This is a genomic window from Phenylobacterium sp., assembly GCF_041691455.1.
Taxonomy (GTDB): Bacteria; Pseudomonadota; Alphaproteobacteria; order Caulobacterales; family Caulobacteraceae; genus Phenylobacterium.
The window spans coordinates 1-52,159 of the sequence record NZ_JBEPUO010000023.1; the positions used below are offsets into that span (position 1 = coordinate 1).

57 protein-coding genes are annotated in these 52,159 nt (G+C 69.1%); 36 read left to right on the forward strand and 21 right to left on the reverse strand.

What is annotated here, in order from left to right:
* Window positions 1-954, reverse strand: a 954-nt coding sequence (locus tag ACESMY_RS18725; protein WP_372786135.1) for a ribonuclease E/G, incomplete at its 3' end; no start/stop codon positions are given.
* Between the two features lie 468 nt (window positions 955-1,422).
* On the opposite strand from ACESMY_RS18725, the gene ACESMY_RS18730 reads away from it, so the two are divergent.
* From ACESMY_RS18730 to prfB, 3 genes are all read left to right on the forward strand, one after another.
* Complete coding sequence (locus tag ACESMY_RS18730) at window positions 1,423-2,604, forward strand: N-acetylmuramoyl-L-alanine amidase (protein ID WP_372786136.1); 1,182 nt, start codon at window positions 1,423-1,425, stop codon at window positions 2,602-2,604.
* 92 nt (window positions 2,605-2,696) lie between these two features.
* Entirely contained in the window at window positions 2,697-5,090 is a 2,394-nt protein-coding gene (locus ACESMY_RS18735; protein ID WP_372786137.1) for a penicillin-binding protein 1A, read from the forward strand.
* A gap of 51 nt (window positions 5,091-5,141) precedes the next feature.
* Window positions 5,142-6,267 (forward strand): peptide chain release factor 2 gene (gene prfB, locus ACESMY_RS18740; RefSeq protein ID WP_372786138.1). Its coding sequence is split into 2 segments (ribosomal slippage): window positions 5,142-5,210 and window positions 5,212-6,267, totalling 1,125 coding nucleotides; the frame shifts between segments, so codons are not numbered across the junction.
* Window positions 6,268-6,272: 5 nt separating this feature from the next.
* Here the strand turns inward: prfB and ACESMY_RS18745 are convergent.
* From ACESMY_RS18745 to tyrS, 4 genes are all read right to left on the reverse strand, one after another.
* Window positions 6,273-6,641, reverse strand: coding sequence for a polymer-forming cytoskeletal protein (locus ACESMY_RS18745; RefSeq protein WP_372786139.1), 369 nt, complete (start codon window positions 6,639-6,641; stop codon window positions 6,273-6,275).
* A gap of 40 nt (window positions 6,642-6,681) precedes the next feature.
* Window positions 6,682-7,836, reverse strand: coding sequence for a M23 family metallopeptidase (locus ACESMY_RS18750; protein WP_372786140.1), 1,155 nt, complete (start codon window positions 7,834-7,836; stop codon window positions 6,682-6,684).
* A 282-nt stretch (window positions 7,837-8,118) separates the two neighbouring features.
* The gene (locus ACESMY_RS18755) at window positions 8,119-8,580 is read right to left on the reverse strand and encodes a peroxiredoxin (RefSeq protein ID WP_372786141.1); all 462 of its coding nucleotides are present in this window, start codon (window positions 8,578-8,580) and stop codon (window positions 8,119-8,121) included.
* A gap of 11 nt (window positions 8,581-8,591) precedes the next feature.
* Window positions 8,592-9,887, reverse strand: a complete 1,296-nt coding sequence (gene tyrS, locus ACESMY_RS18760; protein ID WP_372786189.1) for a tyrosine--tRNA ligase — start codon at window positions 9,885-9,887, stop codon at window positions 8,592-8,594.
* Between the two features lie 211 nt (window positions 9,888-10,098).
* Here tyrS and ACESMY_RS18765 point away from each other — a divergent pair, with 211 nt between their 5' ends.
* The 3 genes from ACESMY_RS18765 (at window position 10,099) to ACESMY_RS18775 (ending at window position 12,740) form a co-directional block, all read left to right on the forward strand.
* Window positions 10,099-11,205, forward strand: coding sequence for an anhydro-N-acetylmuramic acid kinase (locus ACESMY_RS18765; protein ID WP_372786142.1), 1,107 nt, complete (start codon window positions 10,099-10,101; stop codon window positions 11,203-11,205).
* 36 nt (window positions 11,206-11,241) lie between these two features.
* Window positions 11,242-12,072, forward strand: a complete 831-nt coding sequence (locus ACESMY_RS18770) for a hypothetical protein (protein ID WP_372786143.1) — start codon at window positions 11,242-11,244, stop codon at window positions 12,070-12,072.
* A 68-nt stretch (window positions 12,073-12,140) separates the two neighbouring features.
* A complete protein-coding gene (locus ACESMY_RS18775) occupies window positions 12,141-12,740 on the forward strand; it encodes a hypothetical protein (RefSeq protein ID WP_372786144.1) in 600 nt (199 codons plus the stop codon).
* A gap of 4 nt (window positions 12,741-12,744) precedes the next feature.
* On the opposite strand, the gene panC is transcribed toward ACESMY_RS18775, so the two are convergent.
* The 3 genes from panC to efp form a co-directional block, all read right to left on the reverse strand.
* Entirely contained in the window at window positions 12,745-13,578 is an 834-nt protein-coding gene (panC, locus tag ACESMY_RS18780) for a pantoate--beta-alanine ligase (protein ID WP_372786145.1), read from the reverse strand.
* Window positions 13,579-13,590: 12 nt separating this feature from the next.
* A complete protein-coding gene (panB, locus tag ACESMY_RS18785; RefSeq protein ID WP_372786146.1) occupies window positions 13,591-14,412 on the reverse strand; it encodes a 3-methyl-2-oxobutanoate hydroxymethyltransferase in 822 nt (273 codons plus the stop codon).
* Between the two features lie 117 nt (window positions 14,413-14,529).
* Window positions 14,530-15,096 carry an elongation factor P gene (gene efp, locus ACESMY_RS18790; RefSeq protein ID WP_372786147.1) on the reverse strand — a complete coding sequence of 189 codons (567 nt, stop codon included), beginning with the start codon at window positions 15,094-15,096 and terminating at the stop codon, window positions 14,530-14,532.
* Between the two features lie 121 nt (window positions 15,097-15,217).
* Between efp and epmA the strand changes: the two genes are divergently transcribed.
* The 3 genes from epmA to ACESMY_RS18805 are packed head-to-tail and all read left to right on the forward strand — an operon-like array spanning window position 15,218 to window position 18,128.
* Entirely contained in the window at window positions 15,218-16,273 is a 1,056-nt protein-coding gene (gene epmA, locus ACESMY_RS18795) for an EF-P lysine aminoacylase EpmA (RefSeq protein WP_372786148.1), read from the forward strand.
* A 47-nt stretch (window positions 16,274-16,320) separates the two neighbouring features.
* Window positions 16,321-17,376, forward strand: coding sequence for a lysine-2,3-aminomutase-like protein (locus tag ACESMY_RS18800; RefSeq protein ID WP_372786190.1), 1,056 nt, complete (start codon window positions 16,321-16,323; stop codon window positions 17,374-17,376).
* Window positions 17,376-18,128, forward strand: coding sequence for a pseudouridine synthase (locus ACESMY_RS18805; RefSeq protein ID WP_372786149.1), 753 nt, complete (start codon window positions 17,376-17,378; stop codon window positions 18,126-18,128). The genes ACESMY_RS18800 and ACESMY_RS18805 overlap by 1 nt, the downstream gene beginning before the upstream one ends.
* 10 nt (window positions 18,129-18,138) lie before the next feature.
* Here ACESMY_RS18805 and ACESMY_RS18810 read toward each other — a convergent pair whose 3' ends face one another.
* Window positions 18,139-19,464 (reverse strand): PAS domain-containing sensor histidine kinase, encoded by a 1,326-nt coding sequence (locus ACESMY_RS18810; RefSeq protein WP_372786150.1) that lies wholly within the window; start codon window positions 19,462-19,464, stop codon window positions 18,139-18,141.
* Window positions 19,454-19,990, reverse strand: a complete 537-nt coding sequence (locus ACESMY_RS18815) for a response regulator (protein ID WP_372786151.1) — start codon at window positions 19,988-19,990, stop codon at window positions 19,454-19,456. The genes ACESMY_RS18810 and ACESMY_RS18815 overlap by 11 nt, the downstream gene beginning before the upstream one ends.
* 193 nt (window positions 19,991-20,183) lie before the next feature.
* Between ACESMY_RS18815 and ACESMY_RS18820 the strand changes: the two genes are divergently transcribed.
* From ACESMY_RS18820 to ACESMY_RS18830, 3 genes are read left to right on the forward strand one after another with little or no spacing between them, the layout of a single operon-like run.
* Window positions 20,184-21,449 (forward strand): efflux RND transporter periplasmic adaptor subunit, encoded by a 1,266-nt coding sequence (locus ACESMY_RS18820; protein ID WP_372786152.1) that lies wholly within the window; start codon window positions 20,184-20,186, stop codon window positions 21,447-21,449.
* 9 nt (window positions 21,450-21,458) lie between these two features.
* Complete coding sequence (locus ACESMY_RS18825) at window positions 21,459-22,139, forward strand: ABC transporter ATP-binding protein (RefSeq protein WP_372786153.1); 681 nt, start codon at window positions 21,459-21,461, stop codon at window positions 22,137-22,139.
* Between the two features lie 14 nt (window positions 22,140-22,153).
* Window positions 22,154-24,619, forward strand: coding sequence for an FtsX-like permease family protein (locus ACESMY_RS18830; protein ID WP_372786154.1), 2,466 nt, complete (start codon window positions 22,154-22,156; stop codon window positions 24,617-24,619).
* Here ACESMY_RS18830 and ACESMY_RS18835 read toward each other — a convergent pair.
* Both ACESMY_RS18835 and ACESMY_RS18840 read right to left on the reverse strand, forming a co-directional pair.
* Window positions 24,610-24,996, reverse strand: a complete 387-nt coding sequence (locus ACESMY_RS18835) for a DUF4440 domain-containing protein (protein ID WP_372786155.1) — start codon at window positions 24,994-24,996, stop codon at window positions 24,610-24,612. The genes ACESMY_RS18830 and ACESMY_RS18835 overlap by 10 nt on opposite strands.
* Window positions 24,997-25,004: 8 nt before the next feature.
* Window positions 25,005-25,655, reverse strand: a complete 651-nt coding sequence (locus tag ACESMY_RS18840) for an alpha/beta hydrolase (protein ID WP_372786156.1) — start codon at window positions 25,653-25,655, stop codon at window positions 25,005-25,007.
* A 169-nt stretch (window positions 25,656-25,824) separates the two neighbouring features.
* On the opposite strand from ACESMY_RS18840, the gene ACESMY_RS18845 reads away from it, so the two are divergent.
* From ACESMY_RS18845 to ACESMY_RS18885, 9 genes are read left to right on the forward strand one after another with little or no spacing between them, the layout of a single operon-like run.
* Window positions 25,825-26,262, forward strand: coding sequence for an Rrf2 family transcriptional regulator (locus ACESMY_RS18845; RefSeq protein ID WP_372786157.1), 438 nt, complete (start codon window positions 25,825-25,827; stop codon window positions 26,260-26,262).
* A complete protein-coding gene (locus tag ACESMY_RS18850) occupies window positions 26,259-27,410 on the forward strand; it encodes a cysteine desulfurase family protein (protein WP_372786158.1) in 1,152 nt (383 codons plus the stop codon). The genes ACESMY_RS18845 and ACESMY_RS18850 overlap by 4 nt, the downstream gene beginning before the upstream one ends.
* 3 nt (window positions 27,411-27,413) lie before the next feature.
* The gene (gene sufB, locus ACESMY_RS18855) at window positions 27,414-28,883 is read left to right on the forward strand and encodes a Fe-S cluster assembly protein SufB (RefSeq protein WP_372786159.1); all 1,470 of its coding nucleotides are present in this window, start codon (window positions 27,414-27,416) and stop codon (window positions 28,881-28,883) included.
* Window positions 28,880-29,293: a hypothetical protein gene (locus ACESMY_RS18860; RefSeq protein WP_372786160.1), complete on the forward strand. Its 414-nt coding sequence runs from the start codon at window positions 28,880-28,882 to the stop codon at window positions 29,291-29,293. The genes sufB and ACESMY_RS18860 overlap by 4 nt, the downstream gene beginning before the upstream one ends.
* The gene (sufC, locus tag ACESMY_RS18865) at window positions 29,293-30,039 is read left to right on the forward strand and encodes a Fe-S cluster assembly ATPase SufC (RefSeq protein ID WP_372786161.1); all 747 of its coding nucleotides are present in this window, start codon (window positions 29,293-29,295) and stop codon (window positions 30,037-30,039) included. Before ACESMY_RS18860 ends, sufC begins: the two co-directional genes overlap by 1 nt.
* Window positions 30,036-31,061, forward strand: coding sequence for a Fe-S cluster assembly protein SufD (gene sufD / locus ACESMY_RS18870; RefSeq protein ID WP_372786162.1), 1,026 nt, complete (start codon window positions 30,036-30,038; stop codon window positions 31,059-31,061). Before sufC ends, sufD begins: the two co-directional genes overlap by 4 nt.
* 3 nt (window positions 31,062-31,064) lie before the next feature.
* Window positions 31,065-32,279: an aminotransferase class V-fold PLP-dependent enzyme gene (locus ACESMY_RS18875; RefSeq protein WP_372786163.1), complete on the forward strand. Its 1,215-nt coding sequence runs from the start codon at window positions 31,065-31,067 to the stop codon at window positions 32,277-32,279.
* A 29-nt stretch (window positions 32,280-32,308) separates the two neighbouring features.
* Window positions 32,309-32,671, forward strand: a complete 363-nt coding sequence (locus ACESMY_RS18880) for an SUF system Fe-S cluster assembly protein (protein WP_372786164.1) — start codon at window positions 32,309-32,311, stop codon at window positions 32,669-32,671.
* Entirely contained in the window at window positions 32,671-33,063 is a 393-nt protein-coding gene (locus tag ACESMY_RS18885; protein ID WP_372786165.1) for a HesB/IscA family protein, read from the forward strand. Before ACESMY_RS18880 ends, ACESMY_RS18885 begins: the two co-directional genes overlap by 1 nt.
* Here ACESMY_RS18885 and ACESMY_RS18890 read toward each other — a convergent pair.
* Complete coding sequence (locus ACESMY_RS18890; protein ID WP_372786166.1) at window positions 33,060-34,070, reverse strand: lysylphosphatidylglycerol synthase domain-containing protein; 1,011 nt, start codon at window positions 34,068-34,070, stop codon at window positions 33,060-33,062. The genes ACESMY_RS18885 and ACESMY_RS18890 overlap by 4 nt on opposite strands.
* A 146-nt stretch (window positions 34,071-34,216) precedes the next feature.
* Between ACESMY_RS18890 and ACESMY_RS18895 the strand changes: the two genes are divergently transcribed.
* Genes ACESMY_RS18895 through ACESMY_RS18910 form a run of 4 tightly spaced genes read left to right on the forward strand, consistent with a single transcriptional unit; the run spans window position 34,217 to window position 36,447 of the window.
* Window positions 34,217-34,831, forward strand: a complete 615-nt coding sequence (locus tag ACESMY_RS18895) for a BON domain-containing protein (RefSeq protein WP_372786167.1) — start codon at window positions 34,217-34,219, stop codon at window positions 34,829-34,831.
* A gap of 7 nt (window positions 34,832-34,838) precedes the next feature.
* Entirely contained in the window at window positions 34,839-35,150 is a 312-nt protein-coding gene (locus tag ACESMY_RS18900) for a polyhydroxyalkanoic acid system family protein (RefSeq protein ID WP_372786168.1), read from the forward strand.
* A 60-nt stretch (window positions 35,151-35,210) separates the two neighbouring features.
* A complete protein-coding gene (locus ACESMY_RS18905) occupies window positions 35,211-35,492 on the forward strand; it encodes a hypothetical protein (RefSeq protein WP_372786169.1) in 282 nt (93 codons plus the stop codon).
* Window positions 35,493-35,547: 55 nt separating this feature from the next.
* The gene (locus ACESMY_RS18910) at window positions 35,548-36,447 is read left to right on the forward strand and encodes an ion channel (protein ID WP_372786170.1); all 900 of its coding nucleotides are present in this window, start codon (window positions 35,548-35,550) and stop codon (window positions 36,445-36,447) included.
* On the opposite strand, the gene ACESMY_RS18915 is transcribed toward ACESMY_RS18910, so the two are convergent.
* Window positions 36,420-38,306: an ABC-F family ATP-binding cassette domain-containing protein gene (locus tag ACESMY_RS18915; protein ID WP_372786171.1), complete on the reverse strand. Its 1,887-nt coding sequence runs from the start codon at window positions 38,304-38,306 to the stop codon at window positions 36,420-36,422. The two genes, ACESMY_RS18910 and ACESMY_RS18915, sit on opposite strands and share 28 nt — an antisense overlap.
* A gap of 254 nt (window positions 38,307-38,560) precedes the next feature.
* Here ACESMY_RS18915 and ndk point away from each other — a divergent pair, with 254 nt between their 5' ends.
* Window positions 38,561-38,980, forward strand: a complete 420-nt coding sequence (ndk, locus tag ACESMY_RS18920; protein WP_372786172.1) for a nucleoside-diphosphate kinase — start codon at window positions 38,561-38,563, stop codon at window positions 38,978-38,980.
* A 63-nt stretch (window positions 38,981-39,043) separates the two neighbouring features.
* Window positions 39,044-39,397 (forward strand): DUF6481 family protein, encoded by a 354-nt coding sequence (locus ACESMY_RS18925; protein WP_372786173.1) that lies wholly within the window; start codon window positions 39,044-39,046, stop codon window positions 39,395-39,397.
* Window positions 39,398-39,405: 8 nt separating this feature from the next.
* On the opposite strand, the gene ACESMY_RS18930 is transcribed toward ACESMY_RS18925, so the two are convergent.
* The 4 genes from ACESMY_RS18930 to nthA are packed head-to-tail and all read right to left on the reverse strand — an operon-like array spanning window position 39,406 to window position 41,272.
* Complete coding sequence (locus ACESMY_RS18930) at window positions 39,406-39,618, reverse strand: hypothetical protein (RefSeq protein WP_372786174.1); 213 nt, start codon at window positions 39,616-39,618, stop codon at window positions 39,406-39,408.
* 37 nt (window positions 39,619-39,655) lie between these two features.
* Window positions 39,656-40,012 (reverse strand): nitrile hydratase accessory protein, encoded by a 357-nt coding sequence (locus ACESMY_RS18935; RefSeq protein ID WP_372786175.1) that lies wholly within the window; start codon window positions 40,010-40,012, stop codon window positions 39,656-39,658.
* On the reverse strand, window positions 39,999-40,652 hold the full coding sequence (gene nthB, locus ACESMY_RS18940) for a nitrile hydratase subunit beta (protein ID WP_372786176.1): 654 nt from the start codon (window positions 40,650-40,652) through the stop codon (window positions 39,999-40,001). Before nthB ends, ACESMY_RS18935 begins: the two co-directional genes overlap by 14 nt.
* Entirely contained in the window at window positions 40,649-41,272 is a 624-nt protein-coding gene (gene nthA, locus ACESMY_RS18945; RefSeq protein WP_372786177.1) for a nitrile hydratase subunit alpha, read from the reverse strand. Before nthA ends, nthB begins: the two co-directional genes overlap by 4 nt.
* Window positions 41,273-41,371: 99 nt before the next feature.
* Here nthA and ACESMY_RS18950 point away from each other — a divergent pair, with 99 nt between their 5' ends.
* Window positions 41,372-42,010 (forward strand): DsbA family protein, encoded by a 639-nt coding sequence (locus tag ACESMY_RS18950; RefSeq protein ID WP_372786178.1) that lies wholly within the window; start codon window positions 41,372-41,374, stop codon window positions 42,008-42,010.
* Window positions 42,011-42,081: 71 nt separating this feature from the next.
* Entirely contained in the window at window positions 42,082-43,461 is a 1,380-nt protein-coding gene (locus ACESMY_RS18955; RefSeq protein ID WP_372786179.1) for a S41 family peptidase, read from the forward strand.
* Between the two features lie 14 nt (window positions 43,462-43,475).
* Here the strand turns inward: ACESMY_RS18955 and ACESMY_RS18960 are convergent, their stop codons facing one another.
* Entirely contained in the window at window positions 43,476-44,747 is a 1,272-nt protein-coding gene (locus ACESMY_RS18960; RefSeq protein ID WP_372786180.1) for a glutamate carboxypeptidase, read from the reverse strand.
* A gap of 167 nt (window positions 44,748-44,914) precedes the next feature.
* On the opposite strand from ACESMY_RS18960, the gene ACESMY_RS18965 reads away from it, so the two are divergent.
* Entirely contained in the window at window positions 44,915-45,532 is a 618-nt protein-coding gene (locus ACESMY_RS18965; protein WP_372786181.1) for an ATP-dependent Clp protease proteolytic subunit, read from the forward strand.
* Here ACESMY_RS18965 and ACESMY_RS18970 read toward each other — a convergent pair.
* Together ACESMY_RS18970 and ACESMY_RS18975 are read right to left on the reverse strand one after the other, a co-directional pair.
* Entirely contained in the window at window positions 45,529-45,777 is a 249-nt protein-coding gene (locus tag ACESMY_RS18970) for a hypothetical protein (protein ID WP_372786182.1), read from the reverse strand. The genes ACESMY_RS18965 and ACESMY_RS18970 overlap by 4 nt on opposite strands.
* Window positions 45,774-46,427, reverse strand: a complete 654-nt coding sequence (locus ACESMY_RS18975) for an HAD-IB family hydrolase (protein ID WP_372786183.1) — start codon at window positions 46,425-46,427, stop codon at window positions 45,774-45,776. The genes ACESMY_RS18970 and ACESMY_RS18975 overlap by 4 nt, the downstream gene beginning before the upstream one ends.
* 223 nt (window positions 46,428-46,650) lie before the next feature.
* On the opposite strand from ACESMY_RS18975, the gene clpX reads away from it, so the two are divergent.
* The 6 genes from clpX to ACESMY_RS19005 all read left to right on the forward strand — a co-directional run.
* Window positions 46,651-47,913 (forward strand): ATP-dependent Clp protease ATP-binding subunit ClpX, encoded by a 1,263-nt coding sequence (gene clpX, locus ACESMY_RS18980; RefSeq protein ID WP_372786184.1) that lies wholly within the window; start codon window positions 46,651-46,653, stop codon window positions 47,911-47,913.
* A 93-nt stretch (window positions 47,914-48,006) separates the two neighbouring features.
* A complete protein-coding gene (locus ACESMY_RS18985) occupies window positions 48,007-48,387 on the forward strand; it encodes a VOC family protein (RefSeq protein WP_372786185.1) in 381 nt (126 codons plus the stop codon).
* Entirely contained in the window at window positions 48,384-49,811 is a 1,428-nt protein-coding gene (locus ACESMY_RS18990; RefSeq protein WP_372786186.1) for a DHA2 family efflux MFS transporter permease subunit, read from the forward strand. Before ACESMY_RS18985 ends, ACESMY_RS18990 begins: the two co-directional genes overlap by 4 nt.
* A 38-nt stretch (window positions 49,812-49,849) precedes the next feature.
* Window positions 49,850-50,575: an SDR family oxidoreductase gene (locus ACESMY_RS18995; RefSeq protein ID WP_372786187.1), complete on the forward strand. Its 726-nt coding sequence runs from the start codon at window positions 49,850-49,852 to the stop codon at window positions 50,573-50,575.
* A gap of 2 nt (window positions 50,576-50,577) precedes the next feature.
* Window positions 50,578-51,174, forward strand: a complete 597-nt coding sequence (locus ACESMY_RS19000; RefSeq protein ID WP_372786191.1) for a 2-hydroxychromene-2-carboxylate isomerase — start codon at window positions 50,578-50,580, stop codon at window positions 51,172-51,174.
* Between the two features lie 282 nt (window positions 51,175-51,456).
* On the forward strand, window positions 51,457-52,159 hold a 703-nt coding region (locus ACESMY_RS19005; protein ID WP_372786188.1), incomplete at its 3' end, for an LON peptidase substrate-binding domain-containing protein.

Sequence of the window (52,159 nt, forward strand, 5' to 3'; positions counted from 1 at the left end):
CTTGGCCTGGCTGGGCATCAGCATGCGCATGAAGTCGCGCGCTTCCTTGAAGCCGGCCGCGCCTTCGACGAACACCCCGTCGATGTCCTTGTCGTAGAGATCGCGGATCGCCCGCTTCACGAGGTCTTCTTCCTCGTAGATCAGCGCCGGGGCGATCGAGTGCAGGGTCGTCTCGCGGATGTTCTCCCAGAGACGCAGCAGGTAGTCGTAGTCGCGCTTCAGCTCGGCCTTGGTGCGCTTGGCGCCGGCCGTGCGGACGATCAGGCCCATGCCCTGCGGCACGTCGAGGCTCTGGACGATGCCCTTCAGCCGGCGGCGGTCGGTCGCGGTCTCGATCTTGCGGCTGATGCCGCCGCCGCGCGCCGTATTGGGCATCAGCACGCCGTAGCGGCCGGCCAGCGACAGGTAGGTGGTGAGCGCCGCGCCCTTGTTGCCGCGCTCTTCCTTGACGACCTGCACCAGCATGATCTGCCGGCGGCGGATCACTTCCTGGATCTTGTACTTGCGCATCAGCCGCCGGCGGCGCCGGGCGACCTCTTCCTCCATGACGTCGTCATCGTCTTCGGAGGCGGCTTCGTGGTCTTCTTCCTCGCCGTCCTCGGAGGGCTCGGACGTGGCGGCGCCGTTCCCGCGGCGGCCGCGCGGCTCGTGGTGATGGTCGTCCTCTTCCTCGGCCTCTTCGCGCATCAGCGCTTCGCGGTCGGCCACCGGGATCTGGTAGTAGTCCGGGTGGATTTCGTTGAAGGCCAGGAAGCCGTGGCGATTGCCGCCGTACTCGATGAAGGCCGCCTGCAACGACGGCTCAACCCGCGTCACCTTGGCGAGATAGATATTCCCTCTGAGCTGCTTCCGATTGGAACTTTCGAAGTCGAACTCTTCAACGCGCGTTCCGTCGACGACCACCACACGCGTCTCTTCGGCGTGGGCTGCATCGATCAACATATTCTTGGACATCAAGATTATCTCCGCGGCGCGCGCTGGACTTGAGGTCCAGGCGCAGCCGGCTTTTTGTGGGAAGGGCGCGCGCGCCGCCCAGGAAGACGCCGAAGGCGGCGCCTCGGGGGGCTTGAGGCCGGAAATTGGCTTGAGCAGCGCTGCCCATCGAGTGTGTTCCTAGGCGCGCCGGGTGGCGCGGATAAGATAGAGCGTCGCTCGCCGGGAATCGGTCAGCTGACGCGGGCTTTGGTTCGCGCGACCCTTCGCCCCGCAAGTGTGCGAGAGGCGGTTTGGCGCGCGGCGGGACATTGCAACAGCCGGCTGCAAAAGGAAAGCCGCACGCCAAAGGTCGCACCTGCAAGCTCCGGTTAACCATTTGTGTACCGGCCTGGCGCGTATATGGCTTTTGATGCGGTAGTTACCAATCCCCTCGGGGGACGAGGTTAGATGCTGGCTGGGGCCGGGCGGATTTTAGTGCGGAATAGGGTGCGTGCGTTCCTCGCCGCGGCCGCTGTTGCCGTGGGCCTGACCGCCGTTTTCGCCGTCTCCCACGCCGCCGCCTCGGTCGCCGGCCTGCTGAAGGTCCGCGTGGGCGGTGACGCCCAGCAGACCCGCATCGTCATGGACATCGACCAGGCGGCCAGCGGCCAGCTGGTTTCCGACGGCCTGGCCGACGGCCACGCGGTGCTCATCCTGCCCACCGTCTCGGCGCAGGGCGGGTTGCAGGGCTCCGGCCAGGGCCTGGTGAAGACCTGGGCGATCCAGCAGACGCCGGGGGGCGCGCGGCTGCAGCTCGACCTGGCCGCCGACGCCCGGGTCAAGGCCCGCTTCCTCCTGCCGCCCGCCGACGGCATCGACCACTACCGCTATGTCGTGGACGTGATCGCTCAGGCCGGCGGGGTGCGCCTGATCAACACGGCCAGTCCCACCCCCGCGGCCGGACTGCGTCTGCGGCCCCAGATCCCGCCGGCCCGCGTCATGCCGGTCTCGTTGAAGAAGGTCGTGGTCATCGACCCCGGCCACGGCGGCCACGATCCCGGGGCCAGCGGCGCCCGGGGCTTCGAGAAGGACGTCAACCTGGCCGCCGCCCTGGCCCTCAAGGCCCGGCTGGAGCAGTCATCGCGCTACAGCGTGGTCCTGACGCGCCACGACGACACCTATGTCCCGCTGGAGGATCGCGTCCGCATCGCTCAGCGCGCCGGGGCGGACCTGTTCATCTCGCTGCATTCGGACTCCGGCCCCGACGCCAATGTGCGCGGCGCCAGCGTCTACACGCTCTCCGACAAGGCCTCGAACCGCGCCGCCCGTTTCGTCAGCCGCGACGACTGGTTCATGAAGGCCAGCCTCACCGGCGACCGCGGCGTCAGCGACATCCTGTTCGACCTCACCCAGCGCAATACCAAGAACCGCTCCGCGGCCTTCGCCCAGACCCTGGTCAGCCACGTCGAGGGCAAGACGCCGATGCTGCGCCGCAGCCAGCGCGACGCCGGCTTCATGGTGCTGCTGGCGCCTGACGTGCCGGCCGTGCTGCTGGAGATGGGCTTCGTGAGCAATCGCGAGGACGAGCAGCAGCTGCGCGATCCGCGCCGCCGGGCGCGGTTGATGGACGCCGTGGGCGATTCCATCGACGCCTATTTCGTCCAGTCCATTCGGCTTGCGTCGCGCTGACGCGGGGGACGGTCGCGGGCGTTGGCGCCGCTGACGAAGCCGGTTAGACCGTGAGCCGTTGGGGTCGGGCGCCCCTGGAGGCCGCTAGTCCGTTGACCACCCCTCGTGAAAAATGGGTCGCGATCGCCGGCGTGGCTGCGCTGAGCCTCGTCGCCGTGGCCGGCTTCGCCATCGCGATCTGGGCCGCGTGGCTGTTCCACGACATGCCCGACGCCTCAGACCTCGCCGACTACCATCCGCCGACCGCGACGCGCGCCTATGCCTGGGACGGGACGCTGATCGGCGAATTCTCCCGCGAGCGGCGGATTTTCGTGCCCTACGATGCGATCCCGGCCCAGCTCGCCCAGGCGTTCCTGGCCGCCGAGGACCGCAACTTCTTCAAGCACTCCGGGCTCGACTACACCGGCATCGTCCGCGCCAGCGCCAAGGACATCGTCAACATCGCGCAGGGCCGGCGGCTGGAGAGCGGCTCGACCATCACCCAGCAGGTCGCCAAGAACATCCTGCTCACCAACGACGCCACCATCGGCCGCAAGCTGAAGGAGGCGCTGATCGCCCAGCAGCTGGACGGCACGCTCAGCAAGGAGCGGATCCTCGAGCTCTATCTGAACGAGATCTGGCTTGGCTACCGGTCCTATGGCGTGGGGGCGGCGGCCTACAACTACTTCGGCAAGTCGATCACCGACCTCGACCTGGCCCAGTCCGCCTATCTGGCCTCGTTGCCCAAGGGGCCGGACAACTACCATCCGATCCGTCGCAAGGCCCAGGCGATGCAGCGGCGCAACTGGGTGCTGGATCAGATGGCCGAAGCCGGCTGGGTGACGCGCGCCCAGGCCAACGCCGCCAAGCAGGAAGATCTGGTCGTCCAGCAGGAGCCCACGCGCGCCAAGTACCGCGACGCCGACTATTTCGTCGAAGAGGTCCGCCGCCGCAGCCTCGCCACCCTTGGGCCCCGCCTGACCGAGGGCGGCTACTACATGCGCACGACGCTCGACCCGCGCCTGCAGAGCGCGGCCCGCACCGCCCTGATGGACGGTCTGGAGCGCTACGACCACCGGCACGGCTGGCGCGGCGCCTGGGGTCACGTGACCACGCTCACCGGCTGGGAAGACGCGGCGAAGAAGTCGGCCAAGCCGGCCGAGCGGCGCACCTGGCGCCAGGCCGTCGTCACCGAGGTCGGCGGCGGGACTGTCCGCATCAAGACCATCGAGGGCCAGACCGGGGCGCTGGCGCCCGCCGACGTGGCCTGGGCGCGCGCCACCAAGGGCATCGGGACCGGGGACCTGATCTTCGTCGCCCCCGACGAAGCGGGCGGCCCGGCCTTCCGCCTGAAGCAGATTCCCGCCGTAAACGGCGCGATGGTGGCCATGGACCCCGACTCCGGCCGGGTGCTGGCGATGGTCGGCGGCTATTCCTTCTCGCTTTCCAGCTTCAACCGCGCGACCCAGGCGCTGCGCCAGCCGGGCTCGGCGTTCAAGCCGATCGTCTATGCGACGGCGCTCGAGAACGGCTACACCCCGGCCAGCGTGGTGATGGACGCGCCGATCTCGCTGGTCGGCGCCAACGGCCAGGCCTGGACGCCGGAGAACTACGAGCACGACTACCTGGGCCCGCTGCAGCTGCGCAAAGGCCTGGAGCTCTCGCGCAACACCATGACCGTGCGGCTGGCCCAGGGCGTCGGCATGCCGAAGATCAGCGCCTCGGCCATCCGGCTCGGCGTGGTGACCAAGATGGAGAACGTGCTGGCCATGGCGCTGGGCGCCGGCGAGACCACGGTCTTCAAGCTGACCGCCGCCTACGCCTCCTTCGTCAACGGCGGCAGGAAGGTCGAACCCCACCTGATCGAGCTGGTGCAGGACCGCGAGGGCAAGACCATCTTCAAGGCCGACCAGCGCGACTGCAACCGCTGCGACATGGGCTTCAATGGCGACGAGAGCCCGCGCATCCCGGTGGCCGGCGCCCAGGTCTGGGACCCCATCACCGCCTATCAGATCACCTCCATGCTGCAGGGCGTGGTGCAGCGGGGAACGGCGGCGGCGGCCTCGGTGCTCGGCCGGCCGACCGGCGGCAAGACCGGCACCACCAGCGAGTTCCGCTCGGCCTGGTTCGTCGGCTTCACGCCGCACATCGTGGTGGGCACCTACATCGGCTTCGACGACAACCGCAGCCTGGGCAACGGCGAGACCGGCGCGCAGGCCGCCGTGCCGATCTTCATCGACTTCATGAAGGAGGCGAACAAATCCTACGCCCCCGACGACTTCAAGCCGCCGGCCAACGCCAAGTTCGCCATGGTCCGCGGCATCCGCGAAGCCTTCCGGCCGGGCACCGAACCCCGGGTGGCCGACGGCGGCGACGCGCTCAGCGGGCCGCAGCCCTACAACAAGGTCTTCCAGAACGGCGTCACCGGCGCGCCGAACGCCGCCGCCGCGGTGGGACCGCCGCCGCCGCCCAAGAAGCCGCCGGACGACGTCAGCGGCTTGTATTGACCCCTCCCGCGGTCTATCTGCCGCGACCCACCTAAGACTAGGAATTGTCCCATGAGATTGGATGTCGAGGCCGCCAAGGCCGACATCGAGCAGTCGGTCGAACTGCTCAGGAGGCGTCTTTGACTGGGAGCCCGCGCTCCGCAAGCTCGACGAACTGAACGCCCGGGTCGAGGACCCGACGCTCTGGGACAACGCCGCGGCCGCCCAGGCCCTGACCCGCGAACGCTCGCGCCTGGCCGCCCAGATCGAGGCGGTGCAGTCACTGGAACGCGACCTCGCCGATGCGCTGGGCTACGCCGAAATGGCCGACGAGGAAGGCGATGAGGCCTCGCTCGAAGAGGCCCGCGTGCAGCTTCGCGGCCTGAAGGAGCGGGCCGGGCGGGCCGAGCTCGAGGCCCTGCTCTCCGGCGAGGCCGACGGCAACGACGCCTTCATCGAAATCAATTCCGGGGCCGGCGGCACGGAGTCCTGCGACTGGGCCGGCATGCTGCTTCGCATGTACACCCGCTGGGCCAACGCCCACGGCATGACCGTCGATTTCCTGGAAGAGACCTCCGGCGAGCAGGCCGGAATCAAGTCGGCCACCCTGCAGGTCAAGGGCGCCAACGCTTACGGCTGGCTGAAGACCGAGGGCGGCGTCCATCGCCTGGTGCGCATCTCGCCCTTCGACTCGGCCGCCAAGCGGCACACCAGCTTCGCCTCGGTCTGGGTCTATCCGGTGGTGGACGACGACATCGTCATCGACATCAACCCGGCCGACGTGCGCACCGACACCTACCGGGCCTCCGGGGCCGGCGGCCAGCATATCAACAAGACCGATTCCGCCGTGCGCCTGACCCACATCCCGACCGGTGTCGCCGTGGCCTGCCAGGCCGGCCGCTCGCAGCACCAGAACCGCGACGAGGCGTGGAAAATGCTCCGCGCCCGGCTCTACGAGCTGGAACTGCAGAAGCGCGAGGCCGCCCAGCAGGCGCTGGAAGACCAGAAGACCGACATCGGCTGGGGCCACCAGATCCGCAGCTACGTCCTGCAGCCGTACCAGATGGTCAAGGACCTCCGCACCGAGGTGGAGACCTCAGACACGCAAGGGGTGCTCGACGGGGACCTCGACGCCTTTATGGGCGCGGCGCTCGCCCAGCGGGTGGGCGTGACGGGCGACGCCAGCGCGCCGGCGTAACGGCTCTATTCCGCGGCTTCCGGCACCAGGCTCAGCTGCTCGGGGACCGGCGGGACCAGCTTGACGCTGCGGCCCGCGAACTGGGCGCCGGGTTCGACGGCCAGTTGGGCGTGGGTGATGTCGCCGTCGACGCGGGCGGTGGCGTAGAGGCGCACGCTCTTGGCGGTGATCGTGCCGGCGACGTGGCCGCGCACTTCCACGGCGTCGGCAATGATCGCGCCTTCGATATGGCCCGTCTCGCCGATCGACAGGTGCGCCACCTTCAGGTCGCCGCGCAGGGCGCCGTCGAGCTGCACGTCGCCTTCGCTCGCCAGATTGCCCTCGACGCTGACATTCTCGGCGATCAGCGAGCAGGCGATGGCTTTGCGGGTCAAGGTCGTCTCGGCGGTCTCAGCGCGGGAGGACGATGTGGGCTTAGTCGGCTTGGAGAACATAGGCGCCTGCCTTGACGAAGCGGTCCGGATTCTGTGCGCGGCCGTTCACCCAGACCTCGTAGTGCAGGTGGGTGCCGGTGGAGCGGCCGGTGGAGCCCATGCCGCCCAGCCGCTGGCCGACCGCGACCTCCTGGCCGACATGCACCGAAATGGCGGCGAGGTGCGCGTAGCGGGTCTTGAAGCCGCGGCCATGGTCGACCTCGACGGTGTTGCCATAGCCCGACCGGACGCCGGTGAACGACACCACGCCGGGCGCCGTCGCATGGATCGGGGTCATCGGGCCGCCGGTGAAGTCGAGGCCGGAGTGGAACGCCGGGTGGCTGGTGAAGGGGTCGTAGCGGACGCCGAAGCCGCTGGACTGCTCCGTGCCGGTCGTCGGCTTGGCGAAGGGCAGGGCCTGGGCGGCGGCCTCCAGGGCGTGGGCCTCGCTCATGTCGGTGGCGGCGTGCTGGATGCGGTCGGCGAAACCCTCGTCCACGTCAAGCACCGCGGCCAATGCGCGAGGGTCCTTGGACTCGATGAGCGGTCCGCCCAGCGCGCCGCCCTTGGGCATGTAGGCCGCCGGCGTCAGGCCGGCCAGTCGGAAGGCCAGGCGCAGGCGGTCGGCGCGGCTCTTGGCGAAGCTGTCGGCGGCGTCGAGCAGCTGCTCCTGGCTGATCCGCACGGTGTCGACCATGTGGGCGGGGTTCTTGTCGCTGGTCATCACCACCTGGTTGATCACCGGGGTGAGCGCCGCGGCCGCGCCGGGCGCGCCCTTCATGTCGGTGAGCAGCATGGCCAGCGCCGCGTGGCGCTTCTCGATGCTGGAGGCGAGCGAGAGGTTGGCGCCGCCGCCGGCGTTCAGTTCCGCGACCGCCGAGTTCAGCCGCGCCTGCCGGTCGGCGATCCAGCGTTCGTACTTGGCCTGGGTGCGGGCGATCTCGCGGTCGGCCGAGGAAGCCGAGAGCATGTTCACCAGCATGGCGGCGCTGCAGACGCCCATCCAAAGGGCGGCGGCGGACAGGCCCGCGGCGGCGAACATCTGCTTTCTGGGAGTGAGGACGTAGCCCTTCATCTCACCGCCCGAGCGGACGTAGAGATGGCGTTCCGGGAACAGCTCAACGAGCGAGCGGCGTAGGCGCGCCAGACGTTCCATGCGTTCGAAAGGTCCCCAGCCCTTTGGACCACGGGATATGCAATCAGATTTTCGCGGGAGGCAAGACGCTTTGCGCCGATTGCGGCGCAAGCTTAACAGTCGCCAGATTCGGGTGATCTGGTAAACAGAAACTGAACGCCGTTCTGCGGCGACTGCATTATGCGCCGTTCCCCTCGGGAGGCGTAGTCATTTGATTGGCCGGGGCGGCGAGCCCGCGAGTCCGCCGGACTGCTTGCATCGCATGCGCCGCCGCCGGCTGTGCGTCGCCAGGCCGCGGCGTCTTTAGAGCGCCTTAACCGCCTCCAGGACCGCCTGCGCGTGGCCCGCGACCTTCACCTTGCGCCAGATGCGCCGGATCACCCCGTCGCGGATCAGGAAGGTCGAGCGGTCGATGCCCATGTATTCGCGCCCGTAGAGCTTCTTCTGCACCCAGCTTTCGTATCGCTCGATGGCGGCGGCTTCGGGGTCCGAACCGAGCGGGATCGCCAGGCCGTACTTGCCGGCGAACTTCTCGTGGCTCTTGGCGCTGTCCTTGGAGACGCCCACCACCGTTGCGCCGGCCTTGGCGAACTCGGGCGCGAGGGCGGAGAAGTCCTTGGCCTCCATGGTGCAGCCGGTCGTATCGTCCTTCGGATAGAAATAGAGCACCAGGGTCTTGCCCTTGAAGTCGCCCAGCCGGATCGGCCCGTCGGGGCCTGCCAGTTCGAAATCGGGCGCCGCGGCGCCTTCGGTCACCTTCGCCATCGCAGGGTCTCCTAGACGGGTTTCACCAGGACGATCTTCTTCTTGCCGGCGGCGAGCTTGATGACGCCGTCCACCAAGTCGGCCTCGGTCACGACGCGGTTGGCGTCCTGCTCGGCCTTGTCGTTGAGCCGCAGGCCGCCGCCCTGCGCCAGGCGCCGGGCTTCGCCGCGCGAGGCGGCGAGGCCGGCGTCCGCCGCCAGCGTGGCAAGCACGATCCCCGCGGCCAGGTCCGCGACCGCGACCTCGTGGGTTGGCAGGTCGTCGGAGAGCCGGCCCTGCTCGAAGGCGGCTTCGGACGCCGCGGCGGCCCGCGCCGCCGCCTCGTCGCCGTGCAACAGGGCGGTGGCGGCATTGGCCAACACCTTCTTGGCGTCGTTGATCTGGGCGCCGGGCAGGCCTTCCAGGAGGGCGATCTCGTCCAGCGGCAGGTCGGTGAACAGCCGAAGGAAGCGGCCGACGTCGGCGTCCTCGGTGTTCCGCCAGAACTGCCAGTAGTCGTAGGGGCTGCGCATGTCGGCGTTCAGCCAGACCGCCCCGCCCACCGTCTTGCCCATCTTGGCGCCGGACGCGGTCGAGAGCAGCGGCGTCGTAAGGCCGAAGGCGGGCTTCTGGTCCACCCGGCGGATCAGCTCCACGCCGTTGACGATGTTGCCCCACTGGTCGGAGCCGCCCATCTGCAGCACGCAGCCGAGGCGCCGTTCAAGCTCCAGGAAGTCCACCGACTGCATCAGCATATAGTTGAACTCGAGGAAGGTCATCGGCTGTTCGCGATCCAGCCGGGCCTTGACGCTGTCGAACGCCAGCATGCGGTTGATCGTGAAGTGCACGCCGAATTCGCGCAGGAACTCGACGTAGCCGAACTTCGACAGCCACGCATCGTTGTCGACCATCACCGCATCGGTGGGCCCCTGGCCGAAGGTCAGGAACCGCTCGAAGACGCCCTTGATCGAGGCGATGTTGCCCTGGATCTGGGCGTCGGTGAGCAGCGGGCGCGAGGCGTCCTTGTCGGTGGGGTCGCCGACCTTGGTGGTGCCGCCGCCCATCAGCACGACCGGCCTGTGGCCCGCCTGCTGGAAGCGCCGCAGCATCATGATCTGGATCAGGCTGCCGACGTGCAGACTGGGGGCGGTGGCGTCAAAGCCGATGTAGGCCGCGATGGTCCCCGCCTTGGCCGCGGCGTCGAGCTCCATCGGGTGGGTGATCTGATGGAGGAACCCGCGCGCCTGCATGGTGCGCAGGAACTCGGACTCGAACGGCTGGTCGGACATTCTGGGATTCTCAGGCAACGGGTCGCCGGGCCTTAGCATGGCCGGGGCGGAGGTTTCGAGGGACATGGCGGACTCCTTGGGTTGAAGGAGGCCGGCGCGTTCGGGATGTCGGGTGGATTGCGCCGGCCGGATGGGCAGGCGCGACGGGTCGGCGGCCTGCAGCTAGGGCAGGCGGTAATAGCGGCCGAAGAGGGCGGCTTTGCCGAACATGGCGGCTGACTACGGGCGTGGCGCATGGCAGTCAAGCCGCATGCGCGTGCTGGGATTCATGACCGGGACCTCCCTCGACGCCGTCGACATGGCGGTGCTGGAGACCGACGGCGAGGCGATTTCCGCCTTCGGGCCGGCCGGCGAGCGCAAGCTGACCGAGCCCATGCGCGACCTCATGCTGGAGGCGACCAGGCAGGCGCTCGCCTGGCCGCGCGGCGCGCCGGAGCCGGCGATCTTCGCCGAGGCGGCCCGGGCGGGCGCCGAGGAGCATCTCGCCGCGGCCGATGAATTCCTGGCGACCAACGGGCTCAACTGGTCCGACATCGACCTGATCGGCATGCACGGCCAGACCGTCCTGCACGAGCGGCCGCAGGACGGCCGCCCCGGCCGCACGGTGCAGTTGGGCGACGCCGCGCTCGTGGCCGGGAGGTCCGGCGTGCCGGTGGCCTATGACTTCCGGTCGGCCGACGTCGCGGCGGGCGGGGAGGGCGCGCCGCTCGCACCGATCTATCACCTGGCCCGGGCCCGGGCCTCGGGGCTGAAGGCGCCGCTGGCGGTGCTGAACGTGGGCGGCGTCGCCAACATCACCCTCTGGTCGGGCGGCGACGAGATGACCGCCTTCGACACCGGGCCGGGCAATGGGATGATCGACCTGATGGTGCAGGCCCGGGGCGCCGGCCGCTTCGACGACAAGGGCCGCTACGCCAGCGTCGGCCAGGTCAACGCCGGCGTGCTGGCGGGTTTCCTGGGCCACCCCTATTTCGCCGCCCCGCCGCCGAAGTCCCTCGACCGCTTCGACTTCTCGCTGGAGCCGCTGGAACCCCTGGAACTGGAGGACGCCGCCGCCACCCTGGTCGCCTTCATGGCCGAGGGCGTTCGTCTGGGCGTGGAGATCACCGGTCAGACGCCACGGGAGCTGATCGTCACCGGCGGCGGCCGCCACAATCCAGAGATCATGAAGGCGCTCGCCGAACGGCTGCCCGTGCCGGTGAACGCAGCGGAAGCCCACGGCTGGCGCGGCGACTCCATCGAGGCGGAAGCCATCGCCTTCCTCGCGGCCCGCACGACCAACGGCCTGCCGATCAGCTTTCCGAAGACCACCGGCGCGCCGGAGCCGATGACTGGCGGCAAGATCGTAAAGCCCTAGGTTGTCGTGCGGCCAAGGTTGTTCTTAGGGTGCCAGATGAAAATTCGAATCCTGGGTCTGGGCGTGGCCTTCGTTGCCTTGGCGTTCGCGGCCTCGCCCATCCGAGCCGCAGAGGCGTTGCCGCCGGCGCCGCCGATCCGCGAGTTCGGTCTGGCGATGACCGAGAGGCTGGGTCGGGAGATTTACCTTCAGGATTCAGCCGCCTGGGTGGCCACGGATGCTCTCCAGCTCAAGGTTCCGGATCTCGCGGCGGCCCATATGATCGGCTGGATCGTCGTCCCGCACGGACAGAACGAGGAGGTCCGGTTCCTTCGTGATATCGGCAACGGGCCCGAGGCGGGCTATGACGTTGATGTCGACAGAAAGCTCCACGCCGTCGTCACGGAGCCGGCGAACAGGCGCCTGACGGCTGACGAACTGGCCGCATTTGCTGCGCGTCAGACCGCTTCTCACGCCCTCACCACCGCCTGTCGCGCAGGATACAACAGCGTGGTCGCGCGCGATCCGGAGGGCGACGGATGGCTGGTCTGGCTGCTTGCGCCGACGCCGACCCTCGGCGCCATTCCGTTTGGCGGCCATTACAGGTTCACGATCTCGCGCGACGGCAAGGCGGTGTTGCGCCGCGACGCGCTCTCGGCAAGCTGCATGACCATGCAGGCGCCGCCCAAAACGGGCCAGGGATCGAAACCCGCGATGGCGGTCGTGACCCATGTGGTCTCGTCGACGCCAGTGGAAACCCATGTTTTCCTACAATTGCAGGCAAAGACGCCGTTCATGGTCGTGGCGGGTGGTCGAGTATGGCTGGTGGACGATGGCCAAATCTCGGATCACGGGCCGATACCCAGTCAGAGCCTACCGGCCAAATAGCCCTCACTGAGCGTCCTTGCGCCGATAACGGTGATCGCCGAAGCTTTGGGTTTCGCGGGGGCACGGACATGAAATTCATCGCTTTGGCGAGCGCGGTGGCAACCATCCTTCTCTTCGCTGGGCATGCGGTGGCCGCAGAGCCGACCGCCACGGCGCTGGCGGACCTGGTCAAGCCGCTGTTGATCCTGCCGGCCGACAGCGGTGGGGCGTGGGACGACCTGGAGGCCGACCGGGCCATACGCTGGGCCGCGGGCCCGACCATGCTCAATAAGCCCTCGCCGGACGGCAATTTCTTCGCTCGTCCCGGCCAGGCGACGCTGTCCGGCCGACCCGTCACCGTCGTGGCCTCCGGCGCGCGCTCGATGGTGTTCAGCGTCTATGTCCGCGACCCCGCGCCGCCGATGGATCCCGAGGCGCTGGTCGCCGGGCTGCGGCAGGCGGGCTTCGCGGTCACGCCGGCCCGTTGCCCCGTCGATCCGCGCGGGACCGCGCCCCGCCGCTGGTACCGCCTGGCGCTGGCGAAGAAGAAGGCGGCCTTTCTCTATGCAGGGCCGCTACAGTCTGGCGGCTCGGGCTATACCCTCTATCTGAACGACCTGCCGTCGATGACCCAGGCCGAGGCGGCGCTCTACACCGATAACTGCGCCGCCCGCCGCCGGGACCCGTGAGCGGCTAGGCGCTGAGCACGAGATTGTCGATCAACCGGGTGGTTCCAAGGCGCACGGCCATCGACGCCAGCGCCTGGCCCTGTACGGCCGCGAGTTCGCGCAGCGTCTGCGCGTCCGCCACGCTGACATAGTCGATCCGCATCTGGGGTTCGGCGGCGATGACCGCGCGCATCGCTTCACGCAGCGCCTCGGCGTCGCGCTCGCCGCCCGCGAAGCGGTCCCGCGCCGCGCTCAGCGCCCGATAGATCGCCGGCGCGGCGGCCCGCTGGTCGGGCGTCAGGTAGCTGTTGCGGCTGGACAGCGCCAGGCCGTCGGCCTCGCGCACGGTCGGCGCGACGATCACCTCGACGGGCAGGTCCAGGTCGCGGACCAGCTTCCGGATCACCACGCTCTGCTGGGCGTCCTTCTGGCCGAAGTAGGCCCGGGTCGGCTGGACGATGTTGAAGAGCTTGGCGACCACCGTGGCGACGCCCGCGAAGTGTCCGGGCCGCACGGCGCCTTCCAGGACCTCGGTGACCCCGCCGATCTCGATACGGGCGTCGAAGTCCGGCGGGTACATCTCCGCCGCGTCTGGGACAAACACCAGGTCGACGCCCTCGGCTTCCAACAGGCCAAGGTCGCGCGGCAGGTCGCGCGGATAGCGGCCGAGGTCCTCGTTGGGCCCGAACTGGGTCGGATTGACGAAGATGCTGACCGCGGTCGCGGCGCCCTCGGTCTTGGCGCGGCGCACCAGGCTGAGGTGGCCCTCGTGCAGGTAGCCCATGGTCGGGACGAGGCCGAGATCGCCCGCGCCCGCGCGCGCCGCCCGCATCTCGGCCACGGTGTGGATGACCTTCATGCCGGGCTGGGCCTAGGCCAGGGCGCGGGCGAGTTCGTCGGCGTCCATGCCGGCGCTCTGGGCGGCGGTGGGGAACCGTTCGCCCTCCACGTCGGCGGCATAGGCGCGGATCGCGGTCTCGATCGCCGCGCCGATCTCCGCATAGCGCCTGGCGTGGCGCGGCGAGCTTTCGAAGAGACCCAGGAGATCGTGCCAGACCTGCACCTGGCCGTCGCAGCCCGCCCCGGCGCCGATGCCGATGGTCGGGATCCGCAGCCGCTTGGAGACCGCCTCCGCGAGAGGCGCCGGCACCAGCTCGAGCACGACGGCGAAGGCCCCGGCCGCTTCGAGGGCGAGCGCGTCCTCCAGCAGGCGTTTGGCGCAGGCCGCCTCCTTCGCCTGGACGCGGACGCCCAGGGTGTGCTGCGACTGGGGCGTGAAGCCCAGGTGGCCCATTACCGGCACGCCGTGCTGCGTCAGGTGCTGGACGATCGGGACGACGTGCCGGCCGCCCTCGAGCTTGACCGCCTGGACCTGGGCCTCCTGCATCAGCCGCCGGGCCGTGGCGATGGCGTCATCCGGGCTGGCGTAGGTCAGGAAGGGCAGGTCGGCGACCACCAGGGCCTTTTCGGCGCCGCGGACGACCGCCGCGGAATGGCGGACCATATCGTCGAGGGTCACGGGCAGGGTCGAGTCATGGCCCTGTACAACCATGCCCAGCGAGTCGCCTACCAAAAGCATCGGTACGCCGGCCCGGTCGGCGATCCGCGCCGAGGGGTAGTCGTAGGCCGTGAGCATGGGGATCCGCCGTCCCGCCGCCTTCATCCGTCGAATATCGAGGAGGGTGGTCCGCATGGGATTACTCCGACACTGGTGCGCTTGCCGGGTCAGGCAAGGCTTTGAAATCCGGCCGGCGCCTTAGGTGGGGCCGCGGCCGGCGGTCCGCCAGGCGCTCCCCTGGGGGCCGGGCCGCTAGTCCTTGGCGCGCTCGTGGTAGGAGAAGTCCTCGGTCAGGACCACGACGCGGGTGCCCGCGGCGATATAGGGCGGCACCATGATGCGCGCGCCGTTCGACAGGGTCGCGGGCTTGTAGGACGAGGACGCGGTCTGGTTCTTCACCGCCGGTTCGGTGTCGGTGATCTCCAGCGTCAGGAGGCGCGGCAGCTCCAGCGCGATGGGCACGCCCTCGTGGGTCGAGAGCATCACGGTCATGCCGTCCTGCAGCCAGGCCGCGGCGTCGCCCACCACCTCGGGCGTACAGACCACCTGGTCGTAGTTCTCCGGGTTCATGAAGTGGAAGCCCTCGCCGTCCTGGTAGAGGAAGGTGAAATTGCGGTCGTCCACGAAGGCGCGCTCGACCTGCTCGGTGGTCCGCCAGCGCTCCGACACCTTCACCCCGTCGGAGATGCGGCGCATGTTCAGCTGGGTGACGGGGGTGCCCTTGCCGGGGTGGATGTTCTCGGCGGTCAGCACGACGTAGAGCTTGCCCTCCATGTCGACGACGGCCCCCTTGCGGAGCGAGCTGGCGGCTACTTTCAAAGTCGATATTCCTCGATGACGGCGGCCGCGCTGTGAGCCCGCGCGATTCCGCTGATGAATTTCTCGTCGCGCCCCTATAGCGATTGGCGGCGAAATCGCCAGCCCCCCACCGGTCGCATCCTTGCCCGAACTTCAGCCCTCGCCCTGGTGGTCCCCCGACCGGCATGCCGACCGCCGGCCGTTCCTGATCGCCCGCAACCGGATCACGACCGCCGTCCGCGCCTGGTTCGAGGCCCGCGACTTCGTCGAGGTCGAGACGCCGGCCCTGCAGGTCTCGCCCGGCAACGAGGCCCATCTGCACGCCTTCGCCACGGAGGCGATCGGGCCTGGCGGCGGGCGCTCTCCGCTCTATCTGCGCACCTCGCCGGAGTTCGCCGCCAAGAAGCTGCTGGCGGCCGGCGAGATCCGGACCTTCGAACTGGCCCGTGTGTGGCGCAACCGCGAGCGCGGGCCGCTGCACCACCCGGAGTTCACGCTCCTGGAATGGTATCGCGTCGGCGAGACCTACGAGACCTTGATGGCCGACTGCGCCGGCCTGCTGGCGGTCGCCGCCGAGGCGGCGGGGACGGATGTGCTCAGCTTCCGGGGCCTGAGCATCGATCCGCTGGCCGACCCGCAGCGCCTGACCCTCGCCGAGGCCTTCGATCGCTTCGCGAAGATCGACCTGCTGGCGACCGTCGAGGCCGATGGCGCAACCGACCGCGACGCCCTGGCGGCGGCCGCGGCGGGCATCGCCGTCCGGGTCGCCCCCGACGACACCTGGGCCGACGTCTTCAGCCGGGTGCTGGTGGAGAAGATCGAGCCGCGGCTCGGCCGCGAGCGCGCGACGATCCTCTGCGACTACCCGGTCAGCGAGGCCGCCTTGGCCCGGCCCAAGGCCGCCGATCCCCGCGTCGCCGAGCGCTTCGAGCTCTATGCCTGCGGCGTGGAGCTCGCCAACTGCTTCGGCGAGCTCACCGATCCGGCCGAACAGCGCCGCCGCTTCGAGATCGAGATGGCCGAGAAGACCCGCGTCTACGGCGAACGCTATCCGGTCGATGAGGATTTCCTGACCGCGCTCGCCCGCATGCCGGACGCCAGCGGCGGGGCGCTGGGCCTCGATCGCCTGGTCATGCTAGCCGCCGGCGCGAGCCACATCGAGCAGGTGCTCTGGGCGCCGGTCGCCGAGGCGCCCTGACGCCTCGCGTTGCCGCCGAACGCCCGTTGCGCCATACCGCCAGCCGCATGACCCTCGCCAAGACCCTCCGCCACCCCACGGCCCTGGCCGACGCCGGCCTGGTGGCGCCCGACCGGCTGCCGGCGCTGGAGCGGGTCGCGGCGCAGTATGCGGTGGCGATCACGCCGGCCATGGCCGAGCTGATCGACGCGGCCGATCCCGGCGATCCCATCGCCCGCCAGTTCGTGCCCACCGAGGCCGAGCTGCACGCCCTGCCGGCGGAATCCGCCGATCCGGTGGGCGACTTCGCCCATTCGCCGGTCGAAGGCGTCGTCCACCGCTATCCCGACCGCTGCCTGCTGAAGGTCAACCACGCCTGCGCGGTCTACTGCCGGTTCTGCTTCCGCCGCGAGATGGTGGGCCCGGAGGGCCTGCGCCCGCTGTCGCCGGCCGCGCTGGACGCCGCCATGGCCTATATCGCCGCGCGGCCGGACATCTGGGAGGTGATCGTCACCGGCGGCGATCCCCTCATCCTGTCGCCGCGCCGGCTTCGCGACCTCATGCGGCGGCTGGGCGGAATCGAGCACGTGAAGGTGGTGCGCTTCCACACCCGCGTCCCCGCCGTCGATCCGGGCGCGATCACCGACGAACTGGTCGCCGCCCTCGGCGCGCCCGGCAAGGCGGTCTATGTCGCGCTCCACGCCAACCACGCCCGCGAGCTGACGCTCGCCGCCCGGGCGGCCTGCGCGAAGATCGTCGACGCCGGCATCCCCATGCTGGGCCAGACCGTGCTGCTGGCCGGCGTCAACGACGACCCGGAGACGCTCACCGCCCTGATGCGGGCGCTCGTGGAGACCCGCATCAAACCCTACTACCTGCACCACGCTGACCTGGCGCCCGGCACGTCCCACCTGCGGACCACCATCGGCGAAGGCCAGGCGTTGATGCGGGCGATGCGCGGAACGGTCTCCGGCCTCTGCCAGCCCACCTACATCCTCGACATCCCCGGCGGCCACGGGAAGGTCCCGGTGGGTCCCGACTACCTCGCCGAGGGCCTGGTCGAGGACCCGTCCGGACGCAGCCACCTCTATCCGCCCCCACGGTCCGCAGGCGAGGCCGACTGATGGCCTGGACCGGACGCTACGACGAGGCCGAGCCGCAGCGGGTCAACAAATGGCTGGGCCAGAGCGGGGTCTGCTCGCGCCGCGAGGCGGAAGGCTTCATCGAACGCGGCCTGATCTCCATCGACGGCGAGACGGTCACCGACACCGGCCGCAAGATCCTGCCGGGCCAGACACTGACGCTCGCCGACGGCGCCGGCCCCGCCGCGCTGAGCGTCGTCCTGCACAAGCCGATGGGTATTGTCTCCGCCCAGCCGGAGCCGGGCCAGACGCCCGCCGTGCGCCTGCTCACCCGCGCCGCCCTGATCGGCGAGAGCGCCACGATCCCCGACCGCGACACCCGCCTGGCGCCGCTCGGCCGCTTGGACATGGACAGCCGCGGTCTCTTGCTGCTGTCCGACGACGGGGTGCTGGCGAAGGCGATCATCGGGCCGGAGTCCGACCTTGAGAAGGAATATCTGGTCCGGGTCACCGGCAAGATCACCCCGGAAAAGATCGCCCGCCTCTGTCATGGTCTGACTATGGACGGCCGCGCGCTGAAACCGGCCAAGGTCAGCGTGGTCGAGGGCCAACAGCTCCGCTTCGTCCTGAAGGAAGGCCGCAACCGCCAGATACGGCGGATGTGCGAGCTGGTCGGCATGCACGTCATGGACCTGGTCCGCATCCGCATCGGCAGCCTCCAGCTCGGCGATCTGGCCGAAGGCAGGTGGCGGGTGCTGACGGCGGGCGAGCGCGCCGCCCTGATCGGCGGCTAGCCGCCCCTCGCTAGGCCTGGGGCAGGATCAACTGGAAGACCGCCCCGTGCGGCGCGGCGGGGCGATGCTCCAGCCGCCCGCCGTGGCCGAGCGCGATCTGCCGCGCCAGGGTCAGGCCGATCCCCGACCCTCCCGCCTTGGTGGTGAAGAATGGCACGAAAACGCCCTCCGGATCGTCCAGCGGCAGGCCCGGCCCGTTGTCGGCGACCGTGAAGGCGACCTGGTCCTCTTCCAGCGTGCAGGTCAGCCTCACCTTGCCGCCCGGCTGGCCGCGCACGGCGTCGGCGGCGTTCTTCAGCAGGTTGATCACCGCTTGTTCCAGGAGGTCCGCGTCGGCGTCCACGGTCAGCCACGACGGCTGGACCATGCTGGAATAGGCGATGGCGTCCTCGCCGATCATCGCGGCGGCCAGCCGGTCGAGCCCGCGCACCAGGTCGGCCACATTGGTCTTCGCCTTCACCGCGCTCGGCGCGTCGGTCAGGCGGCGGTAGCGCTCCACGAAGTGCATCAGGCCGTGGCTGCGCCGGGCGATCACCTCGGCGGCCTCGATGACCTCCGTCTCCGTCGCCGAGCTGTGCGGTTCGGCCAGCCGCGTGGCGATGCTTTCGGAGAGCGAGCAGATCGGCGTCAGCGAGTTCATCATCTCGTGGGCCAGCACCCGCACCAGGTCCTGCCAGGCCTTGATCTCCACCGCGTCCAGGTCACCGGAGAGGCTCTGCAGCGCGATCAGCCGCCGGGCCCCGCCGGCCGCGGCGAAACCCGAGACCGTGGCCAGCATGGCCCGCTGGTCGGCCAGGCGCACGATCTCCCGCGCGCCGGTCGGCAGGTCGAGCAGCCGCTGGGCGGTGTCCGCGCCCAGCGCCGGGATCGCCGCGATGGGCCCTATGCCCGCGGCCAGGCCCACCCGCGCCGCGCGGTTCACCGCCGTGACGGCGCCCTTGTCGTCGACGACCAGCAGGGCGGCGCTGACGGTGTCGGCCAGGGCTTCCAGGAAATCCGTGCGCTGTTGCCGCTCGGCCCGGGTCACGGCCAGCCGGTCGAGCGCGCCGTGGATCGCCGCGCCCAGCGCGCGCAGGCCCACCGGCGTGGTCGGGCGCTCGTACCCCTCGGCGGTCAGCCCATCGACGAACTGGGCCAGGGTCCGGTCCGCCGACCAGGTGCTGCGCATCAGGTCGAGGATCACCAGGACCAGCATGCCGAGCAACACCAGGCCGGTCGCGTAGAGCCGCCGCTCGCCGGCGATCAGCACGCCGAACGCCAGGACGCTGATGGTGATCGCCCGCAGGCCGGCGCCGAGCGCGAATCCCGCCGCGCCGGAGAAGGGCCTAGAGGCCATGGCGCTCCATCCTGCGGTAGAGCGCCGGCCGGGTCAGGCCCAGGGCCGCCGCGGCATGGCTGACGTTGCCCTCGTAGACGCTGAGCGCGCGGACGATCGCCCTGCGCTCCATCTCGTCGAGGTTCAGGGCGGCGCCTGAGGCCCGCCGCTCCGCGGTGAGGGCGGCGGCCGCGCGCATCGTCTCGGCCAGCGCCTCGTTCCGCCAGGGTTTCAGTACGAAATCGGCGGCGCCGCGCTTGAGCGCCTGCACGGCGAGCGCGACCCCGCCGTAGGTGGTCATCAGCACCACCGCGAGCGCCGGATCGGCCGCCTGCAGCTGCGCCAGGCCATCGAGTCCCGCAGCGCCATCGCGTTCGCCCGCCGCGAAATTCATGTCCAGCAGCACCGCGTCGTAGAGGTGCGCCCGCTCGGCCAGGCCTTCCGGGATGAGCGCCGTGTCGATCCGTGGGCACTCGCGTCCCAAGGCGGCGGCGGCGGCCTTGAGCACGTCGGGGTCGTCGTCGACGATGAGGAAGGCGCTCGGCACGGCGCGAATCTACGGCCTTGCTTGCGCCGGGGCAAAGGCCGTCCCGTCAGGCCGGCGCGATGGGCCGGCCGCAACTGTCCGTTTCCGGACAGCCCGCCAGGCCGCCACGGCGAAACCATCCTCTAAGCTGTTGAAGTAACGGGGTTTCCGAGAAACCGAACTTCAAGCGACACTGTTATTCATGAGCGCAGTGATGGACAGAGTGATCGAACGGCCGATGTGGCGGCGGCGCCGCACCTTGCTGGTCGCCGGCGCCTTGGCCGCCGTCCTGTCCACTGCCGGTCTAGGCGCGGCGGTGCTGAGCGGGACCAAGTCCAGCGTTCGCGTGCCTGCCCAGAACGTGACGCTGGGAACCGTCGAGCGCGGGGTCTTCCATGACCTCGTCGTCCTGCGCGCCACCGCCCAGCCCAAGGACGTCATCTACCTCGACGCGCTTGAGGGCGGGCAGGTGCAGGAGGTGCTGGCCCAGGCCGGCGACTTGGTCGCCGTGGGCCAGCCTCTGCTGCGCTTCCGCAACACCGAGCTGGAGCTGGAGGTCCTCGACCGCGAGGGCCGGCTCGTGGAATCGATCACCCAACTGCAGACCTATGAGAAGCAGCTCGAGGACACCCGGGTGGCCAATGAGAAGGCCGCCGCCCAGATCGCCTACGACATCACCCGGCTGCAGCGCACCGCCGAACGGCGCGACGCCCTGGCGGCCAAGGGCTACGTCAGCCGCGACCTCTACGACCAGGTCCACGACGAGCTCGACCATAACCGCAAGCTCCTGCCGCTGCAGACCACCTCGAACGCCGAGCAGGACGCACTGCGCCGCCGGCAGATTCCGCAGATCCGCAGCGAACTCGCAACCTTGCAGGAAAGTCTGAAGGTCACCCGCGGCAAGCTGGACAGCCTGGTGGTCCGTGCGCCCGTGGCCGGGCGGCTGACCGACATGGACATCAAGCCGGGCGAGATCCGCAATCGTGGTCAGCGCCTGGGCCAGATCGTCGCCGATACGGGCTTCAAGCTGCAGGCCCAGATCGACGAATACTACCTGGAGCGCGTGCGGGCCGGACAGACCGGGGCCGTGACCATCGATGGCCACGAGGTCCCGGTGAAGATCACCCGCGTCGACCCCCAGGTGAAGAATGCGACCTTCCAGGTGGATCTCGCCTTCGAAGGCGCCATGCCGCGCGGCCTTCTCCCCGGCCAAGCACTGGAGGGCCGGTTGACGCTAGGTGGCGATCGGCCGGCCCTCATTTTGCCCGCCGGGCCCTTCCTGGAGCGCACCGGCGGCGATTGGGTGATGGTGGCCGACGGCGGTGGAAGTCATGCCGACCGGCGCAGGGTCAAGATCGGCCGCCGCAGCGCCGATCAGGTCGAGGTGCTGGGCGGTCTCGCGCCTGGCGAACGGGTGATCACTTCGGACTACGCGGCCTTCGAGAAGGTCGATCGCGTCAATTTGGCGAAGAAGAAATAGGGGGCACGGATGCTCAAACTCACCAACGTCAGCAAGGTCTACCGCACCGCCGAGGTCGAGACCTTGGCCCTGAACGACATCTCCATGGAGGTGAGGGGCGGGGAGTTCGTCGCCGTCATGGGCCCGTCCGGTTGCGGCAAGTCGACCCTGCTCAATACCCTGGGCCTGCTCGACACGCCGACCAGCGGCAGTTTCGAATTCTTCGGCCAGGAGGTCGCCCGGCGCTCCGAACGCGAGCTCACCGCGTTGCGCTGCGAGCGGATCGGCTTCGTGTTCCAGAGCTTCAACCTGATCGACGACCTCAGCGTGGCCGAGAACGTCGAGGTGGCGCTGCTCTACCGCAAGGTCCCGTCCGCCGAGCGCCGCCGGCGGGTCGCCGAGGCGCTGGAGACGGTCGGCATGGGCCACCGGGCCAAGCACCGCCCGCAACAGCTCTCCGGCGGTCAGCAGCAGCGCGTCGCCGTCGCCCGCGCCCTGGTCTCCAGCCCCAGCCTGATCCTCGCCGACGAACCGACCGGCAACCTCGACACGGTCAACGGCGAGGCGGTGATGGGCATGCTTACGGCCGCCGCGGACGCCGGCGTCACCGTGGTGATGGTCACCCACTCCCTGGCCCACGCCGCCGCCGCCCAGCGCACCATCAAGCTGCTGGACGGCCGCGTGGTCTCCGAAACCCTGCTTGCGGCCTGAGAAGGGACGATCCGATGTTCGGCAACTATCTCGCGGCCGCGCTCCGCAATCTGCAGCGCAACGGCGTCTATGCCGCCCTTACCGTGGCGGGCCTGGCGATCGGCTTCGCCTCGGCGATCCTGATCGGCCTCTATCTGCGCCACGAGCTGACCTACGACCGGTTCATTCCGGGGCACGAGCGCGTCTACCTGCTGAGCCAGGCCATCGTCCCGCACGACAAGCCGAAGATGGAGCTGGACTATACGTCCGGACGGCTGGCCGAGGATCTGAAGCTCGACTTTCCGCAAATCCAATATGTCGCCCGGATCAGCAACTCCGGCTTCCCGCCCGTCATCCGGCGCGGCAATCTCAGCGTCAGCGAACAGGCCTTCGCCTGCGCCGATCCGGACTTCTTCAAGGTCATGCCCATGCCGGCCGTCGCCGGCGATCCGGCGACCGCCCTGGAAGCCTCCGACGCTGTGGTGCTGACCCGCTCCGCGGCGCGGAAATTCTTCGGCCAGGATGCGCCGCTGGGCGGCCAGCTGCTGATCGATGGCCGTCCGGTTCGGGTCGCTGCGGTGATTGAGGACCTGCCGACCAACAGCCACCTGGCCTACGAGCTTTTCACCTCATCAAAGGCCCCGGACTCGATCCTCACCAATCTCTACGCCGCCGGCTACTCCTCGAACTCCAACCTGACCTACGTCCGGCTGAAGCCCGGCGCCTCCGCCGCCGCGATGGACGCCGGGCTGGCCTCCTTCATCGAGCGGCGCCTGCTGCCGGCCGCCCGCGCGCAGAACCCCGACCAGAAGATCGACAGCTATACGATGCGCTTGAAGCCGCTGACCTCGATCCATCTGCAGCCGGCCGACGGCGGTGATCCCAAGCCCGGCGCCGACGTGAAGGTGCTCGCGGGGATCGGCATTATCGGAGTGCTGATCGTGGTCGTGGCGGCGATCAACTTCGTGACCCTCATGACCGCCCGCGCCTCGCGCCGGGCTACCGAGGTGGGCGTGCGCAAGGCGCTCGGCGCCCAGCGCAAGGACCTGGTCATCCAGTTCATGGGCGAGGCGATGATCTATGTCGCCATCGCGCTCGTCCTGGCGGTCGCCTTGGCGGAGTTGCTGCTGCCGGCCGTCAGCGCGGCCCTGCAGCGAAAGATCGCCTTCAACTATCTCTCGGACCCGCAACTGCTCGCGGTGATGATCGGCGTCACCCTGACGACCGCGCTTCTGGCGGGCCTCTACCCGGCATTTGTCCTGTCCTCATTCCGCCCGTCATCCGTCCTCAAGGGTGGGCCGATCGCGGCCTCGGGCGGCGGCGGGGTGCGCCAGGCCCTGGTGGTGGCGCAGTTCGCCGTGCTGATCGCACTGCTGCTAAGCGCGCTCACCATCTACCGCCAGACGACATTCGCCCTGAAGGACGCTACCCACACCAACAAGGACGGGGTGGTGATGCTGTTCGCCTCGCCGTGCACCAACGCCTTGCGCGACGCCGTCCGCGCCGTGCCGGGCGTCACGGGCGCGGCCTGTTCATCGCCGGCCGCGGTCGCCCTGTCCTTCTCGAACGACATGAGCTTCGCAAACGGCCACAAGGCGATGCTCAACTACGCGCCGATCGATTTCGGCTTCTTCCAGGTCTACGGCATCCATTCGGTCGCGGGCCGCCTGCCGAACGAGTCCCGGCCTGGCGACGATGGCGGCCGCCTCGGGGACACGCCGCCGCCGATCGTGCTGAACGAGACCGCGGTGCGGGAACTGGGGTTCAAGTCGCCGCAAGACGCGATCGGCCATCTGGTGACCTGGCACTACAATCCGCACATCAACATGTCGAACCTGGTGGTGGTGCCGCCGGCCCGGGCGTCCGAAGTCATTGGCGTGGTGCCCGACTTCACCTTCGCCTCGATCCGCCAGAAGGTGATCGCCAGCTTCTATTTCGTCGGCCCCAAGACCGATATGTTCAGTTCGGTCGCGCTGAACATCAAACTCGATCCCGCGCACCCCGCCGAAACCCTGAAACGCGTCGACAAGGTGTGGGAGAGGATCAGCCACGGCCAGCCCCTGCAGCAGTATTTCGCCGACCAGTTCCTGCTCAGGCTCTACATCGACAACGTCATCCAGGGCGGGTTCATCGCCGTCTGCGCGCTGATCGCGGTGTCGATCGCCTGCCTCGGCCTCTTCGCGCTCTCGGCCTACACCGCCGAGCGGCGGACCAAGGAGATCGGCATCCGCAAGGCCATGGGCGCGAAATCGTCGGACATCCTGCGGCTGTTGCTCTGGCAGTTCGCCCAGCCGGTGCTCTGGGCCAACCTGCTGGCCCTGCCGCTGGCCTGGCTGGCCATGGACTACTGGCTGAAGGGCTTCGCCTATCATGTCGACCTGGCGCCCTGGACCTTCGCCGCGGCGGCCGGGGCCGGCGTGGTCATCGCCTGGTCGACGGTGTTCTTCCACGCCCTGCGTGTCGCCCGCGCGCGGCCGGTGAGCGCCCTGCGCTACGAGTGATCGGCCGGGGCGTGATCGGAGAGCGTGATGAACAGCTCGCTCTCGATCGCCCACTGGCCGGTGACCTTGCGCCAGGCCGCCATATAGGCCCCGGCCATGCCGCCGGCGGTCCAGCGGCCGGTCTCGGCGGCGCGGTCGCCGGCCTGGTCGAGCTCCACGCTGTCCGGCGTGCGCACATAGGCGACGAAGCCCGGCTCACGGAACTGGGCGGCGAAGGCCTCGACGATGGCCTCCGCGCCGAGGATCAGCCCGCCGTCGCCGGCGATCAGCCTCGCGTCGGGGACGAAGAACGGCCGCAGCCGCGCGGCCTGGCGTTCGGCGATCAGCCGGTTGGTCAGCCGACGCCGCGCCCGGATGGCGTCGTCCGGAGCCGTCACGGCGCGGCTCAGGCCGGGTCGGCCGCCAGGCGCTTGTCGAGATAGGCGCCCACCCGGCTTTCGACGTCCGGCAGGTTCTCCATCCAGAAGTGGCTCGCGCCCTCGACCACGTCGTAGTCGATGACGATGCCCTTCTGGGTGCGCAGCTTGGAGACCACGCGCTCCACCTCGATCGGCGGGACGACCGTGTCGTTGCCGCCATGCAGGATCAGGCCGGAGGCCGGGCAGGGGGCCAGGAACGAGAAGTCGTAGGCGTTGGTCGGCGGCGAGACCGAGATGAAGCCGTCGGTCTCCGGGCGGCGCATCAGCAGCTGCATGCCGACCCAGGCGCCGAAGGAATAGCCGGCGACCCAGCACTGCGACGCGGCCGGGTTGGTGGACTGCAGCCAGTCCAGCGCGGTGGCCGCATCGGCCAGCTCGCCGATCCCGCTGTCGAACTCGCCCTGGCTGCGGCCGACACCGCGGAAGTTGAACCGCAGAACCGAGAAGCCGCGCTTCATGAACAGGTGGAACAGCTGCACGGTGACCGGATTGTTCATCTGGCCGCCCGCCTTGGGGTGCGGGTGCAGGATCAGCGCGACGGGGGCCGTCTCGCTCTTGCCCTGCGAATAGCGGCCTTCGATGCGCCCGGCGGCGCCGGTCAGAACCACTTCTGGCATACGAACCCTTTCAGCTCGGGCGCGCCATCTCGGCCGCCCGGAATACTTGACTACTGCGCTGGGTCTTCCTAAGTCGCAACGCAACGGCAAGGACCCGGATCGCGCAAGGCGGCGGCTAATAACATAGCGTCGCTGCGAAACGCGAGAAAACTGCACTGGACCGCATCACATGCGTCTCTCCACCAAAGGCAGATACGCCGTCATGGCCATGGCGGATCTCGCGCGGCGCGACTGCGAGCCGACCCGCGCCGTGGCGCTGGCCGAGATCGCCGCACGCCAGGAGATATCGCTTTCCTACCTCGAACAGCTCTTCGCGCGCCTGCGCCGCAAGGGCCTGGTGCAGAGCGCCCGCGGCCCCGGCGGCGGCTACAGGTTGGCCCGCACCGCCGCCGAAACCTCCATCGCCGAGATTGTCCTGGCCGTGGACGAGCCCCTGCGCGCCACCCGCTGCGCCGCCCAGGGCAAGGGCTGCATGCTGAAGGGCGAGCGCTGCCTGACCCACGACCTCTGGGAGGACCTCGGCCACCGGATCGAGGACTACCTGGCTTCGGTCAGCCTCGCCGACGTGGTCTCGGGCCGCCTTGGGGGAAGCCGGAAGGCCGCATGACGTCGTCTGTCTACCTCGACTACAACGCCACCGCCCCGGTCCGCCCCGAGGCCCGCGACGCCATGGTCCATGCGCTGGAGATCGGCGGCAATCCGTCCTCCATCCATGCCGCCGGCCGTGCGGCCCGCGCGCTCGTCGAGCAGGCTAGGGAAGAGGTCGCGGCCCTGATCGCGGCGCCCGCCTCAACTGTGATCTTCACCAGCGGCGGCACCGAAGCCAATGCGCTGGCCCTCGAAAGCGCCGTCGCCGCCGGCGCGCGGCGCCTGATTGTCTCGGCCATCGAACACGACAGCATCCAGGAAACCGCCCGGGTGCTGGGCGTCGAGGTCGAGGTCCTGCCGGTCACCGCCGACGGCCGCGCCGACCTCGCCTGGCTGCAGACGCGGCTTGCGGCCTGGGACCCGGCGGACGGCAGGCCCTTCGTCACCCTGATGCTGGCCAACAACGAGACCGGCGTCATCCAGCCCGTCCATGAGGCCTCGGAGATCGTGCGCGCCGCCGACGGCTGGCTGCACGTCGACGCCATCCAGGCGGCCGGCAAGGTCATCGTCGACAGTCGCGCGCTCGGCGCCGACACCCTGTCGATCTCCGCCCACAAGCTGGGCGGCCCCCAGGGCGTCGGCGCCCTGACCTTCGGCCCGCGAGCCACGCTCTCTCGCCGCCAGCACGGCGGGGGCCAGGAACGCGGCCGCCGCGGCGGCACCGAGAACGTACCCGGTATCGCCGCCTTCGGCGCCGCGGCGGCTGAGGCCATGAAAGGGCTCGACGAATTCCAAGGCCGGGCGATCTGGCGCGACGCCGCCGCCGCGCGCCTGAAGGCCGCCGGCGGCGTGGTCATGGGCGAAGCCGCGCCCCGCCTCGCCAACACCCTTTGCATCGCCACGCCCGGCTTCGCCTCCGACCTGCAGGTCATGGGCCTCGACCTGGCCCAGGTGATGATCAGCGCCGGCTCGGCCTGCTCGTCCGGCAAGGTCAAGGCCTCTCCGGTCCTGGCGGCCATGGGACAGGGCGACCTCTCCGGCTGCGCGATCCGCGTCAGCGGCGGCTGGAACACCATCGAGGCCGACTGGGACCGCTTCGTCGAAGCCTGGCTCGCCGCCCACGGGCGCCACGCCGCGCGCCGCCAACCTGCCGTCGCCGGAGCGTAGAGTATGGCCGCCGTCCGTCAGACCGTCGAACACGTCGAGAGTCTCGAAAAGTACAAGCACGGCTTCGTCACCGACATCGAGCAGGACTTCGCGCCCAAGGGCCTGAACGCCGACATCGTCCGCTTCATCTCGGCCAAGAAGAACGAGCCGGAGTGGATGCTGGCCTGGCGCCTGGACGCCTTCGAGCGGTGGCTGGCGATGGACGAGCCGAGCTGGGCGAAAGTCAACTTCCCGCGGATCGACTACCAGGACAGCTACTACTACGCCGCGCCCAAGGAGAAGGTGGGCCTGAAGAGCCTCGACGAGGTCGATCCCGACATCCTGGAGACCTACAAGAAGCTCGGCATCCCGCTTCGGGAACAGGAAGTTCTGGCCGGCGTCGTGGGGGCCCCGCGCTACGCCGTGGACGCGGTCTTCGACAGCGTCAGCGTGGTCACCACCTTCAAGAAGGAACTGGCTGCCGTAGGCGTGATCTTCTGCTCGATGAGCGAGGCGATCCGCGAGCATCCCGAACTGGTCCAGAAGTACCTGGGCTCGGTCGTACCGGTCAGCGACAACTACTTCGCCTGCCTGAACGCCGCGGTCTTCTCCGACGGCAGCTTCGTCTACGTGCCGCCGGGCGTCCGCTGCCCGATGGAGCTCTCGACCTATTTCCGGATCAACGCCGAGAACTCCGGCCAGTTCGAGCGCACCCTGATCATCGCTGATGAAGGCGCCTATGTCTCGTACCTCGAGGGCTGCACCGCCCCGATGCGCGACGAGAACCAGCTGCACGCCGCCGTGGTCGAGCTGGTCACCCTGGACGACGCCGAGATCAAATATTCCACCGTCCAGAACTGGTATCCGGGCGATCCGGAAACCGGCAAGGGCGGCATCTACAACTTCGTCACCAAGCGCGCCGACTGCCGCGGCGACCGCTCGAAGGTCTCCTGGACCCAGGTCGAGACCGGCTCGTCGATCACCTGGAAGTATCCGTCCTGCATCCTTCGGGGGAATGGCTCCTCTGGCGAGTTCTATTCGATTGCCATCACCAACGGTCGCCAGCAGGCCGACACCGGCACCAAGATGATCCACCTGGGGAAGGACACCCGCTCGCGGATCATCTCCAAGGGGATCAGCGCGGGGAAGTCGTCCAACACCTACCGCGGCCTGGTCTCGGCCCACCCGAAGGCCACGGGCGCGCGCAACTTCACCCAGTGCGACTCCTTGCTGATCGGCAAGCAGTGCGCGGCCCACACCGTGCCCTACGTCGAGGCCCGCAACGGCCACGCGAAGTTCGAGCACGAGGCCACGACCACCCGGCTCTCCGAAGATCAGCTGTTCTACGTGATGCAGCGCGGGCTTTCGCAGGAAGAGGCCGTGCAGCTCTTGGTCAACGGCTTCGTCAAGGAGGTGCTTCAGGAGTTGCCCATGGAGTTCGCCGTCGAGGCCCAGAAACTGGTGGCCATTTCTCTGGAAGGGAGCGTCGGATGACCTCGCAGATGAAGAAGGACGAGACGATCGCGCTCTCGCTGCGCCATGCCTTCGAGATCGAGCAGGCGCGCCGCGACGCCGACCGCGCCGCCCGCGCCGAGGCCGAGCGCCTCCAACAGGAGGAGGACCTCAGCCGCGCGGGCCAGCTCTACGACGCGCTGATCGGCGATCCGGACTTCCTCGCCGCCCACAAGCTCACCGTCGACTGGCGGCGCTACACCGTTCTGCTGGAGAGCGCCGATTTCCGCATCCGCGCCTACTTCGAAGCCGGCCAGGCGACGGTCAGCGTGGGCGACAAGCGCAACGTCGCCGTCTCCGCCACGCCTGCGCCCCTGAAAAGCGAACAGGCCGACAGCGTCGCCGACGCCCTGCGCGTCGTGGCCCAGTTCCTCGCCGACGAGATCCATTGATGCTGAAGGTCGAAAACCTGCACGCCGAGGTCGACGGCAAGGAAATCCTCAAAGGGCTCTCCCTGGAGATTCCGGCCGGCCAGGTGCACGCCATCATGGGCCCCAACGGAGCCGGCAAGTCGACGCTGTCCTACGTGCTGACCGGCCGTAGCGGCTATCAGGTCACGCAAGGCTCCGCGACGCTCGACGGCGAGGATCTGCTGGCGCTGGCGCCCGACGAGCGGGCCGCGCGCGGCGTCTTCCTGTCGTTCCAGTATCCGCTGGAGATCCCCGGCGTCCCGGCCCTGACCTTCATCCGCACCGCGCTCAACGCCCAGCGGCGGGCCCGCGGCGAGGCCGAGATCACCGCGCCGGAGTTCCTCAAGCTGGCGCGCGCCAAGTCCGCCGAGCTGAAGATCGACTTCGACATGCTGAAGCGGGCGCTCAACGTCGGGTTCTCCGGCGGCGAGAAGAAGCGGATGGAAATCCTTCAAATGGCGATGCTTTCGCCGCGGTTCCTCATCCTCGATGAGACCGACAGCGGGCTCGACATCGACGCGCTTAGGATCGTCTCCGACGGGGTCAATGCGCTCCGCAGCCGCGAGCGCGGCATGCTGGTGATCACCCACTACCAGCGGCTGCTGGACTACATAAAACCCGACCGCGTCCATGTGCTGGCCGGCGGGCGGATCGTCGCCTCCGGCGGGCCGGAACTGGCCCACGAGCTCGAGCGCGACGGCTACGAGCGCTACGAGAAGGCCGCTTGAGCCTCGCCGCCGCCATACGCGACCGCGACGTCGCCGAACTGCCCGGCAAGCGCGACGAGGACTGGCGCTGGACGGACCTGCGCGGCCTGATCCGCAAGTTGCCGGCGCCCTCGGAGCCGTTCGGGGGTGACCCCGGCGAGGGCCCGTTCGACGCGCTCGCCAAGGATAGCCGGCTGATCGTCAACGGCCGCGGCGCGGACCCCATCGAGATCGCCCGCGGCTCGACGGCGACTGTCGCGGCCCGGTTCGTCTCGCGCGGCGCCGGCGTCCACGTGGCGCGGCTGAAAGTCATCGTCGGCCCCGACGCGACGCTGCGCCTTTTCGAAAGCTACGAGAGCGACGGCGGGTCGGTCTCACAGGCCGTGCTGACCCTCACGCTCGGCAAGGGCGCGAGCGTCGAGCGCGTGGTGCTGGCGCAGGACGACGCCGAGGCGATCTCCATCAGCCAGGCGGAGGTGATCCTCGCGCCCCGGGCCAGGTTCGCTCAGACGGTGATCGCCTCGGGCGCCCGCCGGCAGCGGCTGGAGACCCGGGTGCAGCATCCCGGCGGCCACGCCGAGCTGCGCCTCGACGGGGTCTACCTCCTGGCCGGCAAGCGCCACTCCGACCAGACCACGGTCGTCACCCACGAAAGCGCCGACGGGGCCACCGTCCAGCTCACCAAAGGGGTCGTCCGCGACCAGGCGCGCGGCATCTTCCAAGGCCGCATCGTTGTCGAGCGGGGCGCTGACCGCACCGACGCGCGCATGGGCCACCACGCCCTGATCCTCTCCGACCGCGCCGAGGTGGACGCCAAGCCCGAGCTGGAAATCTACGCCGATGACGTGGCCTGCGCGCACGGCAATACGGTCGGCGCGCTGGATGAGGACGCGCTCTTCTACGCCCGCCAGCGCGGCATGTCCGAGACGGAAGCCCGCGCCCTGCTCACCGAGGCCTTCATCGGCGAGGTGATCGACCGCATCGAGCACGAGGCCGCCCGCGACCTGGTGCGCGCCTGGGCGGCGGAAAGGCTGAGGCGCTGACGCATGGCCTTCGACGCCGAAGCGATCCGCGCCGAATTCCCGATCCTGCAGCGGCGGGTGAACGGCAAGCCGCTGGTCTATCTGGACAGCGCTGCCTCCGCCCAGAAGCCGCGCGCGGTGATACAGGCCATGACCCACGCCATGGAGCACAGCTACGCCAATGTGCACCGCGGCCTGCACACGCTCGCCAACGAAACCACCGAGGCCTACGAGGCCGCCCGCAAGTCCGTGGCGCGCTTCATCGGCGCGGAGCCGTCCGAAATCGTCTTCACCAAGGGCGGCACCGAGGCGATCAACCTGGTGGCCGCGGGCCTCGGCGCGAGCCTGAAGGCCGGCGACGAGATCCTGCTCTCCGAGATGGAGCACCACGCCAACATCGTGCCCTGGCACTTCCTGCGCGAGCGGCAGGGCGTGGTCCTGAAGTTCGTGCCGGTCACCGACGACGGCCGCCTGGACCTCGAGGCCTTCAAGGAACTGCTCGGCGAGCGCACCAGGGTCGTGGGGCTGACCCACATGTCGAACGTGCTGGGCACGGTGAACCCGGTGGCCGATCTGATCCGGCTGGCGCACGAGGCCGGCGCCTTGGTGCTGCTCGACGGCTGCCAGGCCATCGTCCACCAGCCCGTCGACGTGAAGGCGCTGGACGTCGATTTCTACGTCTTCTCCGGCCACAAGCTCTATGGCCCGACCGGCATCGGCGCCCTCTACGGCAAGGCCGAGCGGCTGGCCGCCCTGCCGCCCTACCAGGGCGGGGGCGAGATGATCGGGACGGTCACCCTGGAGGCCATCAGCTACGCGGACCCGCCGCACCGCTTCGAGGCCGGCACGCCGCCGATCCTGGAGGCGATCGGCCTGGGCGCGGCCATCGACTGGCTCTCGGGCCTCGACCGCATCGCCATCGCCGAGCACGAACAGGCCCTCTACGACCATGTCCGCCAGCGCCTCAACGGGGCCAACTGGCTGCGCGTACTGGGCGAGGCGCCGGGGAAGGGCGCGATCCTCAGCTTCACCGTCGATGGCGCCCACGCCCACGACGTGGCCCAGATCCTCGACAAGTACGGGGTGGCGGTCCGCGCCGGGACCCACTGCGCGGAACCCCTGATGCGGCGGTTCGGCGTGACGTCGAGCGCGCGCGCCTCATTCGCCCTATATAACACCCACGAGGAGGCCGACGCCTTCGTGGACGCATTGACCAAGACCCAAGCCTTTTTCGCTTAGCATGGCTTTCTTCGCGTAAGATGACCCCGATGGATGACGCCTCCAGCCTCGACGCCAAGACCACAGCGCCCCTGTCGCAGGGGGAGCTCGACGTGCTGACCGACAAGCTGATCGACCAGCTGAAGACGGTCTACGACCCGGAGATCCCGGTCGACATCTACGAGCTCGGCCTGATCTACAAGGTCGACGTGTCGGACGATAAGGACGTGGTCATCGACATGACCCTGACCGCGCCCGGCTGTCCGGTGGCGGGCGAGATGCCCGGCTGGGTGGAAGACGCCATCAGGCAGATTCCCGAGATCCGCTCCTGCAAGGTCGAGCTGGTGTTCGAGCCGCCCTGGGATCCCTCGCGGATGTCCGACGAGGCCAAGCTGCAACTGAACATGTTCTAATGGACCTGAACCTCACAACCCAGCCCCGCGTGCGGCGCGAACGGCCCAAGGTGGTCACGCTCAGCGAGGCCGCGGCCGAGCGCGTTCGCGAGATCATGGGCAAGGCCGAGAAGCCCTATGCGGGCCTGCGCGTGGGCGTGAAGAACGGCGGCTGCGCGGGCCAGGAATATGTCCTGGAGTACGCCGAGGCGGCCGGGCCGCTCGACGAGGTCGTCGAGGACAAGGGCGTCACCATCCTGGTCGAGCCCAAGGCGGTGCTGTTCCTGGTCGGTACGGTGATCGACTATGACGTCAGCCGGCTCGCGGCCAAGTTCGTGTTCCGCAATCCCAACGAGACCGACGCCTGCGGCTGCGGCGAGAGCGTCACCATCGAGCCCGCCAAGCCCGACTAGGCCCGCCGGGCGCTCCGCACCGTCTCCACGCCGAGGGCCGCGGCGGCTAGGATCAGCGGCAGGATGTAGTAGGCAAGCCGGTAGCCAAGGAAGGCGGCGGCGAGCGCCGCGGGCTCGACGCCCGGCAACAGCGCCGCCATCGCACTCTCGAACACCCCGGCGCCGCCCGGCACCGAGGAGATCAGGCCGACGATGCAGGCCACCGCATAGGCGCCCACGAAGGTCACATAGCTCGGGCCGCCGGCCGGCAGCAGGATCCACAGGATCGCCGCGGCGATGCCGTTGTCGACGACGCCGAGCACCAGCTGTGAAAGCGCGTCGCGCAGGCTGGGCAGGGTGACGCTGCGCCCGAACCCGGTGATCGGCCTTCTCCGGACGGCGCAGAGGGTCACATAGCCGGCCGCGCCCGCCAGCAGCGTCCATCCGAGCGCCCTGGCCACCGCAGGCGGGATAGCCGTGCGGGCGAGCTCGGCGTGCGAGGCGAGCAACAGCCCGCCGCCGGACAGCGCCGCCAGCCCCACCCCGAACGAGAAGGCCGCGAAGAGCGTCGTGCCGGCGACCTGGGTCAGGCTCACGCCGTAGCGGTCGTAGAAGCGCGCCCGGATCGCCCCGGAGATCAACAGGTTCGCGCCGATGGCGTGGGCGATGGCGTTGGCCAGGAAGGAGCCGACCTGGGTCGCGCCCAGCGGCACGCGCGCGCCGGTCCAGCGCAGGCCGACCCATTCGATGGCCCCCATCAGGGCGAAGCTCACCGCGGAGAGCACCACCGACAGCAGGATCGCCTGAAGACCCCAGCCGGCCATCGACGCGCGGACGGCGGCGAAGCTCAGGTGGTGGAATTCCCCCCAGAGCACCCAGACCGCGGCGACCAGCATGATCGGCGGCACGATATGCAGGGCCGTGCGAACCATCCCCGCCAGTCGGCGGCGCGGCGGAGACAGGGCCTCGGCGAGCTCGACCTCGACGGGCTCTGGCGGGGCGGAGCGGGGCGCGTCGCGGGCGGTCACGGGGGTGCAGTCTCGGTTGAGTCGGCCGGGTGAGTCCGGGCGCTGAGAGAGGGCGTCGCCGGCGAACCGGTTCCCCTACATATGGGAACCGATAGCCACGGCGCAGGTTCTTCGCAGACAGGCTCTAGCAAGGGAGAACGCACGCCATGGCCCGCGAAGACTGGCAAGACCGCGAGGAGGAGCGCCGCAGGGCGAACCTGGCCGGGCGCGAGGACTTCGGCCAGGCCGACTATTCCGAAGACTACGCCTACGATCCGCGCCGCCGCACGGGCTACCGCGCAGAGCAGGACACCCGGCCGCCGGGCGGCGACAGCGGCCCGGCCGACTATTCGAGCGACCATGTCTATGACGCCGAAAGCCGCCGCGCCTATCGCCGCTATTTCGAGGGCGATCAAGACGCGGGCCGGCGCTTCGTCGGAGACCGCGGTCGGCCTTCCGCCCCGCCTCGGTCCTGGATGGATCGGGCCGGCGATTTCTTCTCCGGCAACCCGCGGGCGGCCAGCCTGGATCCGCAGCCGCGCCGCCGTGGCCCGTCCGACCGCGTGCTCTGGGCGGTGATCGTCGAGCGGCTGGAGGACGAGCGAAGCCTCGATCTGCGCGGCCTGGAGGTGATCGTGGAGGATGCCGAGGTCACGCTCAACGGCTCGGTCCGCCACAAGGCCGATAAGCGGCGCATCGAGGACGTGGCCGACATCGACGGCGTCCGGCACGTCCAGAACAACCTGCGCGTTCACGACCGCGGCCACTGGACATTCTTCTAGGCGCGCGATGAGCAAGCCGATCACCATCGTCATCCCCCACCAGCTTGGCCGGCCGGAGGCGCGGCGGCGTATCGAAGAGGGCTTTGCCGACCTCTCTCGACATTTGGGCGGTTCGGTCGGCGCCCTGGACAAGCACTGGGAGGGCGATCGGCTGAGCTTTTCGCTCACCTCGCTTGGCCAATCGATCTCCGGTTATGTGGCGGTGGCCGACGCCCTGGTGACGGTCGAGGTGCTGCTGCCGGGCTTCCTGGCGATGATCGCGGGCAAGGTGCAGGGCACGTTGCAAAAGGAGGGTCAGCTGCTGCTCGCCCGGAAATAGCGGGCAACCTAAGCCTCACCTTGGGGGTTTTCGTCCTGACACAGCCGAGAGGATAACCCGATGCCCCGCAAGCAGACCGAAGATGAGGCCCGCCGCGCGTTCACGCACGGGTCCGGGGGCGCCAACGCCGACATGGCGGTGGAAGCCGCGCCCGTCCACGAGGACCGCCACATCGAAACGCCGCACCACCGCGAGGTGGAGCCGCTGAAGCACGACGAGAAGCACGACCACATGGCCGCCAAGGAGAAATGCTCCGAGGACCGCCAGGAGGCGCTGCTCGACGAAGCCCTGGAAGAGACCTTCCCGGGCAGCGACCCGATCAGTCCGAAACACATCACCTGACCTGAAGGCGGCCCCGTCTGCTCGACGGGGCCGCCGGTCATGCTAAGCAGGCGCGGTGAAGCTGCCGCCGCCCCGCATCGACCTCAGAGGCCTGACGGCCGTAAAGCTCGGCGTCCGCCGGTTCAGCCTTGAGGATCCCTACTATCTGATCCTGGCCATGCGTTGGCCGACCTTCCTGATCTCGGTCCTGCTGGTGTTCCTGCTGGCGAACCTGGTCTTCGCCACGCTGTTCTGGCTGGCGCCGGGCTCCGTCAACAGCGCGCGGCCGGGGGACTTCGGCGACGCTTTTTTCTTCAGCGTGGAGACCCTGGCCACGGTCGGCTACGGCGTCATGACGCCGGCCACGCTCTATGGCCACCTTGTGGTGACCGGCGAGATCTTCATCGGCATGTTCCTGACGGCGCTGGCGACCGGCGCCTTCTTCGCCCGCTTCGCGCGTCCCTCGGCGCGGCTGGTGTTCAGCGACTTCGCCGTGGTCGCGCCCTACGAGGGCCGCCAGGCCCTGATGGTGCGGGTCGCAAGCCGCCGGATGCAGGGCATAAGCGAGGCCACCGCGCGCATCAGCTATCTGCGCGACGAGCCGGTCGGCCACAGCCGCTTCCGCCGGTTCACGGAGCTCAAGTTGGTCCGCAGCAATATCCCTGTGCTCAGCCTCACCTGGACCCTCATCCACCTGATCGACGAGGAAAGCCCGCTGTTCGGCATGACCGACGCGCGGATGGAGGCGGAGGCGCCGACCTTGATGGTCTCGATCGCCGGCTTCGACGAGGCGATCTCGTCCACGATCAACGACCGCAAGAGCTATCGGCGCGAGGATCTGCGCTTCGGCCACGTCTTCACGGACATCCTGCGCGACCTGCCCGGCGGCTTCATCGAGCTCGACATCACCCGTATCCACGAGACCGTTCCGGCCCCCGGTGGGATTGATCAGGAGGCCGCGGTCAGGGCCTCGTAGGCTTCCTGGGCGGCCAGCCACTCGGCCTCGGCGGCTTCCATCGTCGCCTGGGCGGCGTCGCGCCGGCGCCCGAGATCGGCGGCCTTGGCCGGATCCTTGGCGAAGGTGGCGGGGTCGGTCAGGCGGGCGTCGATCTCTGTCAGTGCGGCTGTGGCTCGCGCCAGGGCCGCCTCGGCCGCCTCGGCCCGGCGTCGCGCGGTTCCGGTCGGGACTTTCACCCTTGGCGCGGGGGGCGGGGGAGGCGGCGGCGCCTTGAGCGGTTCCTCGGCCACCTGGCTCGGCGCACGCGCGGCGACCCGGGCGCGGTCGAGGACGAACTTGGCATAGTCCTCCATGTCGCCATCGAAGGGCTCGATTCCGCCGTCGGCGGCCAGCCAGAGCCGGTCGGCGACCAGTTCCATCAGCGACCGGTCGTGGGTGATCAGGATCACCGCCCCCTCGTAGTCGTTGAGCGCGTCCAGGAGGGCGCGGCGGCTGTCGATATCCAGGTGGTTGGTCGGCTCGTCGAGGATCAGCAGGTGCGGCGCTTCCATGGCCACCATGTTGAGCAGCAGACGCGCGCGCTCGCCGCCGGAGAGATTGGCGACGGTCGTCTCGACCTTGTCGTAGCCCAGGCCGAACTGGGCGAGCTTCGAGCGGCGTTGCGCCTCCGAAGACCCTGGCATTGCCCGGCGGATGATCTCCAGCGGGGTGTCGGTCGGATCCATCGCCTCGATCTGGTGCTGGTGGAACCAGCCGACCTTCAGGCGCGAGGACCGCAGCAGGGTGCCCGACTCCACGTCCAGCGCGCCGGCCACCAGCTTGGCGAAGGTCGATTTGCCGGCGCCGTTGACGCCCAGCAGGCCGATGCGGTCGTCGATATCCAGCCGCAGGTTGAGCTTCCGCAGGATCGGGGCTCCGCCGTAGCCGACATCGGCGCCCTCCAGCCGGATCAGCGGCGGCGGCAACGGCCGCTCGGGAGAGGGCAGCGAGAAGGGGGCGACGCGGTCCTCGATGATGTTGGAGACCGGCGGCAGCTTGGCGATCATCTTCAGGCGCGACTGGGCCTGGGTGGCCTTCGAGGCCTTGGCCCGGAAGCGGTCGACGAACGACTGCATGTGGGCCCGCTTGGCCTCGATCTTCACCCGCATGGCTTCCTGCAGGCGCAGCTTTTCGGTCACCTGCAGCTCGAAGCTGTCGTAGCCGCCGGCATAGAGGTCGAGCTTGCCGTCCTTCAGATGCAGGATGTGGTCGACGGAGTTGTTCAGCAGCTCGCGGTCGTGGCTGATCACCATGGCGGTGTGCGGGTATTTCTTCAGCCGCGCCTCCAGCCAGAGCGCGCCTTCCAGGTCGAGGTAGTTGGTCGGCTCGTCGAGCAGCAGCAGGTCGGGCGCTGCGAACAGCGAGGCGGCCAGCGCCACCCGCATCCGCCAGCCGCCGGAGAACTCGGCCATCGGCCGCGCCAGGTCGGCGTTGGAGAAGCCCAGGCCGGCCAGGATTTCGGCGGCCCGGCTGGGCGCGCGGTCGGCGTCGATCTCGATCAGCCGGGCGTAGATCTCGCCCATGTGCTCCGGCTCGGCGGTCTCCAGGTCGGCCAGCAGGGTCGCGCGCTCGACGTCGGCCGCCAGCACGGTCTCCAGCAGGGGCACGGGCGTCGCCGGGTGCTCCTGGTCCACCGAGCCGATGCGCGCGGCGCGCGGCAGGCCGATCTCGCCCGAGCCCAGTACGAGCTGGTTCAGGATCAGCTTGAAGAGGGTCGACTTGCCGACGCCGTTGCGGCCGACAAGGCCGACCTTGGCGTCCTTCGGCAGGCTGACGGTCGCCTGGTCGAAGAACCGGCGGCCCCAGGCGTCGAATACGAGGTCTTTGATCTGCAACATCGGAGGAATCGCGAAACGGGGCGCGGACCAGCGTTTCGCCGGACCTGCGGAGAAAGGGAAAGGTCAGGGATGAAAAGCCGCGCCGCCGCCTGACCGGGCGCGTCCATAGCAGACCGGCGCGCCCGCGTCATGCCGATCCGGCGGCACTGTTGCAGCGCAGCGCCTTGGCGAGCGGCGGCGGGGCGGGTATAGAGCCCGCCACCTCGCGGCGCGACGCGCCCCGTCACCCTGCCTCAAGAGACGCAAAGACCCTCATGACCGAACGCACCTTCTCGATCATCAAGCCGGACGCCACCGAGCGGAACCTGACCGGCAAGATCAACGCGGTGATCGAGGACGCGGGCCTGCGGATCGTGGCCCAGCGCCGCATCCGCATGACCGAGGCCCAGGCCAAGAAGTTCTATGAGGTCCATGCCGCCCGCCCGTTCTACGGCGAGCTGGTCGACTTCATGATGTCGGCGCCCGTCGTCGTCCAGGTCCTTGAAGGTCCGAACGCCGTCGCCAAATACCGTGAGGTCATGGGCGCCACCAACCCGGCCGACGCTGCTGACGGCACCATCCGCAAGCTCTACGCCAAGAACGTCGGCGAGAACTCGGTGCATGGGTCCGACAGCTCGGAGAACGCGGCGCTCGAGATCGTCCAGTTCTTCACCGAGGGCGACATCGTCGGCTGAGGCTGGCGCCCGAAACCGCCGGCGGGTTTTCCCGCCTAGTATCCATTCCATTCGAAAGCCGTGATGAGAGAAGACAAGATCGGGGGTTTCAACGAAAGGTTGAGCTCCCAGGCCGAAGCCCGCAGAGCCCTGCTGGAAAAGTTCAAGCCGAAACCCACCGTCCAAGCCGCCGTCCTTGAGACCCGCGCTCAGCGCAAGGCCCGCGAAGTCGAGGAGGTCCGCGCCAAGCGGGCCGCCGACAAGGAAGCCGCGCGCCTGAAGGCCGAGGCCGCCGTGGAAGACGCGCGTCTGGCGCTCGCCAACAACGAAGAAGCCCAGCTCGAGCTGAAGCGCCAGGACCGCAAGGACCGCAAGGCCCAGGCCAAGGCCGAAGCCCGCGCCAAACGCGAAGCGAAATCGGCCCAGCGCCGCGGCTGACTCCAGGTCTAGTCTTCCGACCCGCCGGTCAGCTTGCGGGACAGGTCGCCATAGTAGCCCTGGATCAGCAGCTCGACGGCTTCGCCGCGTTCTTCGGCGTTGAAGGCCATGTCCTTGGCGAGCTCGATGGCGGCCGAGCGGCTCAGGCCGTGCTCGATGGCTTTCCCGTCGGAAAAGACCGTCCAGTCTCCATCCTTCAGGGTCACCGCGTACTGAACCATTTCGTCCGTAGACCTCCGCTCGAGCTTGAGCGTGCGGCTATGGTAAAGGTTCCGCCTTGAGTTCCACCGGACGCCCGTGCGGGGTGTGGCGGTAGGCGTCCGCCCAGGCCTCCTTGCGCGCGGCCAGTTCCGCGGCCCCGGCCAGGGCCTTGGCGGTCGCCAGGTCCTCCAGCGCCGCAAGCCAATAGTCGTAATATCGCGAGCCGTCGTCGTCCGGCCCGGCCGCCATCAGGCGTTCGGACAGCGCCTGCGCCCATTCGGTCCAGGTGTAGGCGCCCTGGGCGTGGAGCTGCAGGGCGAGCGCGAACGCTTGGGCCTGCCAGGGCTCGGCGAACACCGGTCCCGCCTCGTCGCGCGGCAGGCGCGGCAGGGTCAGCGGGTCAGGCGCGCTCAAGATAGGGCTCCCAGAGGTCGAGGCTGACGCTGTCGCGGGCGTCGGCGGCCTCACCCCACAGTTCGCGCGCCGTGAAGCGCACGGTGTAGAGCGGCCGTGGGTCCTCGCCCTTGCCGTGGGCGTTGGAGTCCGGGAAGACGTGCGCGCCATGCAGCCGCTCGATCACGCCGCGGCGGCCGCGGGCGTAGCGGGGCAGGCGGGTATGGCCATTGGGATTGATGTTGCGCGCCCGCACCTGATCGCCCGACGCGAACTGCGGCCGGGCCGTCGTCTCGCGGACGTAGGAGCCTTGGCGGCCGAGCGTGCTCTCCACCGCCTCGGGAGCGAGGCGAGGGGTCGCCTTGGCCGAGCCGGGCGCGGGCTGGCCGCTGGCGAACTCTTCCGGGGTCACCAGGCCCTGTTGGAGCAGCCGTTCGCTGAGCGAGCGGAACCACTTTTCGTAGTAGCTCATCCGCAGGTATTCCGGGCCCGGGATCAGCTCGCGCTGGTGGCGGCCGGAGTCGATGTTGGCGCGGGTCGGCGAGGCCAGGCTCATGGCGTGGACCCGGCCCTCCCAGGGGTGATGGAAGACCTGGCCTTCGGCCTCGGGCTCGATGGCGCCGAGCCCCTGCATGCCGCCCATGTCATGGACGCCGTTCACAGCCGCGCCGTCCCGATCATGCCGTCGCGGGTGACGAGGGCGGCCAGCGCGGACTCGTCCAGGCCATCGGTGTCGGCCGGCCGTTCGGGCAGCACCAGGTAGCGGATCTCCGCCGTCGAATCCCAGACCCGGACTTCGGTCTCGGCCGGCAGTTCGGTCCCGAACTCGGCCAGCACCCCGCGCGGATCGATCACGACGCGCGAGCGGTAGGGCGAGGACTTGTACCAGACCGGCGGCAGGCCCAGCACCGGCCACGGGTAGCAGGAGCACAGGGTGCAGACGACGACGTTGTGGATCTCCGGCGTGTTCTCCACGACGATCATGTGGTCGCCCTGGCCGCCCGCGTAGCCCAACTCGGCGATGGCGGCGGTGGCGTCCTCCATCAGCCGGGCCTTGTAGGCCGGGTCGGTCCAGGCCTTGGCCACCACCCGGGCGCCGTTGCGGGGTCCGACCCTGTGCTCGAAGTGGTCGACGATGGCGTCCAGCGCCGCCGGATCGACCAAGCCCTTTTCCACCATCAGCGATTCGAGGGCCTTCACGCGGAGCGCCATGTCTGACGGCGGCGCCTGGCCGTGGTCGTCGCCATGATCGTGGTCGTGGTCGTGGTGATCGTGCGCCATGGACGGAAAATGCGGGAGAAGCGCGGAAAGGTGAAGCCCCGGCAGGTGACCGGACTCGCGTCTCCTGCGATGCTCCGCGGGCTTGGAGGGCTCTTTGCCATGACCACGCCCCACCTGATCTACTTCTCCGATCCGATGTGCTCCTGGTGCTACGGCTTTTCGCCGGTGATCGCCGACATCCGCGAGACCTTCGGCCGCGCCCTGCCGGTCCGGGTGGTGATGGGCGGCCTGCGCCCGGGGACCGAGACGCCGATGACCGAGGAGGCGAAGCTCGAGATCGCCGACCACTGGACCCATGTCCACGAGGCGACTGGCCTGCCGTTCAACGGCGCGGGCATGTCGCGGCCGGGCTTCGTCTACGACACCGACCCCGCCGCCCGTGCGGTCGTCGCGGCCCGGCGCGACGGCGAGGAGATGGCCGCGGCGTTCCTTGGCCGAGCGCAGCGGGCCTTCTACGCCGAGGGCCGCGACGTCACGACGGGCGAGGTGCTGGCCGACCTCGCCGACGAACTCGGCCTCGACCGCCAGTCGTTCCTGGAGACCTGGGCCGCGCCGGAGACCAAGGAAGAGACCTGGCGCGACTATGCGATCTCCCAGCGCGCCGGGGTCACCGGCTTCCCGACCCTGGTGGCCGGGCCCAATCCCGACGGCGTCTATGGCGTCGTCACCCGCGGCTTCGCGCCGGGCGAACAGGTGGTGGGCATCCTCAAGGAATGGCTGGACCGTATCGCGGCCTGAGCTCGGTTGACGGGTTAGATTACAGGTGTACATTTCCTTGGCCGGCAAGTTCCGGGCGAACGGGGAACGACATGCGCAGGTCTATCGCGATCGTCTTGTGGCTTGGCCTCGTGGCGTCTCCGCAGATCTCGGCGGCGCAGGTGGCGGCGCTGACCCCGGAGGCCAAGCAGGAGGTGGTGGCGAAGGCCGCCGCGGCCCTGGCGGACGGCTACGTCTATCCCGACCGCGGCCGCCAGGCCGGCGCGGCCCTGCAGAAGAGCCTCGAGGCCGGAAACTATGCCGCGATCGCCGACAAGGCCGCTTTCGCCGCCCGCCTCACGGCCGACCTGCAGGCGGTGACCCACGACAAGCACATGCGGGTGATGGACCCGGGCGGCCCGCCGCCGGCCGGCGCCCCGGCCGGCCCGCCGCCGCGCAGCCGCGCGGGCTTCATCCGGGTCGACCGACTGCAGGGCAACATCGGCTACATCGCGCTCGCGGGATTTCCGGCCCCTGGCATGTTCAAGGACGCGGCCGACGCCGCCATGCGGGCAGTCGAGGGGACCGACGCCCTGATCATCGACATGCGGCGCAACGGCGGCGGCTCGCCCGAGGCCGTCGCCTACCTCTGCAGCTTCCTCTTCGATCCGGCGCAGCCGACCCACCTCAACGACCTCATCTACCGAAACCGCGGGACCGAGACCTTCCGGACCCAGACCTTCTTCACCGTGGCCGTGCCCAGCCACTACCTCGGCAAGCCGGTGATCCTGATCACCAGCCCGCACACCTTCTCCGGCGGCGAGGAGTTCACCAACGATCTGAAGGTGCTGAAGCGCGCCAGGGTGGTCGGCGAGACCACGGGCGGCGGCGCGAACCCCGGCGGGGTGCAGCCGGTGGGGGCGGGCCTGCTGCTGTTCGTGCCCGGCGGCCGCGCCGAGAACCCCATCACCAAGACGAGCTGGGAGGGCGTCGGCGTTATTCCCGATGTCCCGACCGCGCCCCAGGCCGCCTTCGCCGCGGCCTATAGGGCGGCGCTCGAGGCCGCGCCCGCCGCACCTAGGCGCGCGGCCCTGAAGGCGCGGCTGGCGGCTACGGGCGGCGAGGCGGAAGCCTGGACGGAGGCGGCGCTGCAGACGCCGCGGACCGAGCGCTCGCCCCGCGCCGAGGCGGCCCTGCGCGGGGTGATCGAGCACACGCAGCGCGGCGATTTCGATGCCGCGGCCCTGACGCCCGACCTGGCCGAAGCCGTGAAACCGAGCATGCCGGATGTCCGCAAGGTGCTGGCCGACCTCGGGCCGCTGCAGTCCCTGACCTTCAAGGAGGTCGATATGATGGGGGCCGACGTCTACCACGCGACCTTCGCCCATGGCGGCATGGACTGGGTGATCTACCTGACCGACGACGGCAAGATCGCCGCCGTCTTCTACCCCGTCCCGCCGGTGATCAGCCCGTCGCCGGCCAAGGCCTCCTGAGGTCCTGCGCCGGGCTACTTCAGGCGTGGCGGCGGATTGTGGCCCAGGTCCTGGATCAGCTTGGTGAGCAGATAGAGCCGCGGCGTCACCGAGCCCAGGACGAGATATTCCGTATCGGCGTGGAAGCCGCCGGCCGCCGGGCCAAGGCCATCCAGAGCCGGGATGCCGCCCTCATAGGCGAGGGCCGATTCCGAGGCGCCGCCGTTGCCGCCGCGGGTGATCGTCTTGCCGAGCCCGGCGTAGATCGCCTCCGCCCGCGCCGCCAGCGCCTGTGTCCCCGGGTTTTCGGGCAGGGGCGGGAAGAACGGCTCCTGATGATAGACCCGCACCTTGGTGTCTGGAACGGCGGTCGTCTGGGCGTTCTTCTCCACCACCGCCATCACCTTGGGGAGGTCGGACTTTTCGCGGATGCGCACGCTGTAGGTCGCCGAAGCGTCTTCCGGGATGATGTTGTCCCGGGTCCCGGCCTGCAGCATCGTGAGGTTCATGGTGATCCCGTCGCCGGTCTTCGGGAACACGTCGTCGGCGGCCATCTGGTGGATCAGTTCGGTGGCCGCGTTGCGCCCCTCGCCGGGCGCGATCCCCGCGTGCGCGGGCCGGCCCTTGACCTCGATGTGCAGCCCGACCGCGCCCTTGCGCCAGACGGTCATGACGTCGGGCAGGTCGCCGGGCTCCAGGTTCAACTCCACATCGGCGTCGGCCACCAGCTTGGCGATCAGGCCGTGGGTGCCCGGCGATCCGCCCTCCTCGGAGGTCTCGATCAGGAAGACGATCTGCTTGAAATCCTTGAAGCCGAGATCGTGCAGGATCTGCAGGGCGTAGAGCCCCTCGACCACGCCGCCCTTCTCGTCGGAGACCCCTGGCCCATAGGCCTTCTCCGCGTCCATGCGGAACGGCCGCTTGGCCGCCGTGCCGGGCCCGAACACGGTGTCGATGTGGCCGATCAGCAGGATGCGGCCCTTGCCGGCCCCCTTGAGCGTGGCGACGGTGTTGTCCGGCAGGCCGTCGGCCTCGGCCTTCACGCTCTCCACCGCGTAGCCGAGCGCCTTCAGCCGCGCGGCCAGGATCGCGGCGACCTTGCGCCCGCCCTCGACGTCGCGCGTGCCCGAATCGATATTGACGATCTGCCCGAGCAACTTGAGCTGCTCGGGCTTTGCGGCCTCCGCCGCCGCCCAGACCTTGGCGTCCTTGGCGACGGTCTGGGGGACCGCGGCCTTCGGCGCCGCCTGCGCGGACAGGCCGATCAGCGCCACGGCCCCTGCGGCCGCGATGAATCCGAGCTTCATGGAATCCCCCAAACTGTCGCAATCACCATGGCTGGGTGGCGCAAGCGATCAAGCCGAAACGGCGGCGCGGCCTCAGGTCACCTTGCGCCCTGGCCTTCGGCACGCGATATCGGGTGTGCGACGAGCCGTCGGCAGGCTCGCCAAAGATTCCAAGAAGGACTTCCCCTATGCGTGACCCCGTCACCACCGCGCTGGGCCTCGTGCCGATGGTCGTCGAACAGACGAGCCGAGGCGAGCGCGCCTACGACATCTTCTCCCGGCTCCTGAAGGACCGGATCATCTTCCTGGCGGGTCCCGTCGAGGACGGCATGGCGGCGCTGATCTGCGCCCAGCTGCTGCATCTCGAGGCCGAGAACCCGAAGAAGGAGATCCAGATGTACATCAACTCGCCGGGCGGCGTGGTGACGTCGGGCCTCGCGATCTACGACACCATGCAATACATCCGCAGCCCGGTGATCACCCTTTGCCTCGGCATGGCCGCCTCGATGGGCTCGTTCCTGCTGATGGCCGGTGAAAAGGGCTCGCGCATCGCACTGCCGAACTCCCGGATCATGGTCCACCAGCCGTCCGGCGGCTTCTCGGGCAAGGCCTCGGACATCGAGCGCCACGCCGAGGACATCATCAAGACCAAGGCCCGCCTGAACGAACTCTACGCCAAGCACACCGGCCAGACGGTGGAGACGGTGGAAAGCGTCCTCGACCGCGACAGCTTCATGACCGCCGACGAAGCCAAGGCATGGGGCATCGTCGACCACGTCTGGGAAAAGCGCGAAGCCGAGAGCTAAGAGGCCAGGCGCCGGCGGGCGGCGGCCAGCAGGGCCGCCTGTCCGGCCGCGTGGGTGACGTCGATCCGCTCGTCCGGATCGGCGATGTCGGCAAACATGCCCTTCGGATCTTCGTGGAAATGCAGGAAGCCGCGGGACTTGCGGTAGAACACCCCGCGCTTCTTCTCCTTCAGGCCGGGAAGTTCGCGGATTTTCGCGAGCAGGTCTTCCAGCCGGTCGAGATCGGCGTCGCGAGCGTGCCTCATGGCGTCCCCTTGAAGACCCGGTAGCCGGAGGTTTCGGCCATCGCCAGCATCTCGCGGTCGCCGCTGGTGTCGCCATAGGCCGCCTTGAGCTCCAGCGCCGGCCCGAACGCGGCCTTCAGGCGCACGACCTTCTCCGGTCCCCGGCAATTGGGCGTCGCAAAGCCGCCTTCCACCCGATCTCGGCTGTCGAAGGCGAGTTCGGTGCCGAGGATGGCGTCCGCGCCCAGGCCCCGGGCGAAGGGCGCCACGACCAGCACGGGCGAAGCGGTGACGATCACCAGCCGCACATGGTCGCTCCGCCAGCGCTTCCAGGCCGCCACGGCGTCCGGGCGCAAAAGGCTGCGTGAAAAGCGTTCGGCGAATTCGCGGGCCTCGGCCTCGAGCTGCGTGCGGGGGACGCCGCGCAGGAATTCCTTCACCGCCGCCTGCTTGATCCGCCCGCGGTCGCGGTGGAAGAGGTAGGCAAGCGCGCTCGGCGCCAGCTTGACCAGGCCCCGCGCATAGCGGCCCGGGCCTGCCCGCCACTTGAGGAACGCGGTGAAACTGTCGCGGGTGGTCAAGGTGCCGTCGAAGTCGAACGCCACGATCGGCGGATCGCCGGGCCGATCGGCCAGTCCCGCGGCCCCAGGCGCCGGCCGGTCTTGTGCCATTTCGATCCGTTTCCCATCTAGAATTGCAAGATGTCCGGGATTCGGACGTCGCGCCGCCAATTGTCGCGACCCTGTCGCAAGGCTTGTGATCCCGGGCGGGATCGAGGATTGTCAAGACTTAGACAACCCGCGGCGCGTATTCTGCATTGATAGGGCGGCAACGTCCGTGGGGCGATTCAGGCTGAGACGCCGGTTCGGATCGCCTAGAGAGTGAGAACCGACCATGACCAAGGCCGCGAGCGGAGATTCAAAGAGCACGCTTTACTGCTCTTTCTGCGGCAAGAGCCAGCATGAGGTCCGCAAGCTTATCGCGGGCCCGACAGTGTTCATCTGTGATGAATGCGTCGAGCTGTGCATGGATATCATCCGCGAAGAACATAAGATCTCCTTCGTCAAATCGAAGGACGGCGTGCCAACGCCGAAGGAAATCCGCGAGGTCCTCGACGATTACGTCATCGGGCAAGATCACGCGAAGAAGGTTCTCTCCGTCGCGGTCCACAACCACTACAAACGGTTGAACCACGCCACGAAGAATAACGACGTCGAACTGGGCAAGGCGAACATCCTGCTGATCGGCCCCACGGGCACCGGCAAGACGCTTCTGGCCCAGACTCTGGCGCGAATCATCGACGTTCCGTTCACGGTCGCCGACGCCACGACCCTCACCGAAGCGGGCTACGTGGGTGAGGATGTCGAAAATATCATCCTGAAATTGCTGCAGGCGGCCGACTACAACGTCGAGCGAGCGCAGCGCGGCATCGTCTACATCGACGAAGTCGATAAGATCAGCCGCAAGTCCGACAACCCCTCGATCACCCGCGACGTGTCGGGCGAGGGCGTGCAGCAGGCGCTGCTGAAGATCATGGAAGGCACCGTCGCCTCCGTGCCGCCGCAGGGCGGGCGCAAGCATCCGCAGCAGGAGTTCCTGCAGGTCGACACCACCAACATCCTGTTCATCTGCGGCGGCGCGTTCTCGGGCCTGGAGAAGATCATCTCCGCGCGCGGGCAGGGCGCCTCCATCGGCTTCGGCGCCAAGGTCACAGATCCGGACGAGCGCCGCACCGGCGAGATCTTCCGCCAGGTGGAGCCGGACGACCTGCTGCGCTTCGGCCTGATCCCGGAATTCGTCGGCCGCCTGCCGGTCATCGCGACCCTGGACGACCTCGACGAGAAGGCGCTGGTGAAGATCCTCACCGAGCCGAAGAACGCCTTCGTGAAGCAGTACGTGCGCCTCTTCGACATGGAGAACGTCGGCCTGACCTTCACCGACGACGCCCTGAACGCCGTGGCCCGCAAGGCCATCGTTCGCAAGACCGGCGCGCGGGGCCTGCGCTCGATCCTCGAGGCGATCCTGCTCGACACCATGTACGAGCTGCCGACCTACGACGGCGTCGAGGAGGTGGTGGTCAACGCCGAGGTGGTCGAAGGCCGCGCTCAGCCGCTGATCATCTACGCCGAACGCCGCGACAAGGGCGGCGCCGCCTAGGCGCCAGTCCTCGGCCTGAATTCGGAAAGCCCCGCTGGTGACGGCGGGGCTTTTTCATGCGCGATACTGGCGTCTTCGAACACGGAGGCGCGCTTGGCGATCATCGGCCTGGATCACGTCAACATCCGCACCACGCAGCTCGCCCGGACCCAGGCGTTCTTTACCGACGTGCTCGGCCTCACCGTCGGCTGGCGGCCGGATTTCCCGTTCGGCGGGACCTGGCTCTATGCCGGGGACAAGGACGTGGTGCACCTCGTGGAGGTCGGCAAACCTTCCGCCGCCTCCCGCGGCTCGGCCCTCGATCATTTCGCCTTCGCCATCGATGACTATGAGGACGCCAAGGCCAAGCTTGACGCCGCCGGCATGGCCTATGAGCCGTCCGTGGCGCCGAACGGCGGCATCCGGCAGATGTTCGTCACCGAACTCAACGGCGTGACCATCGAGCTGAACTGCCGCGCGCCGAAGGCGGGATGAACGCGGTCCATCCGCCGTGCGACCGCGCGCTCGCACATCGGGTCACGGCGCTGGCGCACCCGCCGCGCGCCCAGGCGCTGGTGCTGACCGGCACGGTGCTGGGCTCTGGGCTGGCCTTCATCGACTCCTCGGCGGTCAACCTGACGCTGCCGGTGATCCAGCAGAGCCTCGGCGGCGGGTTCGCCGCGGCGCAGTGGATCATGAACGCCTACGCCCTGATGCTGGGCGCGCTGGTCCTGGCCGGCGGCGCCGCGGCCGACCGTTATGGGCGCAAGCGGGTGTTCGCGGCCGGGGTGCTGCTGTTCACCGCGGCCTCCGCGGTCTGCGGCCTCGCCCCGAACCTCACCGTCCTGATCATGGCGCGGGCGCTGCAGGGCGTGGGCGCCGCATTGCTGACTCCGGCCAGTTTGGCGCTGCTCGGCGCCGCCTATGACGCCAAGGGCCGGGGCCAGGCGGTCGGGATCTGGGCCGGCGCCAGCGGCCTCACCAGCGCCGTCGGCCCGGTGCTCGGCGGCTGGCTGACCCAGGCGATCTCCTGGCGCGCGGTGTTCTTCATCAACCTGCCGGTGGCGGCGATCGCGGTCTGGCTGGTGCTGGCCAACGCCAAGGAGAGCAAGGGCGCGCGGTCCGGGCCAGTGGACTGGGCCGGGGCGGCCGCCGTCACCGCAGGTCTCGGCGCGCTCACCTGGGCCCTGACCGTCGCGCCGAAGCAGGGGGCGGACATCCAGGTCCTGGGCGCCGCCGGGTTCGGCGTGGCGGCCCTGATCGGGTTCGTCGTGATCGAAAGAAAGGCGGCCAACCCCATGACGCCACTGACACTTTTCAAGTCGCTGACCTTCTCTGGCGTCAACGCGCTGACCTTCCTGCTCTACGCCGCCCTGGGCGGGGCCCTGTTCCTGCTGCCGTTCGAGCTGATCCGCGCCCACGGCTATCCACCCTCGGCGGCGGGCGCCGCGCTGCTGCCGTTGTCGGTGGGCCTCGCCGTGCTCTCGCCGGCCGCCGGACGCCTGGCCTCCCGGATCGGCGCCCGGCCCCTGCTGATCGTCGGGCCGCTGCTGGTCGCCGCCGGCTTCGCCCTGCTGGGCTTGCTGTCTCAGGACGGAAGCTACTGGACGTCGGTCTTTCCGGGCCTGGCGGTCCTGGCGGTGGGCGCGGGCGTGGCCGTGGCGCCGCTCACCGATGCGGTGCTGGGCGCGGTGGCCGACGAATATGAAGGCGCCGCGGCCGGGGTGAACAACGCCGTAGCCCGGGTGGCGGGTCTGCTGGCGGTCGCCCTGGTCGGATTCGTGATCGCCGGATCGGACCCGAAGGCCATCGCGGCCGGATATCGCGCGGCGATGATCGCCGCCGCTATGGCCTCCGCGGCGGCCGCGCTGATCGCCGCCCTCACGGTCAGGCCAAAAGCCAAGTCCCGGGCGCGGTAATGCTTGCTACGACATGACGAGCATCATCTAATACACAGATGGCCGACAGAGCGATCATCGTCGTAGGCGCCGGAGACGCGCTGGGCGGCGCTATCGCCAAACGCTTCGCCCGAGAGGGCTACGCCGCGGTCATCGTGCGCCGGCACGCCGACCAGCTCGAGCCGCTCGCCGCGGCGATTCGCGAGGCGGGCGGCCAGGCGCACCCCTTCGGGCTCGACGCCCGCAAGGAGGAGGACATGACCGGCCTCTTCGCTCGCGTGGAGGCCGAAATCGGTCCGGTGGAGGTCTGCGTCTTCAATATCGGCGCGAATGTCCGCTTTCCGATCGCCGAGACGACGTCCCGGGTGTTCCACAAGGTCTGGGAGATGGCCTGTTTCTCCGGCTTCCTGGCCGGCCGCGAGGCGGCGAAGGTCATGACGCCGAGGGGGCGCGGGACCATCCTCTTCACCGGCGCCACGGCCAGCGTCCGCGGCCGGGAGGGCTTCGCCGCCTTCGCCTCGGCCAAGCATGGCCTGCGCGCGCTGGCCCAGAGCATGGCGCGCGAGCTGGGTCCCAAGGGCGTGCACGTGGCGCACACCATCATCGACGGCGCCATCGACACCGCCTGGATCGCCGAGAACTTCCCGGAGCGGCACGCCCTGAAGAGCCAGGACGGCATCCTGAACCCCGAACACATCGCCGACGCCTATTGGGCGCTGCACGTCCAGCCGAGGGACGCCTGGACCCACGAACTCGATCTGCGGCCCTGGATGGAGGCCTGGTGACCATGGGTCAGATGGTGGAATTCCTCTTCGATTTCGGCAGCCCGGCGAGCTACCTGGCCTATCAGCGGGTGCCGGACCTAGCGGGCCGGACGGGGGCCAGGATCGTCTACTTGCCGATGCTGCTGGGCGGGATTTTCAAGGCGACCGGCAACGCCTCGCCGGCCGCCATCCCGGCCAAGGGCCGCTGGATGAACGCCGACCTCGCGCGCTGGGCGCGGCGCGACGGCATCGAATTCCACCGCAATCCGCACTTCCCGATCAACACCCTGCACCTGATGCGCGGCGCGACCGGTCTGATCGACGATCCGCGGTTCATGGCCTACTGCGACGCGGTTTTCGACGCCATGTGGCGAGAACCGAGGAATCTCGGCGATCCGGCGGAGCTTGCGCCGGTGATCGAGGCCATCGGCGTCGAGGCCGACGAATTCCGAGCCCTGGTCGAGCGCGACGACGTCAAGGCGCGGCTCAAGGCCGCCACCGAAGGCGCGGTGCAGCGCGGCGTCTTCGGCGCGCCGACCTTCTTCGTCGGGAACCAGATGTTCTTCGGCCAGGACCGCATGGATTTCGTCGAGGAAGCCCTGATCAGACCGGCGGCTTGAGCCAATCGTTCGCAATCCCCACATATCGTTTAGGGTCGGAGCATAGAGTTGCGCGCTGGACCTCGCCTTTTCGGCTCCAAAGGGCCGTGAATCGCGATGGGACCCAGTGTCGCGCAAAGGGATTGCCCCGCTTGAACCACGGATCAAACGGTCCACATAAATCACCGAAACCCGTCGCCTTCGGGGACGGACGGATCGTCCGACTCAGACGCATCGTCTGGGTGACTGCGATCCGGGAGGCCGGGCTGCGCGACCAAGCGGCCGGTCAGGAGTTGAAGCATTATGTCTGAGATTAAAATCCTCCCAATCCTGCCCTTGCGGGACATCGTTGTCTTCCCGCATCAGCCGGTTCCGCTCTTCGTGGGTCGCGAGAAGTCCGTCCGCGCCCTGGAAGAAGCGATGAAGAACGACGGCAAGCAGATCCTGCTCGCCACCCAGAAGGACAAGGACGACGATGATCCCTCGCCCGACGGCATCTATGACGTGGGCGTGGTCGCCACCGTCCTGCAGCTCCTGAAGCTGCCCGACGGCACCGTGAAGGTGCTGGTGGAAGGCCGCGCGCGCGCCGGCATCTCGCGGTTCACCGACCAGGCCGAGTTCTACGAGGCCGAGATCGCCTATGTGGCCGAGGATGGCGTCGGCTCGGCCGAGGCCGAGGCGCTGAGCCGCGCGGTGGTCGAGCAGTTCGAAAACTACGTGAAGCTCAACAAGAAGGTCCCGCCCGAGGCGCTGGCCGCGATCCCGCAGATCGACAATCCCGGCGAACTCGCCGACCGCATCGCCAGCCACCTGTCGGTGAAGATCGCCGAGAAGCAGCAGCTCCTGGAAGTCTTCAACGTCGTGAAGCGCCTGGAGAAGGTCTACGCCCTGATGGAGGGCGAAATCTCGGTCATGCAGACCGAGAAGAAGATCCGCAACCGCGTGAAGCGGCAGATGGAGAAGACCCAGCGCGAGTACTATCTGAACGAGCAGATGAAGGCGATCC

Bases quoted from the DNA above. Each gene is read 5' to 3' on its own strand.
- ACESMY_RS18820 (WP_372786152.1), top strand. From the start codon at position 20,184: ATGGACAGAGTGATCGAACGGCCGATGTGGCGGCGGCGCCGCACCTTG.
- ACESMY_RS18770 (WP_372786143.1), top strand. From the start codon at position 11,242: ATGAAAATTCGAATCCTGGGTCTGGGCGTGGCCTTCGTTGCCTTGGCG.
- ACESMY_RS18860 (WP_372786160.1), top strand. From the start codon at position 28,880: ATGACCTCGCAGATGAAGAAGGACGAGACGATCGCGCTCTCGCTGCGC.
- ACESMY_RS18805 (WP_372786149.1), top strand. From the start codon at position 17,376: ATGGCCTGGACCGGACGCTACGACGAGGCCGAGCCGCAGCGGGTCAAC.
- ACESMY_RS18885 (WP_372786165.1), top strand. From the start codon at position 32,671: ATGGACCTGAACCTCACAACCCAGCCCCGCGTGCGGCGCGAACGGCCC.
- clpX (WP_372786184.1), top strand. From the start codon at position 46,651: ATGACCAAGGCCGCGAGCGGAGATTCAAAGAGCACGCTTTACTGCTCT.
- ACESMY_RS18955 (WP_372786179.1), top strand. From the start codon at position 42,082: ATGCGCAGGTCTATCGCGATCGTCTTGTGGCTTGGCCTCGTGGCGTCT.
- ACESMY_RS18895 (WP_372786167.1), top strand. From the start codon at position 34,217: ATGGCCCGCGAAGACTGGCAAGACCGCGAGGAGGAGCGCCGCAGGGCG.
- ACESMY_RS19000 (WP_372786191.1), top strand. From the start codon at position 50,578: ATGGGTCAGATGGTGGAATTCCTCTTCGATTTCGGCAGCCCGGCGAGC.
- ACESMY_RS18850 (WP_372786158.1), top strand. From the start codon at position 26,259: ATGACGTCGTCTGTCTACCTCGACTACAACGCCACCGCCCCGGTCCGC.
- nthA (WP_372786177.1), bottom strand. From the start codon at position 41,272: ATGGCGCACGATCACCACGACCACGACCACGATCATGGCGACGACCAC.
- ACESMY_RS18930 (WP_372786174.1), bottom strand. From the start codon at position 39,618: ATGGTTCAGTACGCGGTGACCCTGAAGGATGGAGACTGGACGGTCTTT.
- ACESMY_RS18915 (WP_372786171.1), bottom strand. From the start codon at position 38,306: ATGTTGCAGATCAAAGACCTCGTATTCGACGCCTGGGGCCGCCGGTTC.
- ACESMY_RS18925 (WP_372786173.1), top strand. From the start codon at position 39,044: ATGAGAGAAGACAAGATCGGGGGTTTCAACGAAAGGTTGAGCTCCCAG.
- panC (WP_372786145.1), bottom strand. From the start codon at position 13,578: ATGAAGGTCATCCACACCGTGGCCGAGATGCGGGCGGCGCGCGCGGGC.
- ACESMY_RS18825 (WP_372786153.1), top strand. From the start codon at position 21,459: ATGCTCAAACTCACCAACGTCAGCAAGGTCTACCGCACCGCCGAGGTC.
- ACESMY_RS18965 (WP_372786181.1), top strand. From the start codon at position 44,915: ATGCGTGACCCCGTCACCACCGCGCTGGGCCTCGTGCCGATGGTCGTC.
- ndk (WP_372786172.1), top strand. From the start codon at position 38,561: ATGACCGAACGCACCTTCTCGATCATCAAGCCGGACGCCACCGAGCGG.
- ACESMY_RS18900 (WP_372786168.1), top strand. From the start codon at position 34,839: ATGAGCAAGCCGATCACCATCGTCATCCCCCACCAGCTTGGCCGGCCG.
- ACESMY_RS18775 (WP_372786144.1), top strand. From the start codon at position 12,141: ATGAAATTCATCGCTTTGGCGAGCGCGGTGGCAACCATCCTTCTCTTC.
- ACESMY_RS18755 (WP_372786141.1), bottom strand. From the start codon at position 8,580: ATGGCGAAGGTGACCGAAGGCGCCGCGGCGCCCGATTTCGAACTGGCA.
- ACESMY_RS18880 (WP_372786164.1), top strand. From the start codon at position 32,309: ATGGATGACGCCTCCAGCCTCGACGCCAAGACCACAGCGCCCCTGTCG.
- ACESMY_RS18950 (WP_372786178.1), top strand. From the start codon at position 41,372: ATGACCACGCCCCACCTGATCTACTTCTCCGATCCGATGTGCTCCTGG.
- ACESMY_RS18995 (WP_372786187.1), top strand. From the start codon at position 49,850: ATGGCCGACAGAGCGATCATCGTCGTAGGCGCCGGAGACGCGCTGGGC.
- ACESMY_RS18905 (WP_372786169.1), top strand. From the start codon at position 35,211: ATGCCCCGCAAGCAGACCGAAGATGAGGCCCGCCGCGCGTTCACGCAC.
- sufC (WP_372786161.1), top strand. From the start codon at position 29,293: ATGCTGAAGGTCGAAAACCTGCACGCCGAGGTCGACGGCAAGGAAATC.
- ACESMY_RS18750 (WP_372786140.1), bottom strand. From the start codon at position 7,836: ATGGAACGTCTGGCGCGCCTACGCCGCTCGCTCGTTGAGCTGTTCCCG.
- ACESMY_RS18975 (WP_372786183.1), bottom strand. From the start codon at position 46,427: ATGGCACAAGACCGGCCGGCGCCTGGGGCCGCGGGACTGGCCGATCGG.
- ACESMY_RS18840 (WP_372786156.1), bottom strand. From the start codon at position 25,655: ATGCCAGAAGTGGTTCTGACCGGCGCCGCCGGGCGCATCGAAGGCCGC.
- ACESMY_RS18960 (WP_372786180.1), bottom strand. From the start codon at position 44,747: ATGAAGCTCGGATTCATCGCGGCCGCAGGGGCCGTGGCGCTGATCGGC.
- ACESMY_RS18800 (WP_372786190.1), top strand. From the start codon at position 16,321: ATGACCCTCGCCAAGACCCTCCGCCACCCCACGGCCCTGGCCGACGCC.
- ACESMY_RS18970 (WP_372786182.1), bottom strand. From the start codon at position 45,777: ATGAGGCACGCTCGCGACGCCGATCTCGACCGGCTGGAAGACCTGCTC.
- panB (WP_372786146.1), bottom strand. From the start codon at position 14,412: ATGCGGACCACCCTCCTCGATATTCGACGGATGAAGGCGGCGGGACGG.
- ACESMY_RS18765 (WP_372786142.1), top strand. From the start codon at position 10,099: ATGCGCGTGCTGGGATTCATGACCGGGACCTCCCTCGACGCCGTCGAC.
- ACESMY_RS18990 (WP_372786186.1), top strand. From the start codon at position 48,384: ATGAACGCGGTCCATCCGCCGTGCGACCGCGCGCTCGCACATCGGGTC.
- ACESMY_RS18845 (WP_372786157.1), top strand. From the start codon at position 25,825: ATGCGTCTCTCCACCAAAGGCAGATACGCCGTCATGGCCATGGCGGAT.
- ACESMY_RS18875 (WP_372786163.1), top strand. From the start codon at position 31,065: ATGGCCTTCGACGCCGAAGCGATCCGCGCCGAATTCCCGATCCTGCAG.
- tyrS (WP_372786189.1), bottom strand. From the start codon at position 9,887: ATGCTAAGGCCCGGCGACCCGTTGCCTGAGAATCCCAGAATGTCCGAC.
- ACESMY_RS18810 (WP_372786150.1), bottom strand. From the start codon at position 19,464: ATGGCCTCTAGGCCCTTCTCCGGCGCGGCGGGATTCGCGCTCGGCGCC.
- ACESMY_RS18830 (WP_372786154.1), top strand. From the start codon at position 22,154: ATGTTCGGCAACTATCTCGCGGCCGCGCTCCGCAATCTGCAGCGCAAC.
- sufB (WP_372786159.1), top strand. From the start codon at position 27,414: ATGGCCGCCGTCCGTCAGACCGTCGAACACGTCGAGAGTCTCGAAAAG.